Annotated in this window: 54 protein-coding genes, 1 pseudogene and 1 riboswitch (1 of these 56 running past the window's edge); of the genes and pseudogenes, 17 read left to right on the forward strand and 38 right to left on the reverse strand. The window is 50.2% G+C overall.

From position 1 onward, the window contains the following. Positions 1–263, forward strand: a 263-nt coding sequence (locus H581_RS0101510; protein WP_028608465.1) for an IS3 family transposase, incomplete at its 5' end; no start/stop codon positions are given. A gap of 253 nt (positions 264–516) precedes the next feature. Here H581_RS0101510 and H581_RS0101515 read toward each other — a convergent pair. The 12 genes from H581_RS0101515 to H581_RS0101570 all read right to left on the reverse strand — a co-directional run bounded on the left by H581_RS0101515 (position 517) and on the right by H581_RS0101570 (position 15196). Further along, complete coding sequence (locus tag H581_RS0101515; protein ID WP_028608466.1) at positions 517–1407, reverse strand: class I SAM-dependent methyltransferase; 891 nt, start codon at positions 1405–1407, stop codon at positions 517–519. A 57-nt stretch (positions 1408–1464) separates the two neighbouring features. Beyond that, entirely contained in the window at positions 1465–2898 is a 1434-nt protein-coding gene (locus tag H581_RS0101520) for an MDR family MFS transporter (RefSeq protein ID WP_028608467.1), read from the reverse strand. Further along, positions 2895–3812, reverse strand: coding sequence for an NAD(P)/FAD-dependent oxidoreductase (locus H581_RS0101525; protein WP_028608468.1), 918 nt, complete (start codon positions 3810–3812; stop codon positions 2895–2897). The genes H581_RS0101520 and H581_RS0101525 overlap by 4 nt, the downstream gene beginning before the upstream one ends. Before the next feature lie 57 nt (positions 3813–3869). Continuing rightward, complete coding sequence (locus H581_RS0101530; RefSeq protein ID WP_028608469.1) at positions 3870–4355, reverse strand: RrF2 family transcriptional regulator; 486 nt, start codon at positions 4353–4355, stop codon at positions 3870–3872. Between the two features lie 342 nt (positions 4356–4697). Next, positions 4698–5963, reverse strand: coding sequence for a TolB-like translocation protein (locus H581_RS32705; protein ID WP_156889473.1), 1266 nt, complete (start codon positions 5961–5963; stop codon positions 4698–4700). 120 nt (positions 5964–6083) lie between these two features. Then, on the reverse strand, positions 6084–7190 hold the full coding sequence (locus H581_RS0101540; RefSeq protein WP_036717444.1) for a GerAB/ArcD/ProY family transporter: 1107 nt from the start codon (positions 7188–7190) through the stop codon (positions 6084–6086). A gap of 17 nt (positions 7191–7207) precedes the next feature. Then, positions 7208–7435 carry a hypothetical protein gene (locus tag H581_RS0101545; RefSeq protein ID WP_028608471.1) on the reverse strand — a complete coding sequence of 76 codons (228 nt, stop codon included), beginning with the start codon at positions 7433–7435 and terminating at the stop codon, positions 7208–7210. Positions 7436–7441: 6 nt separating this feature from the next. Beyond that, positions 7442–8656, reverse strand: coding sequence for a Ger(x)C family spore germination protein (locus tag H581_RS32710; protein ID WP_342663379.1), 1215 nt, complete (start codon positions 8654–8656; stop codon positions 7442–7444). Further along, positions 8638–10194, reverse strand: coding sequence for a spore germination protein (locus H581_RS32715; protein WP_051250381.1), 1557 nt, complete (start codon positions 10192–10194; stop codon positions 8638–8640). Before H581_RS32715 ends, H581_RS32710 begins: the two co-directional genes overlap by 19 nt. Positions 10195–10329: 135 nt before the next feature. Then, on the reverse strand, positions 10330–11640 hold the full coding sequence (locus tag H581_RS0101560; RefSeq protein ID WP_028608472.1) for an ABC transporter substrate-binding protein: 1311 nt from the start codon (positions 11638–11640) through the stop codon (positions 10330–10332). A 123-nt stretch (positions 11641–11763) separates the two neighbouring features. After that, complete coding sequence (locus H581_RS0101565; protein WP_028608473.1) at positions 11764–13419, reverse strand: response regulator transcription factor; 1656 nt, start codon at positions 13417–13419, stop codon at positions 11764–11766. After that, the gene (locus H581_RS0101570; protein ID WP_084134422.1) at positions 13412–15196 is read right to left on the reverse strand and encodes a sensor histidine kinase; all 1785 of its coding nucleotides are present in this window, start codon (positions 15194–15196) and stop codon (positions 13412–13414) included. The genes H581_RS0101565 and H581_RS0101570 overlap by 8 nt, the downstream gene beginning before the upstream one ends. A gap of 224 nt (positions 15197–15420) precedes the next feature. On the opposite strand from H581_RS0101570, the gene H581_RS0101575 reads away from it, so the two are divergent. The 4 genes from H581_RS0101575 to H581_RS0101590 all read left to right on the forward strand — a co-directional run bounded on the left by H581_RS0101575 (position 15421) and on the right by H581_RS0101590 (position 18358). Then, a complete protein-coding gene (locus tag H581_RS0101575; RefSeq protein ID WP_028608475.1) occupies positions 15421–16311 on the forward strand; it encodes a carbohydrate ABC transporter permease in 891 nt (296 codons plus the stop codon). Next, a complete protein-coding gene (locus H581_RS0101580; RefSeq protein ID WP_036717388.1) occupies positions 16311–17150 on the forward strand; it encodes a carbohydrate ABC transporter permease in 840 nt (279 codons plus the stop codon). Before H581_RS0101575 ends, H581_RS0101580 begins: the two co-directional genes overlap by 1 nt. Before the next feature lie 223 nt (positions 17151–17373). Continuing rightward, the gene (locus tag H581_RS0101585; RefSeq protein ID WP_156889474.1) at positions 17374–17877 is read left to right on the forward strand and encodes a hypothetical protein; all 504 of its coding nucleotides are present in this window, start codon (positions 17374–17376) and stop codon (positions 17875–17877) included. After that, positions 17849–18358 carry a hypothetical protein gene (locus tag H581_RS0101590; RefSeq protein ID WP_028608478.1) on the forward strand — a complete coding sequence of 170 codons (510 nt, stop codon included), beginning with the start codon at positions 17849–17851 and terminating at the stop codon, positions 18356–18358. The genes H581_RS0101585 and H581_RS0101590 overlap by 29 nt, the downstream gene beginning before the upstream one ends. A 589-nt stretch (positions 18359–18947) precedes the next feature. Here the strand turns inward: H581_RS0101590 and H581_RS0101600 are convergent. The 11 genes from H581_RS0101600 to H581_RS0101650 all read right to left on the reverse strand — a co-directional run bounded on the left by H581_RS0101600 (position 18948) and on the right by H581_RS0101650 (position 30624). Continuing rightward, entirely contained in the window at positions 18948–20474 is a 1527-nt protein-coding gene (locus H581_RS0101600) for a glycine betaine uptake BCCT transporter (protein ID WP_028608480.1), read from the reverse strand. Positions 20475–20614: 140 nt separating this feature from the next. Beyond that, complete coding sequence (locus tag H581_RS0101605; RefSeq protein ID WP_028608481.1) at positions 20615–21238, reverse strand: flavin reductase family protein; 624 nt, start codon at positions 21236–21238, stop codon at positions 20615–20617. Positions 21239–21286: 48 nt separating this feature from the next. Beyond that, entirely contained in the window at positions 21287–21895 is a 609-nt protein-coding gene (locus H581_RS0101610) for an alpha/beta hydrolase (protein ID WP_028608482.1), read from the reverse strand. Beyond that, the gene (locus H581_RS0101615) at positions 21892–22842 is read right to left on the reverse strand and encodes a ring-cleaving dioxygenase (protein ID WP_028608483.1); all 951 of its coding nucleotides are present in this window, start codon (positions 22840–22842) and stop codon (positions 21892–21894) included. The genes H581_RS0101610 and H581_RS0101615 overlap by 4 nt, the downstream gene beginning before the upstream one ends. 65 nt (positions 22843–22907) lie before the next feature. Beyond that, positions 22908–23309: a DoxX family protein gene (locus H581_RS0101620; protein ID WP_028608484.1), complete on the reverse strand. Its 402-nt coding sequence runs from the start codon at positions 23307–23309 to the stop codon at positions 22908–22910. Between the two features lie 156 nt (positions 23310–23465). Then, on the reverse strand, positions 23466–23912 hold the full coding sequence (locus H581_RS0101625) for a MarR family winged helix-turn-helix transcriptional regulator (protein ID WP_028608485.1): 447 nt from the start codon (positions 23910–23912) through the stop codon (positions 23466–23468). Between the two features lie 457 nt (positions 23913–24369). Beyond that, a complete protein-coding gene (locus H581_RS0101630) occupies positions 24370–25707 on the reverse strand; it encodes a stalk domain-containing protein (RefSeq protein ID WP_028608486.1) in 1338 nt (445 codons plus the stop codon). A gap of 82 nt (positions 25708–25789) precedes the next feature. Beyond that, positions 25790–26752 carry an MBL fold metallo-hydrolase gene (locus H581_RS0101635; RefSeq protein ID WP_084134423.1) on the reverse strand — a complete coding sequence of 321 codons (963 nt, stop codon included), beginning with the start codon at positions 26750–26752 and terminating at the stop codon, positions 25790–25792. 266 nt (positions 26753–27018) lie between these two features. After that, positions 27019–28179, reverse strand: coding sequence for a sensor histidine kinase (locus H581_RS32720; RefSeq protein ID WP_051250382.1), 1161 nt, complete (start codon positions 28177–28179; stop codon positions 27019–27021). Continuing rightward, entirely contained in the window at positions 28176–28850 is a 675-nt protein-coding gene (locus H581_RS0101645) for a response regulator transcription factor (protein WP_028608488.1), read from the reverse strand. Before H581_RS0101645 ends, H581_RS32720 begins: the two co-directional genes overlap by 4 nt. Positions 28851–28878: 28 nt before the next feature. Beyond that, positions 28879–30624, reverse strand: coding sequence for an ABC transporter ATP-binding protein (locus tag H581_RS0101650; RefSeq protein ID WP_028608489.1), 1746 nt, complete (start codon positions 30622–30624; stop codon positions 28879–28881). Positions 30625–30793: 169 nt separating this feature from the next. Here H581_RS0101650 and H581_RS32725 point away from each other — a divergent pair, with 169 nt between their 5' ends. Beyond that, positions 30794–31525 (forward strand): MerR family transcriptional regulator, encoded by a 732-nt coding sequence (locus H581_RS32725; RefSeq protein WP_051250383.1) that lies wholly within the window; start codon positions 30794–30796, stop codon positions 31523–31525. Here the strand turns inward: H581_RS32725 and H581_RS0101660 are convergent. Then, the gene (locus H581_RS0101660) at positions 31503–32135 is read right to left on the reverse strand and encodes a hypothetical protein (protein WP_028608490.1); all 633 of its coding nucleotides are present in this window, start codon (positions 32133–32135) and stop codon (positions 31503–31505) included. The two genes, H581_RS32725 and H581_RS0101660, sit on opposite strands and share 23 nt — an antisense overlap. Positions 32136–32306: 171 nt before the next feature. Here H581_RS0101660 and H581_RS0101665 point away from each other — a divergent pair, with 171 nt between their 5' ends. Then, the gene (locus H581_RS0101665) at positions 32307–33293 is read left to right on the forward strand and encodes an N-acetylglucosamine kinase (protein WP_036717394.1); all 987 of its coding nucleotides are present in this window, start codon (positions 32307–32309) and stop codon (positions 33291–33293) included. Here the strand turns inward: H581_RS0101665 and H581_RS0101670 are convergent. Beyond that, positions 33281–33643 carry a winged helix-turn-helix transcriptional regulator gene (locus H581_RS0101670; protein WP_028608492.1) on the reverse strand — a complete coding sequence of 121 codons (363 nt, stop codon included), beginning with the start codon at positions 33641–33643 and terminating at the stop codon, positions 33281–33283. The two genes, H581_RS0101665 and H581_RS0101670, sit on opposite strands and share 13 nt — an antisense overlap. On the opposite strand from H581_RS0101670, the pseudogene H581_RS36850 reads away from it, so the two are divergent. Beyond that, positions 33614–34180: pseudogene (locus tag H581_RS36850) on the forward strand (zinc-binding dehydrogenase); the annotation flags it as partial. The gene H581_RS0101670 and the pseudogene H581_RS36850 overlap by 30 nt on opposite strands. A gap of 75 nt (positions 34181–34255) precedes the next feature. Here H581_RS36850 and H581_RS0101690 read toward each other — a convergent pair. Then, on the reverse strand, positions 34256–35245 hold the full coding sequence (locus tag H581_RS0101690) for a Gfo/Idh/MocA family protein (RefSeq protein WP_028608494.1): 990 nt from the start codon (positions 35243–35245) through the stop codon (positions 34256–34258). Positions 35246–35661: 416 nt separating this feature from the next. On the opposite strand from H581_RS0101690, the gene H581_RS0101695 reads away from it, so the two are divergent. Beyond that, a complete protein-coding gene (locus H581_RS0101695) occupies positions 35662–36348 on the forward strand; it encodes a class I SAM-dependent methyltransferase (protein WP_028608495.1) in 687 nt (228 codons plus the stop codon). A gap of 149 nt (positions 36349–36497) precedes the next feature. Here H581_RS0101695 and H581_RS38275 read toward each other — a convergent pair whose 3' ends face one another. Continuing rightward, complete coding sequence (locus H581_RS38275) at positions 36498–36656, reverse strand: hypothetical protein (RefSeq protein ID WP_169507394.1); 159 nt, start codon at positions 36654–36656, stop codon at positions 36498–36500. A 339-nt stretch (positions 36657–36995) separates the two neighbouring features. Between H581_RS38275 and H581_RS0101710 the strand changes: the two genes are divergently transcribed. Then, positions 36996–39266 (forward strand): GDYXXLXY domain-containing protein, encoded by a 2271-nt coding sequence (locus tag H581_RS0101710; RefSeq protein WP_281169507.1) that lies wholly within the window; start codon positions 36996–36998, stop codon positions 39264–39266. 37 nt (positions 39267–39303) lie between these two features. On the opposite strand, the gene H581_RS0101715 is transcribed toward H581_RS0101710, so the two are convergent. The 3 genes from H581_RS0101715 to H581_RS0101725 all read right to left on the reverse strand — a co-directional run bounded on the left by H581_RS0101715 (position 39304) and on the right by H581_RS0101725 (position 41028). Next, complete coding sequence (locus tag H581_RS0101715; protein WP_028608498.1) at positions 39304–39768, reverse strand: hypothetical protein; 465 nt, start codon at positions 39766–39768, stop codon at positions 39304–39306. A gap of 139 nt (positions 39769–39907) precedes the next feature. Continuing rightward, on the reverse strand, positions 39908–40645 hold the full coding sequence (locus H581_RS0101720) for a MerR family transcriptional regulator (RefSeq protein WP_028608499.1): 738 nt from the start codon (positions 40643–40645) through the stop codon (positions 39908–39910). 62 nt (positions 40646–40707) lie between these two features. After that, positions 40708–41028, reverse strand: coding sequence for an MGMT family protein (locus H581_RS0101725; RefSeq protein WP_028608500.1), 321 nt, complete (start codon positions 41026–41028; stop codon positions 40708–40710). 374 nt (positions 41029–41402) lie between these two features. Here H581_RS0101725 and H581_RS0101730 point away from each other — a divergent pair, with 374 nt between their 5' ends. Then, complete coding sequence (locus H581_RS0101730) at positions 41403–41843, forward strand: DUF1641 domain-containing protein (RefSeq protein WP_028608501.1); 441 nt, start codon at positions 41403–41405, stop codon at positions 41841–41843. Between the two features lie 35 nt (positions 41844–41878). Then, positions 41879–43060 carry an NAD(P)/FAD-dependent oxidoreductase gene (locus H581_RS0101735; RefSeq protein ID WP_028608502.1) on the forward strand — a complete coding sequence of 394 codons (1182 nt, stop codon included), beginning with the start codon at positions 41879–41881 and terminating at the stop codon, positions 43058–43060. Between the two features lie 176 nt (positions 43061–43236). Here the strand turns inward: H581_RS0101735 and H581_RS0101740 are convergent, their stop codons facing one another. Both H581_RS0101740 and H581_RS32735 read right to left on the reverse strand, forming a co-directional pair. Beyond that, positions 43237–44733: a hypothetical protein gene (locus tag H581_RS0101740; protein ID WP_028608503.1), complete on the reverse strand. Its 1497-nt coding sequence runs from the start codon at positions 44731–44733 to the stop codon at positions 43237–43239. A 475-nt stretch (positions 44734–45208) separates the two neighbouring features. Then, positions 45209–46537, reverse strand: a complete 1329-nt coding sequence (locus H581_RS32735) for an IS4 family transposase (protein WP_245599879.1) — start codon at positions 46535–46537, stop codon at positions 45209–45211. 551 nt (positions 46538–47088) lie between these two features. Here H581_RS32735 and H581_RS0101760 point away from each other — a divergent pair. Then, positions 47089–48237, forward strand: coding sequence for a glycosyltransferase family protein (locus H581_RS0101760; protein WP_028608505.1), 1149 nt, complete (start codon positions 47089–47091; stop codon positions 48235–48237). 62 nt (positions 48238–48299) lie between these two features. Here the strand turns inward: H581_RS0101760 and H581_RS0101765 are convergent, their stop codons facing one another. Continuing rightward, on the reverse strand, positions 48300–48854 hold the full coding sequence (locus tag H581_RS0101765; RefSeq protein ID WP_028608506.1) for a pyridoxamine 5'-phosphate oxidase family protein: 555 nt from the start codon (positions 48852–48854) through the stop codon (positions 48300–48302). A 359-nt stretch (positions 48855–49213) separates the two neighbouring features. Between H581_RS0101765 and H581_RS0101770 the strand changes: the two genes are divergently transcribed. The 4 genes from H581_RS0101770 to H581_RS0101785 all read left to right on the forward strand — a co-directional run bounded on the left by H581_RS0101770 (position 49214) and on the right by H581_RS0101785 (position 52830). Then, positions 49214–49702, forward strand: coding sequence for an SRPBCC family protein (locus H581_RS0101770; RefSeq protein ID WP_036717398.1), 489 nt, complete (start codon positions 49214–49216; stop codon positions 49700–49702). Between the two features lie 17 nt (positions 49703–49719). Beyond that, positions 49720–50091 (forward strand): DoxX family protein, encoded by a 372-nt coding sequence (locus H581_RS0101775; protein ID WP_028608508.1) that lies wholly within the window; start codon positions 49720–49722, stop codon positions 50089–50091. Positions 50092–50459: 368 nt separating this feature from the next. Next, on the forward strand, positions 50460–51176 hold the full coding sequence (locus H581_RS36855; RefSeq protein ID WP_169507398.1) for a M24 family metallopeptidase: 717 nt from the start codon (positions 50460–50462) through the stop codon (positions 51174–51176). Positions 51177–51411: 235 nt separating this feature from the next. Beyond that, positions 51412–52830, forward strand: a complete 1419-nt coding sequence (locus tag H581_RS0101785) for an alkaline phosphatase PhoX (RefSeq protein ID WP_028608510.1) — start codon at positions 51412–51414, stop codon at positions 52828–52830. Between the two features lie 108 nt (positions 52831–52938). On the opposite strand, the gene H581_RS0101790 is transcribed toward H581_RS0101785, so the two are convergent. The 5 genes from H581_RS0101790 to H581_RS0101810 form a co-directional block, all read right to left on the reverse strand. Continuing rightward, positions 52939–53670 (reverse strand): EcsC family protein, encoded by a 732-nt coding sequence (locus H581_RS0101790; protein WP_028608511.1) that lies wholly within the window; start codon positions 53668–53670, stop codon positions 52939–52941. A 275-nt stretch (positions 53671–53945) separates the two neighbouring features. Beyond that, positions 53946–55187: a mechanosensitive ion channel family protein gene (locus H581_RS0101795; RefSeq protein ID WP_028608512.1), complete on the reverse strand. Its 1242-nt coding sequence runs from the start codon at positions 55185–55187 to the stop codon at positions 53946–53948. A gap of 210 nt (positions 55188–55397) precedes the next feature. After that, positions 55398–56009, reverse strand: a complete 612-nt coding sequence (locus H581_RS0101800; RefSeq protein ID WP_028608513.1) for a xanthine phosphoribosyltransferase — start codon at positions 56007–56009, stop codon at positions 55398–55400. Positions 56010–56103: 94 nt separating this feature from the next. Beyond that, a riboswitch (purine riboswitch) is annotated at positions 56104–56207 on the reverse strand. Positions 56208–56392: 185 nt separating this feature from the next. Beyond that, the gene (locus H581_RS0101805; protein WP_245599863.1) at positions 56393–56773 is read right to left on the reverse strand and encodes a hypothetical protein; all 381 of its coding nucleotides are present in this window, start codon (positions 56771–56773) and stop codon (positions 56393–56395) included. A gap of 35 nt (positions 56774–56808) precedes the next feature. Next, positions 56809–57671: the 3' portion of a ParM/StbA family protein gene (locus tag H581_RS0101810; RefSeq protein ID WP_028608515.1), read on the reverse strand. It continues 334 nt past the right edge of the window; 863 of the gene's 1197 nt are visible here — the last part of the coding sequence; its start codon lies off the right edge, out of view; it ends in the stop codon at positions 56809–56811.

Here is a 57671-nt window from a genome sequence, read left to right on the forward strand (position 1 = left end):
CCCATCCTGTGTTTCAACAGAAAGTAAAGAATGCGGGGTTCACACAATCCATGTCTCGCAAGGGTAACTGCTGGGATAACGCACCCATGGAGTCCTTCTTTGGTCATATGAAAGATGAGTTAGATTATGAGGACTGCCAAACCATAGAAGAGCTTCGTCAAAGAGTTAACGAATACATCCTAATGTACAACACATCTCGCTATCAATGGGGATTAAAAAAGATGACTCCTGACGAATACAGGAGCCATCTACTTTCAGCTTAGCACTTTTTATTAAGTGTCCACAAACGGGGTTACAGTTCAAGGGTTTACCCTTGCGCCACCATTTTTTATTGCTGGTCGATCCTGCTTGTTTAAGCAAATTATGGACTCAGATTGATCTCCCGATTTCCTCGAGCTTTTGTTGCGCAGCGAACCTTTGCAAGCACGGTAACAGAGATCAGCTTTGTATAGGCTGGCCGATCCACTAAGTGATCTCTGATTTTTCTGGAAGAATACGCAAACCTCCTTGTCGGGCTCAGATCTCTCTCGTGTACATGTTCTGATCCTGCAATCGAATCAGTACTTTGCCAAAACGTCCGCCTTCATGGATGACGACTTTTCCGGACGGATAGGCTTGCTCCAAATAGTCGGCAATGATGTTCCGATTCCGCTCATCTGCAGGCAGACGGTGATGGCCAAGCCAGGTCATCGCTTCCTGCAACGCCGCTTCTCTGGAGACTTCCGTCGTTTTCACTTCCCGCGTGATAAGCGATTCGTATGCATAACCTTTAAGATACAGCAAATGCAGCAAATATCCCATTTCCATATGTTTCGTATGGTAGGGCTGACCGGTGACGAGCGGCCAAATTTCATTCACCAGACTGTGCTCCGCAGGACTTACCGGCAAACTGATGTAACAGAACTTTCGAGCGCACTGGAGCACCTTCTCCACACTCTCCCAATTGTGAATGACCGGGCACATCGAGACAAAGACAAGATCGAAGGCCTGGTTCCAGCCTTTGGTCTGCACGTCAATATCTTCAAACGGTTCGGGTACAATCTTCACCTGGTCTTCGGCGAACTTCGAGATGTTTTCTTCCAGCAATTCGACCAGCGGGGGAGAGGTTTCTATGGCGGTTACACGGGCCCCCCGCTCCGCAAACGGTACCGAGAACACGCCGGATGCAGCGCCAATATCCAAAATGGAGCTGTTTTCAAATTGCACACCTTGTCCTTCTAGCCAGTTCATGATTCGTTGGGTTCGTCTTCTTCCCTCTTCGCTAAACGATTGTTCGTTGAAGGTCTTGGCCTTATGGTCAAAAGATCGGGTAGGGTCGATTCCATTCTTTTTCATCCTGTTGATTTTCAGAGCGGACTCGTCTTTCCACGCTTTTTCCCATAGGGCTGCATTAAAAAAATCGTTCATGAGTATTCCCCACGCTTTCCTTATGGTTTTTGGATTTCTCAAAACGAACGGCCTGATTCACCCTGCCGCCTGTTCATGCTCCGGCGATTTCCCTTTACGGAGAAAGAGACCAAGTACGAGCGCAACGAGCGCGATGATGACGCCGAACCAGAACGCGTTGTTGATACCGGCTGCGAGTCCTTTGACGATTTCCGCCGGAGCCTGCGGATCGCTCGCTCCGCTCAAGTACTGCTTCTGTCCGCCCGACATAATACTGATGTACAGGGCAGTACCGATTGCGCCGGACACCTGCTGCAACGTATTTAAGATCGCTGTCCCGTGCGGGTGCAGATGGCTTGGCAGCTGGTTAAGCCCCGCTGTCTGTGCGGGCATCATCACTAGCGCGATGCCAATCATCAGTGCGATGTGAACGGCGACGAGGAAGCCGGTGCTCGTCGCTTCGTCGAATCGGGTGAATTGCCACAACGAGACGACGACAACGGCCAGTCCTGGGATGACCAAAACGCGAGCCCCAAACTTGTCAAACAGCTTGCCTGAGACCGGGGCCATGAACCCGTTCACAATCCCGCCAGGAAGGAGGATCAAACCGGACTTGAATGCTGTTACCATGAGCACGCCTTGCATAAACATCGGAAGCATGATCGCCGATGAGAAAAATGTCATCATAAGCACAAACAGCAGCACCGCGACAAGCGCAAATGTCGGATACCGAAACGCACGTAAATCCATGACAGGCTGCTTTAACAATAGCTGCCTCCAGACGAACAGCAACAAGGAAACACCGCCCGCGGCGATCGACCAGATGACTTCCGGTTCCGACCAACCGTGTTCACCAGCATTGCTGAACCCATAGACGATTCCGCCGAAGCCGATCGTCGACAACACGATGGATAAGAGGTCCACTCGCGGTTTGGTGACTTCCGACACATTTTTCAAGACAACGGCGCCTATAATAATGGAGATCAGCGCAAACGGTGTTACAAGGTAAAACAGCCAGCGCCATGAAAGCCCGTCAACGATTAAACCCGATATAGTCGGGCCAATCGCCGGCGCGAACATGACGACGAGCCCTAACATCCCCATTGCGCCTCCCCGCTTTTCTGGTGGATAAATGGTCATGATTACGTTCATGACAAGCGGCAGCAGCATGCCGGTTCCTATCGCTTGAATAATCCGCCCGACCAGCAGCACGCCGAATTCCGGCGACACCGCCGAGGTGACCGTACCGATGAAGAACAGACTCATCGCCGCCAGAAATATTTGCCGGGTCGTGAACCATTGCTGTAGGATTGCCGTCACCGGAACAAGCACGCCAACGACGAGCATGTAGGCGGTGGAAAGCCACTGACCCGTTGACGCAGACACGCCAAAAGATTTCATCAATTCGGGAAGGGCATTGCCCATTAGCGTCTCGTTTAAAGCGGCGACGAACATGCCGATAATCAGAGCAAACATGATTGGACCGCGCTTCATATGATTTAAATCGATCATCCGTTTCTACCCCAAGCCTCTGTATTCAGTTCACCGTTGATGACCGCGGCGGTAAATGCACCCATCGAAGCCGCAGCTATGGCCTGATGCATTCGCGATGCTGCATCACCGGCACTATATACACCCGGAATGTTCGTTTTTCCGAATTCATCGACGACGATCGCCCCCCATTCCGTAATCTCGCACCCGATCGTTTGCGGCAAGTCCGATCCTGTAACCAGATCCGGTTTGAAGAAGATCCCCGTGCATGGAACGGTCGTCCCATCTTCGAGAATGACTTGCCGAACGATCCCGTCGCTAGAGGCGATGTACCGGATCGGCGAGTCGTAAAGAGGCACTTGATTCCGCTGGAACTCCTCGCGCTCGGTATCCGTCAGTTCATCGGGGCCATTCGTGCAGACGGTAAAACGGTTCGTCCATCCGGATATGAGCGGAGCGAAATGCATAAGCTCAGTCCCCTTCGTAATGATGACAAGCGGCTGATCCCTTAATTCCCAGCCGTCGCAATACGGGCAGACGAAAGCGCTCTTCCCGTATACCTCCGCCAGTCCCGGAACGGCAAGCGGCTGATCCTTCATGCCGACGGTAAACAATAATTTTTTGCTTGCAAAAGTTTGTCCTTGCTCCGTCTCAATTTGAAACCGGCCGTCGCTTCCCACGATTGACACTGCCGTATCCGCCACGAATGATACGGAGGGATAGGCGTTGATCTCTTCCTTCGCAATTCGCCGAAACTCGCTCGGACTGATCCCGTCGCGGGTAAGAAACCCGTGGACCTCGCGAGTCACAGCGTTGCGGGGACGGCCTGCATCGATCACCGCCACCTTTTTCCTTGCCCTCCCAAGCACAAGGGCGGCGTTCAACCCAGCCGGTCCGCCGCCAATAATTGCCACATCGAGAAGCTTTTTATCCATCATAAATTTCAACCTCCATAGATCTATAATATCCATAATTAGATTACAAGAAGTGCATCACTTCTTGTTTACCTCGTGGCTGCAACGCTTGAACGCCTCATTCAATACCGACTGAACCGTATGTTCCTGCAAGTATTGGTGCAGATGCTGTTCCGCGCCGTTCATAACTTTCTCAACCAAACATTCGTTTTGTCCCGGACGTTTCTGATCCCGTTGCGCAGTCCCCTCTTCCGCCAACAACCGATGCTGCCGCGAACTCGAATTCGAGCATTCGAATAACTGCTGTCTTCCTTCAATCACTTGAATCACATCAAGAAACGTAATCTGATCTGCCGGCCGTGCAAGCTCGTAACCGCCGTTTACCCCTGGCACAGCACGTACGATTCCATCCTGCCTCAGCTTGGACATGATTTTGGATAAATAGCTTTCGGAAACACCAAGTGCTCCAGATAATTCCTTGATCCCGACATTGTTGCAACGCTCCGAGTGTCCCAGATGGATTAAGGCATGTAGGGCATAATCTGTACTTTTGGAGAACTGCAAGTTTCCTCCTCCCTTCTCAATATTATCATTAATAAAGACCTGCAATATCCATAATAAGTGATTCAACTTTAAATTGCAATGACATTCTTGATCCAACCATTTTCGCCAGTCCCTGACTGCAAGGCCCGCCAGATCCAACAGCAACACCATGGACATAACCGGTTCTGTCATCGAAGTAGGTACCGTTAATACCGAATTTGGTCGAAGAGGTTAGGTTGGACCAATTCCTCTACTCGGATGTTCAAACATACAGAGGGCTGTACCTAAACCATTGGCTTTTGGGACAGCCCCTTTTTAAATGCCCTCGCGTGTATATTTTGCCAAACGAAGGCTTGTGTCTTTTTAACGATCCGGCATGCCCCGTTCCCCGCAGAAAAAGCGCAATACCTTGTCCCAGTACCATTGCCCGTAATAGGAATCGGCCTGGTCGATGCTCTTAATCCATTCCTTCGCCCTTGAGCCATCCGGGCGGCTGACGAGGACATTTGCGACCGCATGACCGTTTCTAACCCAGAACAGCTTCTTCGGCAGCGGGACGGGATTGTAGTCGCCGAAGCCTGCGGAAGGCTTCGTAATGACCGTCTGCTTCCCGCTCGCAAGTTCGATGGCAACCAGTTGCGGATTCTCCCTCTCGCCGGGAACATCCTCCCGCTTCGATTCCTTCGCTCGCGATACGACGATTTGCTCCGGCCCCTGCCACGCAAAGTCTGAATCGACAAACCCCTCCGGCGTGTATACCGCCGATTTGCCGGAGGTAACATTCAGCACCTTCAGTTGCTTATTCACTCCTGCGTCGCGGCCAACCCCTTTCACGAAAGCCAGCCGGTCATCATTCGGCGACCACTCGAACCACTGCTCATTATTCACCATCTGATCCAGCGTGCGGAATATAACGCCGTCCGCCGCGACGACGCACAGCGTATTGCTGTCCGCGGATAACGAAGCGGTTGGCGTCGCGAGGAACGCGATCCAGCGTCCGGTTGCCGACCATTTGAAGGTGCTGGTTCCCACGGCGAAAAAATCGTCCGACGGCTTCGGCAGCACATGGACGGTCACGTATTTGGACGGATCCGCCAGCGCCTGCAATGGAATCTGGTATAAGCTGATCGGCGTCCAGCCGTCCGGAAGCAGCTCCGAACGGGAGGAAGCGAAGAAGCCCTTCCCGTCCGGCAGCCAAGCGTAGTTGCCGATTCCTCTGGCCGTCTCAATCGGCTGATCCGGCTGCCTCGCATCGACGTATTGCAGCAGCTGCTGCTCCGTTTGATAAGCAAGCTTGTTATCGCTTGGCGACCATTGAAAGTTGCGCCCGCCTTCCGCCGACACGAGACCGCCGCGCCCGGTGGGCACATGGAGCACCCACAGCTCTTGCTCCGTCTCACCCTTCGAATAAGCTATCCAAGCGCCGTCATACGACCATTTTGGTTGACGGATATAGGGTCCGTCCACCAGCTTCTTCTCCCCGCCCTCCTCTTTCATCCACAGATTGCCGCCGCGGACGAAAGCGGCTTTCGGCGAAACTTCCAGTCTGGCCGCAAGGACGGTTCCCCCTACTGACGCAAACAGCAAGCATGCTATGGCCGCCAGACAAACGATTTTTAACCTGTTCAAATCCATAACCCTCCTTAGGCGTATTGTCCTTCCCGCCTGCAAGCGCAAGCGATCGTTCCAAAACTTAAGATTCCCTCCTCTTGGAAGAAACATGTTTCGAACGGGTGTGATGGTGGTGATTCAACGAATATCCGATTTTGCCCGTTTCTTTCGGACCGACGCTACTCCCAGAAGCACCAACGGAATCAGGAGCCCATACGTTGAAGCAAAGAATGGCCATATCGTCGTATCGAACGAGATCAAGTAGGGAATATTCGGAATAATCAATATGGATACGGCATACAAAAGCATGCATATAGGCAGCGTAAGCGGCCGATAATCGGGAATGCCCAACGTCTGTGAAAGACATAAAACGGTTATGTAGACGCAAAGGATCAGCTTGAAGTAGATCGTAACCAGCCAGACGGCGGTAATGATCACTTCAACCCTTTGAATAAACTCCCCTATCTCTATTTTTTTGGCCAACTCAAAGCTGGAATAAAGCTCGCTGGCCGTATTCTCCGCACCCATCACCAGAAGGGCGAGCAGCGTGACGGCAAATAAAACGCCCCCTCCAATGCATGTTCCGAGCATAAACGCTTTTCTTGCCCGTTTCGGCTGATCAACATTCGGAAATATCATCAAGAATAATATAAGCTCCAAATAAGGAAATCCGATATACGGAAACGCGGAGGTCAGGACAGGCTTTATTCCTTTCCCCAATACGGGCTGAATCTGCTTGAATTCCAATTCGGGCAAAAGCAGGAGGACGAATATAAGTAACAAGAACATAACAAGCGGGAAGAAGAGATCCGCCGTACGGGCTATATTGGAGACGCCATAGTATAGGCCGATTGCCACGATACTCAAATATACAAGGTGTATCGCATGAATAGGCGTTTCCACTAACATGGTCGCGTTGAGAAAATCGCCCAGATTCCGCAAGACGAGCGCCGTTAAGATGAACGCGTAAAAAAACCACAGAAAAGACAGTAACGTCCCCAGCCAACGTCCGCATATCTCCTTGGTGAGCCCGATCAAGGTCTTGCCGGGGAAACGACTGCCTAATATGCCGTACATCCATACAAGCGCAAGGCCGGCAATCCACCCGACCAAGGCGGAAATCCATGCATCCTGCTTGGCTTCTGCGGCTAAGAAACCCGGAACCAAAATAATAGTGGTGCCAATGATGAACAGGGATACCAATTTTCTGAATTGGTTCTCTTGGATATTGTCGTTTTCCGGCACCTTGCCCACCCTTCCCTTCACTTTCCTAACAACAGTTTGCTTATCGGCTCGTATATTCGTTTAATCCATTCGAGCGGGCTGGGAACTTCGATCCCCATGCTAATCGTTATGCAAAGCATGCTTCCGGCAAGCAGCAGGACGGAGAATACCCAAAGCTCCTTCCGCTTTTTATTCTTGATGAGGGACGGAGCCTCAATGAAGACCATGAGCATTCCGGCTGCCAATACGGTTGCAATTCGCCACATCTAAGATTAATCCCCCATTCTTTCAGCGATTGATTTTGTGGTTTTGAACATTTTTCCGATTTTAGCCTCGACCTTAATGGTCACCTGCATAGCGGAAAATGCATCGTCCCACTCTTTTTGTCCCGACTCCCAATAGCGGGGGTACTTTCTTTCAACCTCATTGCCGAATCCGAATATGTCCGATTTATATTTTTTTTGCATTTTATTTACAGCGGAAGCTATAAAAGAACGAATTTCATCTTGCGTCAGGCTTTCCAACTCGGCTATGGTCGACGGCTTCGTAAAGTCCATTTCGCACTGCGCATCCGTTACTACGCCTTCTGTTTTCACCTTGATCTGTATGATAGGCTTGTCTGCCTTCATGGCGACCTCCATTTTACGGTTGGTGCGGAGCAGCTCCACCGTGATATGTTTGTTTTTTTCTCCCGGACAGGTTAAGAGAAGGGTGGTACTCTTTACCTTCCCCTGCGTGAAGTTGAAACCCCTGCTTTCCTTCTCGGTCAACCAACCGAGCAGCTTGTCTTTTTTGAAAACAGCCAAACCGGCATATTTCAACTGGGTAGGGGATTGGATTTTTTCTACATTTTTTTTATCATTGCCGGCCTGCGGATCGCCAATGACGACAATTCCCGTTGCAACCGCTTCTTGCCCTTTGCTGACGATGGCGGAAATCAGCTCGTCGATTTTAATTGCCGCGGTTTCCCCCCATACGTTCGATGAGGTCTCCAGCGATGCGTTCAATTTAGCAGCCGGCGTCTTCTCCAGCGGGGTGTATACTTTGAGTGTGTCTTGCGCATCGGCCCCCCGGGCGATGACGACATAAAAATCTTTGCGGTACTCATGGTCTCTTGAGATGTAATCCAGCACATTGCCCAATCCTTTTCTTGCGAACTCCTCCCCGAAAATAAGCATCTGCAGCTGTCCGACATATATTTTCCTTGTGCTTACCTTCGTCATTCTTCTATGCACCTCCTGAAATCCGCCGCCGGATTCCTGAAATAAAGTGACGGGCGCAAGGGTAGAAGAACCTCCCTCCTTGCCGGAAATCGCTCCGGGATTAAGAATCTGATTGGTTAGCAGCATGCGGTCTCCTTTCCGGTCCACGCCGATGGCCACTGACACAGCCAGTTCGTTTAATTCGCGGCGATTCCAGCAGCCGGTCGTCATCGCTGCGCACAGGAGAGAAATAATGGTGACGTATCCTATTTTTTTCGTAACAATTCCTCCACTTCAGCTGTGGGTCCCTGTTGAAGAGTCTGCGGACCGCTCTCCCGAATCGGATTCTTCCTGCTTATGCTTCGGGGGCGCGTAATCATATCCCGCCAAGTAACGCGTATGGCCGCATCCTTCGTGTCTTCCTGTATGACAGGGGCGTATGGCGACATATAGGGAACGCCGAAAGAACGCAAATGACAGAGGTGTTGGACGATCAGGATTATTCCCGCGAGAATGCCGAATAATCCAAAGGATGCGGCAAGCCCCATCATCCCGAACCTTAATATCCGAATGGCAATCGCCATGTTATAAGCTGGAATGATAAAACTGGAAATGGCCGTGATCGAGACGACAATAACCATAGCCGCCGATACGAACCCTGCCTCGACCGCCGCTTGGCCGATCACAAGCGCTCCTACGATCGAAATGGACTGTCCGACTGCTCTAGGCAATCGAACGCCGGCCTCCCGCAAAAGCTCGAAGGTGACTTCCATCAAAAGCGCTTCAAAGAAAGCGGGGAACGGAATTCCTTCCCGCTGCGCGATTAGACTAATTAATAGTACCGGAGGCAGCATGTCTTGATGAAAGGTCGTAATCGCTATGTATAAGGAGGGAGCCAGCAAGGCGATCATCAAAGCCGCGTACCGAAGCAGCCGTATGAGAGTGGATATGTCCGCACGCTGATAATAATCCTCCGCCGATTGCAGAAACTGCGTGAATACCGCCGGCACCAACAAGGTAAACGGCGTACCGTCTATGAGAATGGCGATTCGTCCCTCGAGAAGATTCGCCGCAATCACGTCGGGTCTTTCCGTATTGAAAACCGTTGGAAACACGGTGAAGCCATTATCCTGAATGCATTCCTCGATATATCCGCTTTCTAATATCCCGTCAAGCCGAATGCGCCCGATTCGGTCGCGAACCTCTTGTACGGCCTTGTCGTTCGCGATGCCGTTTATGTACATGATGGAGACATCTGTTTTCGTGACCTCACCGATGAGAAACTGCTCGAGCCACAGATTAGGATCTTTGATTTTACGCCGTACCAATGCAATATTGATTGCAATGTTCTCGGAAAAGCCTTCCTTCGGGCCCCGGATCACCGTCTGGGATGTCGGCTCTTCTACGCCCCGCTCCTCCCAGCCTTTCGACGCAAGCAATAAACCGTAATTAACGCCTTGACAGAGGATTGCCGCTTTCCCTGATAGAATACCTACCAGAAGCTTATCAAAACTCTCTTCGACTTGAATCTCGCCGACGGGCAGCAGCCTTTTTTTTATAAAATCTAACGAATCGGTCAAAGACGAAGAATCGGTTATCGCATGCTCATCCTGATTCGATGACAATAAGGGGCTCATAATAAACTGATTGATGATTTGGGCGTCCGACAAGCCGGAGACGTAGATGACAACAGCCTCAAACGGATCTGACCGGTCCGAATGCCATTCCCGTATGACAATATCAGGGCTGTTGCCGAGAGTTGTTTTGATGAGTTGTATATTATCATGAAGACTTACGGTTAAAGCATGCTTCCTATCGCCCATGATTTAACACCCCTTCTAGTCAGATTGCCCTCGGTGTTAGGTTTTCATTCAGAACGGATACGGTCAGGACAGTTCCATTTATATAAAAAAACTCAGCACCATGACGGTGCTGAGCCTGCGTTTCTGACTATCCGATTATTGAGCGGAGCCGAACTGGATCCAAGCTTGTTGGATTTCCGTGACCGCCTGGTCCTTCGATTTGCTGCCGCCGATATAAGCCTGCATCAGCTCGCCGAATTTTTGGTGGAACGTATCCAGGGAGTAGTTAACCGTAAGGTCGCCGGATTTTTCCGTTTTCAACATTTCTTCCATTTGCTTCGGCATATCCAGATCGGGAAGCGGAGCATCCTTGATTGGAGGAATTACCTTCGCCACGGTGGAGAACCAGTTTTTTCCATATTCGGACGTGTACAGCCAGTTGAAGAACTCAATCGTTTCATTTACGACTTTAGAATCTTTGTTAATGCGAAGCGCTTGGTCTGCGCCCGTAACGAGAAGGTTCTGCTCTGCTTTCTCGCTGACAGGGTAACCTACGATGCCGAGCTCGAAATCAGGATTAATCTTTTTGATCGCTTCCTCGTCCCATGCGCCTTTACCTGTCATGAATGCCGCTTTGCCGGATGCGAAGTCGCTGACTTCGGCATTGCTGTCGCGCTCAAGCGGTTTGTTCGTGCCGTGCTCGACCGTCATATCGATAAAGCTGAAGAAGTTGTCGTACAGCACCGGATGATCCTTGAACGTCGTCTCGCCCGCAATAAACTTGCCAACCAATTCCTTCGGCGTCGTGCCGGCGTCTTCAGCAGCCGCGTTCACGAAGTTTTGGAAAATGTGCTTCCATACCCACCACTCTTTATAAGCGTTGGCAAACGGCGTGATGCCTTTCGCTTCCAGCTTCGCAACGGCGTCATTCATTTGGGAAGTCGTCTTCGGCACTTCCGTAATGCCCGCATCGGCCAGCAGCTTCTTGTTGTACACCATGCTCATCAGATTTCCTTTAACCGGAAGTCCGAGAACTTTACCGTCGGTGGAGCTCATGTTGACTTTGACAGCGTCCGTCATAGCTGCCGCAAGCGGCTCATTCGTCAGATCCGCGCTGTATTCCGCGAAGGTATCGATATCTCCGCCAGCCGTTGTCTGGAATACGTCAGGCGTGCTTCCGGCTGCGATTTTCGACTTCAATACCGTGTTGTAGTCGGCTTGCATGATTTCAAGATTGATCGTAACATTCGGTTTTACTTTCTTGTATTCGGCAATATACGCGTTGAATGCATCCGTGTATTCAGGCGAAGCCGTGAACATATTGATCGTAACCGGTGCATCGTTGCCTGTTCCGTTATTAGCAGCGCCTTCGTTGCCGGCCGTGTTGTTGTTTCCGCCGCCGCATGCCGAGAGAATGCCGACGACCAGCGCCAGGCTAACCGACATGGCGAGTAATCTTTTTTTCATTGTATTGCCCCCATTTCCCTTGGTGAATGTTGTCCCTGGTGACTATTGTAATGAATAAGAAACAGGATAAGAATGTACATAAGTGAATAGTTAAGGGTAAAAAAGTGTCATCCCGCATGCCGTTCACTTTTTAACCATTCCAGCTGCGGCCCGGTACTCGGAGGGAGAGACGGAATAGTAATTGCGGAACGCTTTGCTGAAATAATTTTTGTCCTTATATCCCAGCATCTCGGAAATATCCTGAATCTTTAACGAGGAATCGTCCAGCAGCTCCTTCGCCTTATCCATTCTGACCTTCTGCACATACTCGTGGATGCCGTATCCGAACTGCTGTTTAAACAACTTCATTAAGTACTCCCGGCTGAGAAAGTGCTTCTCGGCAAACATCGATATCTTGATATCCTCGAAATAATGGTTGTCGATATAGCTTTTAATATCCCCCGCATCAAATGGCTGATTCGCCGTCTGCGCCTTCCTGATCTCACCGCTGTAGTAATCCGCGATCCGGTGAAGCAGCGACTCGTATTCCTCCAATGAGGCGAAATCCAGCGGAATGCCGAAGGAACGCAGCTCCTGCTCGCCTCTCATCGGCAAGCGGTCCGGTTTCGCTCCCAGCTCCAAAGCGATATCGTTAAGCAAAAAAACCAGCTCCCGCAGCAGCCGGTCCGCATCGCCAAAGCTCAAGCCGTCCGATGCCTTCAGCCGGTTCATCATCTCGCTGATTACCGACTTGGCGCTCTGCGGATTGCCGTTCTCCAACATACTCCTTATGATAGACATGCGGCTAGTTAAGGACTGGCTTTCCTTTACAACGGGGAGGACGGCGGTTCGAATCGCGGCGGCCGTCACGGCGATCCCCTTCAGCTTCGATAGATCCAATCCGCTTATCGCAGCCTTTGCCCCCTCATAGGAAACGGCGATATCCATTGCATCATCGGTAATTTGACCGATTCCAATGGCGGCGGAAATTCCGAATAAGTCATTGAGCGTTGAAGACGCCTTCTTCATCAGATGCATGGCCCGGTAAGCAATATCTTCTGTGTATCCGCCCTTCACCGTCAAAACGGCAATCATCTCCCGCTCCAGCTTCGGGCTCGCGAAGGTGAAGGCGGAGAAATGATCGCCGGCGATTTCATTAATGACATTCGCTACCGCAAAATGCAGCAGGTCGATATCCCCATGAAAACGTTTTTTTCTAATCAGCTCTAGATTCAACACCCGCAAGGTTACCGCCGTAAACCGGTTGCCGGGGTCATCCGCGCCGATCAGCGGAAGAAAAGCTTCGTTCGTCTGGCTTTTGAAGCTGCGCTCGATAATGGAGAGGTATACCTTCTCCTTCAGGCGAGGAAGCGACATGTTCAGCGTTATGTTGCGTTTTATAAACTCGCTTTCCTTCATGCGCTTGGCTTCCAGCACGTCGATCGCTTTGCGCAGCGACTGATTAAGGTCGTTGCGGTTCACCGGCTTAAGTAAGTAATCCACGACTTTCGAGCGAATGGCTTGTCTCGTGTATTCGAAATCATTGTAGCCGCTAATGACAATCGTCAGCAGATCCGGATATTCGCGTTCGATAATCTGCAGCAGCTCCATTCCGTTCAGCTCGGGCATCTTCATATCGACCATCGCCAGATCGATCTTATGCTTCCGGAGCATGTCGAGCCCAATCCTGCCGCCATCTGCCTCCAGCACCTCATCTACGCCCAGGCCCTTCCAGTCGCCCAATATGCGAATCGCGTCCCGAAGCGGCTCCTCGTCGTCGATTATAAGCACTTTATACATGACTTGCGCCTCCCCGCGGTAATAACATTTCCATTTCCGTGCCGGTTTTATCCGTCCGTATAACCAGCTCCGCCGCTTCGCCATAGAGCAGCTTAAGCCTTGTATTTAAGTTGACGAGCCCAATGCTTTCCTCATTGATATCCCGGTCCTTCCACTCGCTTTGAAACGACTCTTGTACCTGCTTCAGTCTCTCCGGCGTAAAGCCCGGTCCATTATCCTTTACCGAAATAACCGTATATGGCTGCGACAGTCCGGCTCCAATCTCAATCGTAACGGTACCGGTCACCTTCTCGAGCCCATGCTTGATGGCGTTCTCCACGAGCGTCTGTATCGACAGCTTCGGAATTTCCAGCTCCATCAGGCTATCATCCCAGTCATAGACAGCCTGGAGCCTGCTCCCGAAACGAGCCTTCTGCAGCGACAGGTAATGATCGATATGCTTCAGCTCTTCCCTGGCCGTCACGATATCCTTCCCGCTGATGCAATAGCGAAGCGTCAATGCCAGCGCATCGACCATGTCGGCAATGTCATCCTTCTCATGCTTTAACGCTTTTGTCGATATCGCCTGCAAGGCGTTGTATAAGAAATGCGGGTTGATCTCCGCCTCCAGCGCCTTCAGAATCGCGTTTTTCTCCACCAGCTTCATTTTGTACCGTTCATTAATGAGGTCGTTCGTCCTTCTCACCATCTGATTGAAATGGCGCGACAAATAGGCGATCTCATCCCTGCCGACCACTTCCGCCTCCGCGTCGAAATCGCCTGCGCTAAAACGGTTCATCTGATAAGAAAGCTTCTTCAGCGGCTTCGTAATCGCATTAGAGAAATAGGTAACGAGAATAACGGCCAGCAGCAGGAACACTGCCCCTATAGTAAAGCTTATGTTTCTTGTCGTTGTCGCCGCCTCGTAAATTTGCGAATAGGGGATCGGTTTCACCAGCTTCCAGCCCTCCTGCTCGCCGACATTATAGACGACCAGATGCTTCTGCTCTCCTTCCGACCAGGTTAACCGGCTCCCTCTGTCCCCCGTTAGCCTCCCTGTTACGGCTGCGTCCTCCATCCGCTCATAGACCGACAGATCGTCCGCGTAGAAGGGTTCGTTGTCCGGGCTGAGAAACAGCAGATGCTGGCCTTCGCTGAATGGAATATCCTTCATAATCTCATCTCTTACCGAGGAATCGAAGTAAAAGGACAGCACGGCTTGAGGCTCTCTGGAGACGATCGAACGCAGCACGCGGTGGTACGCCATAAAGCTGTTCCTCGTATCGACCGGATAGCCCGGCTCGGCATCAGGCAGCACGAACGACTGATAAGCCCGGTTCGACGGGCTCGTCATCGCCTTCTCATACCACGGCAATCGCTCTATATCCGCATCTATGCCAGTCCGGACCGTAACGTTGTAGTTCTCCTTCGTTACCGCATAGTACTTCTTCTCCTGTACGACGTACAAATAAATAGCCACCAGATCCTGGCGTGAATAATACAGCTCGCGCAAATAGTCTTCTACGTACATCCTCGAGGCATAGTTCTCCGATTCATGCGTAATGGCATAAACGATTTCGTCGTAACGGATCTGCGGCAGCGACAGCTGCTCCATCCCCGCAAGATACTCCTCCATGTTTTGATTCACAAGCAGCAGATTGCTCGACGTGCTCGAGATGCTGTTCGCAACCGACTCCTTCTGCAGCATCTGATACGAAATATAAGTAAGTGACCCGACAACAAGAATAATAATGGATGTGAATAGCAAAATAAGCTTGTTCACAAGCTTCCTCGACATGAGCTCAATGATGTTTTTCGCGGCTTTGGCTGCCTTATGTATAATGGAGCCCACTCTCCTTCATGTCTTCGATTCCGTTCACCTTTTTACCCTTAACTGTTTTGATAAATCCATTTTTGCGTACGAGCGGTTGTTTTATAATACACATTATAGCTGAAACTGATTGGTTGTGTAGGCGGACAAACAAGAGGCCCATACACACTGCGAAGAAGAGAGGTGCTTCGATGTTTAAATCATTAGGGAGAAAATGGAGCGAAAGGCTCGAATTCGGCATCTTTACGCTGCCGGTATTCATTTGTATCGCCGTCGCTTTCTATATCCCGTTTGCGTTGACGATCCGCTATTCCTTGACGAATTGGAACGGTATTTCCAGGAATCCGGCCTTTGTCGGTCTTGATAATTTCAAGCAAATTTTTATGCATGACGCCAATTTCGCAAGCTCCGCATGGTTTACGATTAAGTATGCCGTATTGTACATTGTACTGGTGAACGTGCTTGCAATTTTGCTTGCCGTCGTGCTCGATATGAAGCTGAGAACATCGTCATGGCTGCGAGCCGCATTCTTCATCCCGTATATCCTGAGCCTTGTTATCGTCGGCTTCATCTGGAAATTTATCTTCATGCAAGGGTTCGAGTCGCTTGCGGCCAGCACCGGTTGGGGCATATTCGATCTCAGCTGGCTTGGAGAGCCCGGGCTTGCATTCGTATCGATTCTGTTCGTTTCCATTTGGCAGTCGATCGGCTTCTACCTGGTTATCTACATCGCAGGCTTGCAATCCGTGCCGGATGATTTGAAGGAAGCCGCAACCGTTGACGGGGCCGGACCGGTAAGAAGGTTCTTCAGCATTACGCTGCCGCTGCTTGCGCCTTCGATCACGATTTCCGTGTTTATGGCATTGACGAACTCGATTAAAGTATTCGACGTCATCCTGTCGCTGACCGGCGGCGGACCTGGCGGCACGACATACAGTATCGCCTATGATATCTATAGAGACACATTCCAAAATTATCTTTTCGGTTACGGAACGGCAAAAGCGCTCATCCTGTTCGTTGCAGTTCTGTTCGTGACGATTATTCAGTTGGCGCTCTTCAAGCGCAGGGAGGTTGAGGCTTAATGTATAAACATAGCAAAGCAAAAGCCGGACGCATCACGCTTGAGATCGTGATGGTGCTTCTCTCGCTCGTGTTCCTATATCCATTGTTCCTGGCCATCAACAACTCGCTGAAGAGCTTCGGCGAAGTCATGACCGACGTCATTGCGCTGCCGAAGCAGCTCGTCTTCGAGAACTACTCCTACGTATGGTCGTTTATTAATTATCCGAAGCTGTTCTTGAACAACTTTATCATTACGGGAGTGGGACTTGCAGGGATTATCCTCGTCTCCTCCATCGCAGCTTACAAGCTGGCAAGAACGAAAACGCGCTGGAGCGCGCTTCTGTACCTGCTCTGCATCATGCCCATGCTCATTCCGTTCCAGTCCATCATGCTGACGGTGCTGCAGGTGGCCAAGAGTTTGAACCTGTCCGAGAGCACTTGGGGACTCGGCTTGCTTTACTGGGGCTTTGGCGCTCCGCTTGCCGTATTCATCTACCACGGCTTCGTGAAGGGGATTCCCCAGGAAATCGACGAGAGCGCGACGATTGACGGCGCTTCGGGCTTCAAGCTATTCTTCCTGGTCATCTTCCCGCTGCTGAAGTCGGTTACGACAACGATCATTATTATCGACGTCATGTGGATCTGGAACGACTTCCTTCTGCCGCTCCTGATGGTGAACGCCTCGCCGGACACGAAGACATTAACGCTTGCGGCGTACACCTTCGTCGGACAATACACGTCCGATTGGCAATATGCGATGACTGCCATGGTGATGGCTGTGCTCCCGTCGATCGTCGTGTTCATCTTCCTGCAGAAGTACATTGTCAAAGGCGTCGTCGCCGGCGCGGTGAAGGGTTAAACCACAGTCTGGCAGAAACGCCTGCCGGAGGAATATAAGCCTAGTTATATGTACTATGTGAATGAATGGTTTGATTTGTAAAAGCTGCTCCATCGGTCTTTAGGCCAGGAGCAGCTTTTGGTTTCTTCATGCAATTATACTCATGGATTCAAGCTTTCCTATACATATTTTTCCTCACCTGCGGCATGATATGTATGCTATATACCTGAGAGGGAGGACTTCGATGATGAGCTTACTCATCGCATCTTTTGTCAGCATGATCGGCATATTTTGCATTCCCTTTTTGCGAAAAACGCTGCATCCGCTGGAGATTTTGACATGCGGTCTGCTAGTCGCTTCTCTGGATCAATTCTCTTATGCCATCCTGACCTTGAATCTGGAGTTTATAAAAGCAAGCGAGAATCCATATGAATTTTGGGCATTGAAGCTTGAGCAGATTTTTATCGCGCCAGTCCTTATTCTTCTCGGTGTGTTCGTATTTTTTTCCGAGTCCCTGAGGCCTCTTGGCAAAGCGTTTATTTTAACCGGCTTCGTTTTCCTTCTATTGGCCGTAACTTATTGCTATGATCGAAGCGGCATCATACAGTTCGTCAAATGGAGATGGAGCTCCGAATGGCTCAGAGACGCTGCTTTGCTTGCCGTTTCGATTGGATTTCTTATGCTTTTTCGAAAATTTTTAAAGTGGCAGGGGGTTTCCCGTGATCCTGTATCCTCCGACTCGCTTTGATGCGAATGAATGGTTTATCCTAATCGTATCTGTCGTCACATGGGGCATGTTCATGCTGCTTCCAAGGAGACTGTCCTATGTCAGCTTATTCATCGTATGGTTGTTTAACGGGTTGCTTGCGTTTACAGCGGATTTCTCCATAGGCGTTAAGCCCTTCGATCTGTACGATTTCGGCGACCGGCCGGAATTCGAGTGGTTTGACATTATTTTATATCTATTTACTTACCCGCCATCACAGTTTCTCATGCTGCACTTCTATAGCAAATGGAAGCCGGCTGGCTGGCTCCTCTTCGGCTACCTGCTCTTATTTAGCGTAGTGACGCTGGCACTCGAGGGTATTGCCACCTATTGGTTTCACGTCTTTACCTACAATGGGTGGAAGCTGTACTATTCGGCGCCGGCCTATTTGGTCATTTATACCTTGAACTTGTTCGTATTCCGCTATGTGCAGCGTTACGTGCCAGCCGGCCGAAAATCTTAATCACTCAACTCTCATGCGCAAGCTCAACGGCAAATCAGAAGGAGGTGCCGGAGATTGATGAAGAAAGCTGATGAAGACAGTTGTGAAGACAGTTGTGAAGACAGTTGATGCTCATTCATCATACACCCCGAATACAGTAAAGCAGCCCTCTTACAGCAAAATACCCCTATCCAATGGCGGAATGGGGTACTGCATCTGGAAGGAAACGAGCTCCTATATGGGGAACAGCACCGAGCAGGAACATATGCTATTTATATGAGGGACCGCGCCTAGCAGGAAATACTCCCGCTACTTCCATCATCGACCGCAATAGAAATCAAATAGTCGGAAATCATCCCTATAATTCTGCCCTATTCGTTCGAAATGGAGTTGAACCGAGGAATTAGAGGGAGGTTTTCCGTCTGTTATCAACATAATCGTCTTAATTGTATAATTAGAGGGGGATTTTCCCTTTAAACAATCAAACACCATAATTAAAGCATTGAATCTCTCCAACTAAGCGCTGCAGCAACCTGCCGCGCCTCCTATGCCCCGGCTTTCCCAACTTTATGAAGCATAAGCTCCCTGCTTCATATATTTTCAATGCCCGCTACTCGCTTTCCGCAATAAGCTGATCCAGCTTCTTGCGCCGTTTCTTCTCTTTTTTCCGATGCTCCCTTTCTTCTTCGTGCAAGCACTTCAACAGGGCGACGCACATTCCCCCAATTATGACGACGAAAGGCAGCGAGGTCACAATCGAGGCCGTCTGCAGCCCGCTTAATCCGCCGCTGACCAGCAGCACGACGGCGATCGTCGACTGCAGGATGCCCCAAGTGACCTTCACCTTGTTCGTCGGATTAGGATCGCCCTTCTGCGAGAGCATGCCCAGGACGAAGGTTGCCGAATCGGCCGAGGTGATAAAAAAGATAATGATCAGCAGTGTTGCGATGCCGGAGGCAATCATGCCGAGCGGCAGCTGCTTCAAGGTCATGAATAGAGCGGAGGTCACATCCTTCTCCGCGGCCGCTGCCAATGGAACCTTCTCGAACAGCTCGAAATGCAGCCCTGTCCCGCCGAAGACGGAGAACCAGAAGAAGCCGAGAAGGCTCGGGACGAGCAGCACGCCTAGCACAAACTCCTTAATCGTTCGTCCTCTCGACACTCTTGCAATGAAGGTTCCGACGAATGGCGCCCAAGCAATCCACCAGGCCCAATAAAATAACGTCCAGTTGCCGATCCACTTGCTCTGTGTGAACGGGGATAGACGCAAGCTCATTTGAATGAGATTTTGCACGTAAGAGCCAAGGGTTACGGTGAATGTATCCATAATAAACGCGGTTGGACCGATCAGAAATACGAATAGGAGCAAAGCAAAGGCAATCCACAGATTCGTTGAGCTTAATATTTTAATGCCGCGGTCAAGGCCTGTCGTAGCTGAGATCGTGAACAGCACCGTTACGATCGCGATGATCCAGATTTGCGAGCTTATGCTCGTCGTCAATCCGAAGATGGCGTTCAAGCCGCCGTTGATTTGAAGCGCGCCCAGACCCAGCGAGGTGGCGACGCCGAAGGCCGTTGCGATAATGGCCAGAATATCGATCGCTTTCCCGATCGGTCCGTCTACCCTCTGCCCCAGCAAAGGATAGAAAGTAGCGCTAATAAGCCCCTTCCGCCCTTTGCGGAATTGATGGTAAGCCAGAATAAGCCCGACAACGGTATAGATCGCCCACGGGTGAAGCCCCCAGTGGAAGAAGGAGTAACGCATCGCAGTACGGGCAGCTTCTTCGGTACCTCCGGCAACACCCTCCGGCGGGGTTAAAAAATGCGATAGCGGCTCCGCCACGCCCCAGAAAACAAGTCCGATTCCCATCCCCGTGCTGAATAGCATCGCAAACCAGGCGAACAAGGAATAAGACGGCTCGTCGTCGTCTTCGCCCAGCTTGATGCGCCCGTATTTGCCGAACGCGAGCACGAACGAGAAAATGAGGAACACGAACATCGCAAGCAAATAAAACCAGCCAAATGATTCGATCGTAAATTGAAAGACCATTGCTGCCATATCCGCCAGCTGTGACGGCATAAACGCGCCCCACAGCACGAATACGACAATTATCGCTACCGAAATATACAATACCAATTCGCTCACCCTTTCCTTCCGGTAGCATCCCCATTAAAAGACAAAAATATAGAGGTGCCTCAAAAACAGAAATGTCTGCTTTTGAGGCACCTCACTATGGTTTGCAGCGTTATGACTTACATTAGAACCGCGCCGCTTATTCACCCGGGTCGTTCAAGCGAGAATTGTCCGCCCAGCTTCGCATAATCGCTGCCGGCCAGACGGCTGACCGGCTTCAAAACCGCCGCATCGATTCGACCGTTCTCATAGAGCGATTCGTCGATGTGAAAGCGTACGACCCGGCCGATAAGAAGGTCGCAAGCAGGCGCCGCTCCTTCCGTTGCCGCACCGCCAAGCGGCAGCGACTGCTCCAGCACGCATTCCATGCGGATTCTCGCTTCCGCAACGCCGGGCACGCGAACGCGCTCGCTTGGAACCGCCGTCAATCCGGCCAGCTCCGCTTCGCTCTCCTCCGGCGGGAGGCTCGCCGCCGTTACGTTGATCGCCTCGATATATTGCTCGTCCGCGATATGAACGACGAACTCGCCTGCCGCCATCGCATTGCGCGCCGTATCCTTCCGGCTGCCATCCGGCCTGCGCTGTACCGATACCGACACCATCGGCGGATTGGCCGTTACGATGTTGAAGAAGCTGAACGGCGCCGCATTCCATACCCCTTCCGCCGACAATGTCGTAACGAATGCAATCGGTCTTGGTATGATGCTGCCGATCAGCAGCTTGTAATTATCCTTCGCGTTTTGGCTTGCGGGATCAATCGATATCACGCCCATCGCTTCCTCCATCCTTCCTAGAACTTCTCAGCCTAAACCCCTTCAACGGAAAGTCTCGTTAAACCACGCTTCTGCAGCGGCAACCTCAGAACCCGTCAATTGATGGCCGTGCGGTTCCCAATGTACCTTAACGGCTGCACCCGCTCCGCTTAGCAGCTTATCGAGCTCCTCCGTCTCCTCCGGCGTACAGAGCGGATCGTTCGAGCCTGCCCCGATGAAGCAAGGAACACCTGTCAGATCCGGCAGCTCCACGCCCCGAACCGGCACCATCGGATGATGCAGGATTGCGCCTTTTAATGAAGCTTTGTAATGGAACAGCAAGCTTCCGGCGATGTTAGCCCCGTTGGAATAGCCGATCGCAACGATGTTGCCCCGGTCGAAACCATATTCCTCCGCTGCGCTGTTCAGAAACTCCTGCAGCTCTTTCGTGCGGAACTTAAGATCCTCGATATCGAATACGCCCTCCGCCAACCGGCGAAAATAACGCGGCATGCCGTTCTCCAGCACATTGCCTCTTACGCTGAGGACGGAGGAAGCCGGGGATATGCGGTCCGCAAGCGGGAGAAGATCCCGCTCCGTACCGCCCGTGCCGTGCAGCAGCAGCAGCACGGGCGCTTTCTCATCGGTTCCTTGTTTGAATAGATGCTTCATCCTTTGTCCTCCTCTAATACTCTAACCTCAAAAGGCGTCAGCAGCTGCTCGATCTGGCCGCGATGCTGCTCGAACCATTCCGGAAGCATCAGCTTCTCGCCGAGCTTATCGGGCTCCTCGTCGCGGGCAAAGCCCGGAGGATCCGTCGCGATTTCAAACAATATGCCGCCCTCTTCACGGAAGTAGATCGCTTTGAAATACTGACGGTCCACGATCGGAGTCGGTTGGAAACCGCTATCTGCGACATGGCTTCTCCATAATGCGTGCTCCTCGTCGTCTTTTGCCCGCCATGCAATATGATGAACCGTACCGGCGCCGCCATGACCCGGCTCCATATCCGATACATTGACATCGATCACATTGCCTAGGTCAGCCGTCGATCTGAACCGCACATAGCCGCCTTCCTGCGCCGCTTTAGTCAATCCCATCACCTTAGTGAGCAATTCGGCGGTTTTCGCAGCGGCAGTGCTGTACAATATCGCGCCTCCAAAGCCCTTAATCGCTTTATCCGCCGGTACGCCGCCGAACGACCACTTGCTTGCAGGCCCTTCTGCTCGGGCGACGATCTCCAGCTTCAAACCGTCCGGATCCTCGAAGGACAGATAAGACTCCCCGAAGCGCGACGTTTCGGTCGCCTCGACATTCAGCTTCGCCAGCCTTTCTTTCCAAAAATCGAATGTGCCGGCTGGAGCAACATAAGTCGTGACGCCAACCTGCCCGCCGCCGATACGGCCTTTGCGCGATTCCGGCCATGGGAAGAACGTAATGATCGTGCCGGGACTGCCGAGCTCATTACCGAAGTATAGATGATACACCTCGGGAGCATCAAAGTTAATCGTTTTCTTGATCAGTCGCAAGCCAAGCACGCCTGCATAAAAGTCCGCCGTTTTCTGCGGATCCCGGACAAATGCTGTAATATGGTGAATACCTGCTGTTGCTGCGGTCATAACGGGTCACTCTCCTTTTTATTTTATCGGAATATCGGAAACTTTGTAACGGTCTTAATGATGAATTACCAGATCAGCGCATCCAAGGAGTAAGCTCCTGCGCCTGTTAATGCAACGCCTATTGCAATGGCAATTAGAACAAGATTGTATTCATAGCCGTTCGCCGTCACCCATAAGCCGTTCTGACCGTGTACTTTCACAATCGCGACAAGCATCGTCAGCACGATGAGTGCGGCGGCGAGCGGCGTAAACAGGCCCGCTGCGAATAATATTCCTCCGGCGAGCTCCATCAATCCGGCCAAAACGGCCATCGCTACGCCAGGCTTAACGCCGATGGACTCCAGCCAGCCTCCCGTTCCTTTCGGTCCATAACCGCCGAACCAGCCAAACAGCTTCTGCGCGCCATGTCCTACGAACAACAAACCGACAACCACACGTACGATCAACAATCCCAATGCTAAAGTCATGATAAATTCCTCCAGTATATTATTAGTATGGTTTAAAGAATCTCTAAATTAAGATATTTGACAAACGAAAACGGCTGCTCCATCGCACGACCCTCCGGCTGCATCTGATGCAGCTCGGCTATACCATCATTTTGACACTTACCCGATTATTCACGGCTACTTATAGTGCTCCTGCGCGAATTTGCCCAGCTTCTTGAGCAAGGTTCCCGCCACCTCCTTCTCTTCCGGGGTAAGGCCTGCCACCGCTGCTTCTATGGCCTGTTCATGCTCCGGAAATACGGCTTCAATGAATGCCTTTCCCTCATCCGTAAGCTCCGCATATATGAGCCGCCGGTCCTCCGTCGAAGCTCTGCGCCGAACCATGTGCTTCTGCTCCAGCTTATCGACGACATACGTAATATTGCCGCTGCTCATAAGCACCTTGCCGCCAATTTGCTGCAAAGGCTGAGGCCCTTTATGATAAAGCAGCTCCAACACGCCGAATTCCGTCCGGTTCAGTCCTCTGCTCCGGATATCCCGGTCTGCGTGCGCGTTCACCCATTGGCTTGCTCTGGATAGCGCGATATACAGCTTCAAGGAATCCTTCTGCTTCGAATCCGTCACATCTCTCACTCCTTTCGCGTTCACTTATCTTTAAGTTAATTATCTTGATTTAAAGATAAATGATTTTAAAGCTTCTGTCAACTGTTTTTACAAAAAAACGTATGCCGCTTCGCACGTACCGTTAGCTGCATTTTCGCGCTGCCCGGTTCTGTGCCTTCTCATTCACTTTATAATGTTCACCCATCATCGGATTTTTTCAAAATCAGAAGAAAGGAGGCGTTCGTATACTTCTTATAGTAAACGGTGACGTTGTCCGAAATAAGCTTAAAGCGGGCGGAGCACCGCTAACCAGGCTTGGCGACAAGCTTGCGAACGGCCAAGCCGATTGGATCCAACTGACGGGATCGATCGCTGGTACGGCGGCGTTCATCTTCAAGGCCACGCGAACATTTGGCGCTGGGATGAGCAGCTACAGTTGCTTGTTCAACAATAGAAAAAGGGGCAGACTCTGCCCCTATTACGCCTTCGGCTCCGCAAACGTAAGCTCTACGAAACGATTTGCTGCGTCCCACTTCACATCGGCGCCGAGGGACTGACCGACAAATCGCACCGGTACCATCGTACGCCCGTTCACGATTTGAGCCGGGGCGTCCAACATCACCTTTTTACCGTCAATTTGCGCCTCCGTACTCCAAACCTTCAGCTCCGTTTGATGGTTGTTATAGCTTATCTTCACAATATCGTTCGCATAGCCGACCGTTCCGCCCAGTGATTCAAATAAACCGCGAACGGGGATATATACCCGGTTATTGATCATCTGCGGTTGGGAGGGCAGCACTTTTATCTCGCCATTAACCCGGACACCGATAGACGCTGTTATTCGTTGTGGCGTTACCGAGTATTCTTTGGCCTGCTTATCTTTGTCCGTTATCTTTGGGGAGCCTAACCATGAGGAAACATAACCGTTATTGTACAGTGCGGTACCCCCGGTTCCTGTGCCTGTGATTGCGATAACGCCTGAGAGCCCTTTAATCGGCTTGAGGCCGCCCGTTTCATCCTCTCCCCATGTCCACACGGTTCCGTCCGTCATCAGAACGTATGAATGACTGGTAACATCCGATACACTATGGACGAAGACATCCTTTATCCGCTTCGAGAACGGCGAGAGGTCGATATTCGTTCCAATCACATTGCCCGGTGATGCATATCCAATATATATTTCTCTCCAAATGTTAATGACCTTCCAATCATGATCGATGGCTATTCCGCCCTGCAAATGACGTATATTTTTAAAAAATAACGCTGGACCGAATGTTTCATTCGGGTTATCTGTTTTCCAGGCATGAGGGTCATTGCCCCAAACCCAAACATTCCCGTCCTTATCGAGCGCTGCGTCATATTCTCCGTCATCCAGCTTAACGATGTTTTTCAAAGCCGGCATTTTCTTCTTCTCCGTAACCGACCACACATCTCCAAGTGTATCGATAACATAATTGCCCTCCACGTCTTTGGACGCAGGCAGCCCTTCCTCCTGATGATAAGCCGGGCCGTTCTTGGTCCAAACGCTGCCATCCGCCTTGATGAGGGACCCGTTTCCCGAAAAATCCTTTACGTGATCCATGACAGCCGCCGCGGTATAAGTCTTGACATTCAATTCCCACAGAATTCCGTTCCCATCCAGAGCATAGCTGCCTTCCATTTGTCTAATATCATCAAGCAGATACACAGCCTCTGAAGCTTTGGCACTCACTTGATTTCCTTGAAATCCGGCTCCGGCAGAGAAAAGCAGCAACCCGGCCGTAATCATCTTCATGAACTTGGAGCGATTAATCGTTAAACCTCTTTTTAGTCCCATTTTTATCGTTCACACTCCTTTTCACAAACATTGACGCAACAGGAGTGAAAAAGTTTCCATAATTTAATAAAATCGTTCATTATTAGCTTTGCCCTCGCAACATTTCTTGCTTCCTCCACCAAGCGGTCGTCGGATACGAGGTCCCGCCAATCGGTACCGCCTCGCCGATTCTCGGCGTCGACACGGCTGCATTCAACCGCTTGGCTGCTGCGACAACGCGCTCGACCGGATCGTTCCAGTCATGCAGCGCCAGCGTGAATGCTCCCCAATGGATCGGCACCATCACCTTGCCGCGCACATCGAGATGAGCCTGCACCGTTTCCTCCGGCATCATATGAATGGCAGCCCAGCGTTCATCGTATTGCCCGCATTCCATCAAGGTCAGATCAAACGGCCCGTACTTGCTGCCGATTTCCTTGAAATGGGGCCCGTAGCCGCTGTCGCCGCTGAAGAAAACCTTCGCCTCCCGCCCCTGTATGACCCACGAGCACCACAGCGTCGCATTCCGGTCCGTAACGCTTCTTCCCGAGAAATGCCTTGCCGGCGTACAGGCCAGCCGCAGTCCTTCATACTCAAGCTCATCCCACCAGTCATGCTCCTCAATTCGTGAAGGGGCGATTCCCCAGCGCTCCAGATGCGGGCCAACGCCGAGCGGCACAATAAACCGTTTCACTTTATCCTTCAGCTTCAAAATCGAGCCGTAATCGAGATGGTCATAATGATCATGCGACAGAATCACGGCATCGATCGCCGACAGCTGATCCAGCTCAATGGGAAGCTGCTTGCTGTATCTTTTTCCCCCGATGATTGGAAAAGGGGACGGAGCCCGCCCGAACATCGGGTCCAGCAGCAGCGTCTTCCCGTCCAGCTGCAGCATGGCTGCCGAATGGCCGAACCATGTCACCGCGGGCTTGCTCGCAGCATCCCGCTTCAAGGCGGATAAATAAACACGCTCCGGAATCAATTCCGCCCGGGGCCGGCCGTTCGGATTGCCTTTTATCATCTGCACGACGGTCTTGAAGGTCTCGCGAAGCGGCATATCCATCGAGGTAGGGATAGCGTTGACGAATTTTCCGTTACCGGGATCGTATTGCTTCGAGGCGCTGAGCCGCCGCCTCTTCGCTTTCGACGGCGCCGAACCGAATGCAGGATAATAGGCGATAACGAAATAAACGGCTAATACGACAGCCAATATAACGACAAGCGTCACTGCCAAATCACTCAACCCCTTTTCTTATGCAAAATAAAACCGTTAATCAAGCATACGCTCATGCTTCACTTGCGATTTTATATTATTTGTGAAGAAATAAGCTACTTTTGCGACTTGTTCGGCCTTTCAGGCAAAACGTCGACGGGCTGCGGCAGTCGCTCCGCCGGCAGCGACACCTCAAATACCGAGCCCTCGCCCGGACGGCTGTCGATCCGAATGCCCCCATGATGCAGCTCGACGATTTTCTTCACGATCGACAGACCCAGCCCGCTGCCTTCCGCCGTCCTGGTGCGCTGCTTGTCGCTTTTGTAGAAGCGCTCGAATATGCGCGGCAGGTCCTCCTGAGGAATTCCGATTCCCGTGTCTTCGATACGCACAGAAATATCATTGCCCAACCGTTGCAACAGAACTTTTACGCTACCGCGCGCGGGCGTAAACTTGATCGCGTTATGAATCAGATTAACCCACACCTGGCTGAGCAGCTCTTCGCTTGCGACGATCTCCGTCTCCGGCAGCGCGAACTCCAGCTCCAGCTCCTTGTCCAGCCACTGCGGCTCGCATGCCAGCACGATGCTCTCCAGTTGCAAGTCAAGCCGGTAGCGCCTCGCATCCGGCTGCTGCTCCTCCGATTCCAGCGAGGTGAGCTTGAGCAGGTTATCGCTTATTTTGGAAAGCCTCAGCGTCTCCTTCTCAATAATCGACAAATAGTGCTTCCGCTCCTCCGGACTTAAATCCTCGCGCTGCAGCGTATTCGCAAATCCGCGAATCGAGGTCAGCGGCGACTGGATTTCATGCGACACGTTCGAAATAAACTCCTGCCTTAGCTGCTCCATCTGCTTCAGCTCCCGTGTCATATCGTTAATGGACTGAACCAAATAGCCGAATTGCCCGCGCGTTTTGTTCTCGCTGTCGATGACCACGTTAAAATCGCCTTTGGCGATTCTTCTCATGGAGCCTATCATCTCGGCCCAGAAGGCCTTCTGCTTCGAGTGGGACATGATCGTGACGGCTGCAATCATCAACAGGATAATCAGAATCCCGAGATACCAGTTAATAAACTGCACCATGAAATCCGGCCAATCCACTTCATGACTCTTATAATACCACCGCGACAAAAGATAACCGATCGAGAAAGCCGCGCCGCTTACCGCAAGCATCATGACGATTGAGCCTGCCATGCGCAGCGCGACCGCTTTTTTAGACAATTTCCGGTTCGGCATTTGCCGGTTCGATCCTTTCCGCTTCAACGACTTTCGCTTCATTTTAAAGCCTCCAGCCGGTAGCCGAGCCCGCGGATCGTGCTGATCTTGACCGTAACGTCCCATGCGACAAACTTCTCGCGCAGCCGGTTGATATGCACATCAAGCGTCCTTTCATTACCGTCAAAATCATACCCCCAGATCGCTTCGATCAGCTGGTTTCTCGTTAACGTCCGGCCGAGATTGCCTGCGAGCATGAACAGCAGCTCGAACTCCTTCGGAGGCAGCGTCAGCTGCTCTTCGCGAATCTTCACCTCATACGTCTGCCGGTCCAATTGAAGCTCTCCTGACGATACCTGCTGGGAAACCGCGATGCGGTAACGCTTCATCAGCGCCCTTACCCGAACGGTCAGCTCCGCCGGATCGAAGGGCTTCACCAGGTAATCGTCTGTTCCCAGGTTGAAGCCGCGCACCTTATCGGCCATCTCGCCTTTGGCCGTGAGCATGAGCAGCGGAATGTCATAGTGCTTGCGAAGCTCCCGGCACAGCTCCCAGCCGTCCATGTGCGGCATCATAATGTCCAGAATGACCATATCCGCAGGCGAGGATTCCATCTGCTCCAGCGCCGCCGCGCCATCCTCCGCCTCCTTCACGCTGAGTCCTTCCTTCTGCAAAATAACGCGCACCAGCTCCCGGATATGCGGATCATCATCTACAACTAGAACGTGCCCCATCGCTTCTCCTCACTTCCCGACAGTTATACTAAGCGGTTTGGTTCAGCCGCAGCTGGCCGTTCGCGAATTCGCGATACATCGCATGGCTGGCGTACAGCTGCTCATGCGTTCCGACGCCGGTAATGACGCCCTTGTCCAGGAATACGATCGAATCGGCATCGACGACCGTCGACAAACGATGGGCAATGACGACTGTCGTTCTTCCGGCCATTAAATTTTTCAACGCGTCCTGTACGACTTCCTCCGACTTGCTGTCCAAATTCGACGTCGCTTCATCCAGCATCAAGAGATGCGGATCGCGCAGCAGCGCTCTTGCGATCGCGATACGCTGCCGCTGGCCGCCGGACAGCTTGATGCCGCGCTCGCCAACCTCGGTGCCGTAGCCGTCCGGCAGCGCTTTAATAAAAACGTCGGCATAAGCCATCCGCGCGGCCTGCTCGATTTCCTCCCGGCTGGCTTCCCGGTCGAGGCCATAACAAAGATTTTCTTTGATCGTACCTGCGATAATCGGGCTTTCCTGCGACACATAGCCGATCTGTCTGCGCCAGGTACGGAGCGAGGCGTCGCGAATATCCATCGGGCCCAGCTTGATCGATCCGGAGGTCGGATCATAGAACCGTTCGAGCAGGGCGAACAGCGTCGTCTTGCCGCTTCCGCTAGGGCCTACGAGAGCCGTAACCTTGCCCGCTTCAATCGTTAAGCTTACATCGTTCAGGATCGGCTCCTCCGGTTTATAGGCGAACGACACATGCTCCACCTTCAGCGTCTGATCGATTGCGTTCACCGCTTGCCCCTTGTCCTGAATTTCCTCTTCCGACTCTATAATACCAATAATGCTCTCGGTCGCGCCCATCGCCTTCTGGAACTGAGTGAAAAACTGCGAAATTTGCGTAATCGGCAGCATGATCTGAAAGAGGTACATAATAAAAGCAACCAGCTCGCCCGCGGTCATTGCGCCCGATGACACCTGCACCCCGCCGAACCCGATCAAGCCTACGAGCAGCAGCAAAATAACAAATGAAACGATAGGCGAGATGAGCGCTTGCATCCTCGCTTCCTTCAGGCCGAAGCTGAACAGGTTACGAATGCCGGTCTGCCCTTGCTCATATTCCGCCGGCTCGGAGCCCGACGCCTTCACGAGCCGGATCTCGGAGACAACGCGATTCACAACCGAGGTGAAGCGTGCGTTCTCCTCCTGCGTCGATTTGGAGATGAGGTACATTTTGCGGCCGATCGGCACCATAATAAGGGCGGCAACCGGGAAAACGATCAGCATGATGAGCGTCATCTGCCAGTTCATATAGAATAGGATGCACAAGGCGCCGACGATCGATAGGATACCGGTAAAAAAGCCCGTCACATGCTCCGTAATGAGACTCTTCAGCACAACCGTATCATTCGTGAGCCGGCTTATCGTATCACCCGATGATTTGTTGTCGTAATAAGGCACCGGCAGACGCAGCAGCTTGCTCCACAGCCGCTCGCGAATGGACGATACGATCTTATTGCCGCCGTAATGGAGCAGGTAGACGGATACGCCGCCGGACACAGCCTGTGCGATGAAGGCGGCAGCCATCCCGATGATCTGTCCTGCGCCAAGCGAGTCGAAGGAGAAGCCGTTGACGAGGTTTTTGGTGAACAATGGGATCGTCAAGCTGACGAGCGTCGTTACGACGCTTAGAATAACTGCGATGGACATGACAGCCTTCGGCGGATTGGTTTCCATCATCAGTCCGATGAAGCGCCGGACTTTACTGTTTTTATTGGACATCATGCTTCACTCCTATATCTTTATTCTCTCTGCCACGTTCTCTACTTTACGTTCTTTGTTTAAACGGAATGTAAACAGCTGAGTTTTTTGTAAAAAAAATCAGTTGCATCTGACGCTGCGTCAGGAATTATAGTAGGGTTACCGGTAAAAACAACACGCGCGAAATGAGGGGATGGTCATTCGGAAGAAAGACTGGAAAATCGGAGAATTGGCGGCGAGCACCGGACTGACGGTCCGTGCTCTGCATCATTACGATCAAAAGGGGCTGTTGTGCCCTTCAACTTATACCGAGGCCGGACACCGGCTTTATTCGGATCAGGACATCGCCAAGCTGCAGCAGATTGTGTCGCTTAAGCAGTTGGGCTTTGCCTTGGATGAGATCAAACGTTTCATAGAAAGCCCGCAGTTTAACCCGGAGGAGGTTGTCCGCCTGCAGTTAGAGAAGCTGAACGAGCATATCCGGCTGCAAGAGGAGCTGCGGAGCCGCCTTCAGCAGCTGCAGCAGCTGCTGAAGGATAAGCGGAACGTCACGACAGAGCAGTTTATTAAAACCATTGAGGTGATTACGATGAGCGCAGAAAACTATTTTACGCAGGAGCAAAGAAAATCGATTGAAGACATTCATCGGCAGACCAGTCCCGAACAGCAGAAGCAGTACGAGCAGGACTGGATGTCGCTGCTGGCCGAGCTTCAAGGGAAACTGGATGCAGGTACGTCTGCCAACGACCCGTCCGTCATCGCGCTGGCCGCGCGGTGGAAGGCCGTATTCGACGTATTCAGCGGCGGAGATGCGGGGATTGTCCAGTCCGCAGAGCGTTTTCATACCGAAAACCCCGACAACCCGCTTCAGTTTGGCCTGAACGGCCAGTTGTACCGCTACATCAACGAAGCATTGAGGTCGTAACCGTGTGAAGCTTCACGCGAAAAGGCTGTTCCAAGGTTATTAACCTGGGGACAGCTTTTTTGTTGGGATGAATAGTGACATTCATTCCGCTCGTATGGCGATTGTTGGGCGGTTCAACGGCAAAAGTGCCGTTCATTTCGCTCGTATGGCGATTGTTGGCCGATTCTAAGGTAAAAGTGCCGTTCATTTCGCCCGTATGGTGATTGTTAGGCGATTCTAAAGTAAAAGTGCCGTTCATTTCGCTCGTTTGGCGATTGTTGGGCGATTCTAAGGTAAAAGTGCCGTTCATTTCGCCCGTATGGTGATTGTTGGGCGGTTCAACGGTAAAAGTGCCGTTCATTTCGCTCGTTTGGCGATTGTTGGCCGATTCTAAGGTAAAAGTGCCGTTCATTCCGCTCGTATGGCGATTGTTGGGCGATTCTAAGGTAAAAGTGCCGTTCATTTCGCTCGTTTGGCGATTGTTGGCCGATTCTAAGGAAAAAGTGCCGTTCATTTCGCTCGTATGGCGATTGTTGGCCGATTCTAAGGTAAAAGTGCCGTTCATTTCGCTCGTATGGCGATTGTTGGCCGATTCAAGGGTTCCCATTACACTAAAATCAGGCTGTAACATTGAAGGGCGCGCCTACTGTGAATTTCGTGCAGCAGAACCCACTCATCCCTAAGCTGCTCGTATTCGCCATGTTATAAAGCAAATAAGTAGGACATATCTGGATGATTTTCCCCCAACGACTTGAGCTTATAAGGTAAAATAGTTGCTATATCGCGATTAGGGAGGATACACATGAGCTCGAAGCAGCTAGTTATTGGAATAGACGGCGGCGGGACGCATACCCGCGTTATCGTCAGCGATTTGGAAGGAAAAGTGCTTGCATACATTGAGCGAGGCGCAGCGTCTATTCATAAGGATAAGCAGGCTGCGCAAAATGTGCGGGGCGCGATTGACGACGCTCTGCGCCAGGCAGACTGTGCAGGCAGCCAGGTGCTGGGACTCGCAGCCGGAATTGCGGGCTATGATCAGCCGTCCGATCTGGATTGGATCCGGCCGTTAACGGAGCTTCCCGGCCTAACCTGTCCGCAATGGCATGTCAACGATGCCGTATCCGCCCATGCCGGCGCACTGCTTGGTCAACCCGGCATCGTCGTCATTGCGGGAACAGGCTCGATCATCGTCGGGATAACGGAAGACGGCGAACTTATCCGCAATTATGATTTTCACCATTATGCCGCCAGTGCCGCCCGGTTTATTGCTTATGATGCCGTTTATGAGATTCTGGCCGGCAACTTCGAAGAATCGGATACAGAGCTGGTACATGCGATGCTGGGGCACTGGAAGGTACATACGCTGGGCGAGCTTGGGACAATGGCTAAGCAAGGTTTTGAGGTGGACCGGCGGGAACGCGACAGACATTTCGGCAGCTTCGCCCCGATCCTGACACAAGCTGCCGAGCTAGGCAGTTCTGCGGCAATACGCGTCTGCACCCGGGCGATTGACCAAGTGAAGGTCGGCATCGAGTTAATCGCAGCCTCCTTCAGCAGCGAAGAGGTGCCTGTCGCGTTCATCGGCAGCGTCGCTAACAGTCCTTATTTTCACCGGACGGTAAGCGGCCTTCTTACCAACATAAACAACAACAAACGATACCTACTTGCAACGCCGGCATTTCCTCCGGTTGTCGGTTCTCTTTTGCTCGCAATGAAAAATATAAACCAACCGGCCAGCAATGCCGTCATCCGCAACCTGCGGGAGAGCGGTCCGCTCTACTCCGTTTGATCGGCGCTTGCTCGCGGGATCGGCTTATTCTTATACGTTTCACCCCACTGCTTCATCTGGAGAATGATCGGCTTTAACGTCCGGCCAAATTCCGTCAGGGAATACTCGACCTTGGGGGGAACCTGCTGATAAATCTTACGATGAACGATGCCGTCGCTTTCCAGCTCCCTCAACTGCAGGGTAAGCATCCTCTGCGTGATTGCGGGACATCGTTTTCGGAACTCGTTAAAGCGTTTGGTCCCGTCGATGAGATGATTGAGAATCACGCCTTTCCACTTCCCTCCAATGACGTCTAATGTATATTCAACCGGACAGCCTTCATCGGCGCGGCCGGCGGCGTCGGCTCCCAGCTTGCAAGCGCGGCGGGCTTGACCGTCATCGGCACCGCATCCAGAGAGTCGTCTGCGACGTGGGTCCGCGAGTTGGCGCCGCTCATACGATTAACCACCATGAGCCGTTTTTGCCGCAGCTGCAAGCAATCGGCTTCGCTTCCGTCGACTACATCTTCTGTCTGAATCAGACCGAGCAGCACTGGTCCAATATGGCTCAAGTGATCGCGCCGCAGGGCAAAATTTGCTCCATTGTCGAGATGAGCTCGCCGATCGACCAAGAATAAAAGCATAACGTTCGTCTGGGAGCTCATGTTTACGAGGGCGATGTACGAGACGGATGATATGATCGAGCAGCATAAGCTGCTAAACGAGATCGCCAATCGCATTGACGCCGGTAAGCTGCGCACGACGCTGGCAAAGCGGATGTCGCCGATTCATGCAGCCAGCCTGCGTGAGGCTCATCGTTTAATCGAATCGGGCTGCACCATCCAACGCTGCCAGAGAACGTCAAAAGGGGCTGCCCCAGTAGTCAACCGGGACAGCCCTCTGATTTAAAATAATTGCGGGTACATACTACTAAACAGATAGCGATTAGATCGGTCGAATCTAACCGGGTAGATCAGTCTGTTCTTATTGGTCCGCCGGGTAGCGCAGACCCCACTGCTTCCGGATCGCGTCAAGCGTCGCCATGATGTCCAGCGTCTCATCGAGCGGCATAATGGCGCTTTCCGTTCTACCCTCGCGCAAACAAGCCATCGCTTCCTCCGCTTCAAAGGCATATCCCTTCGGTTGGCGATCATCCACAAACGTAACAGGTTCTTCATTCGCGATATGAAGCGATGCCGACTTGCCGAACAGGAAGTTCGGGACATGAATATGTCCTTTCGTACCGTAAATATACGCATCGCTTACCATGCCAAGCTGAACGGCTCCATTCAAAGCAGCCGTACGGCCTCCCTCGTATTCGAACAACAGGGAGAATTGCTCATCGACGCCAGTCTCGCCAATCCTTGCGCTGCTCATAATTTTGGCCGGCTGCCCGCCGAATATCATCGAAGCGAAGGAGATCGGATAAATACCGGCATCCAGCAGCGCCCCGCCGCCAAGCGCAGGGTCCAGCAAGCGGCTGTTCGGCGCCCATCCGATATTAAAGCCGAAGTCAGCCTTCAACATCCGCACCTCGCCGATTTTCCCGTCAGCGAGCCATTCCCTGACCTGGCGAATAGGAGGCAGGAACCGCGTCCACATCGCTTCCATCAGAAAGAGACGGTTCCCTTTCGCCAAGGCAATCATTTCTTCCGCTTCCGCCGCATTCATACAGAACGGCTTCTCGCAAATGACGGCTTTCCCTGCGCGCAGCAAGTCAAGCACGTTTTCCTTATGCGCCGGATGGAGAGTGCCGACATAAACGATCTCGACATCTCCATCTCCAGCCAACTCCGCAACTGAACCATAGGCTCGCGGAATGTTATATTCCTTGGCAAAGCGCTCAGCCTTCTCAAGATTTCTGCCGCCGACCGCTATCAGCTCGGCGCCTTCGGCATAAGCCAAATCCTTGGCAAATGTAGATGAAATCCCGCCGGGTCCAAGAATTCCCCATCTAATCGTTTGCATCGTCATCTTTTCCCCACTCCTTTTCATAGGACAGCTCTTCCATCCCTCCATTATAGAGAACTTCTCTTTCACGGAAAAGCGTTAACGCCCTTCCTCGTCGATATACTCATGCATGCGAGGCCAGATCCGGCCGCCCGCTGAGGAAGTGTCGAAGGCGTGGGCGCCCGATGGACAGTTTTTAACGTGTATTCCCTGAGTTTGTTTCTTTTACGATTTTGCCATTACCCACATAATTCCTACTGCTAAACCTACACTTTGCATATAAAAAAACGATGAAACACGGGAATCGAAGATAAAAGTGCTCTTCATCCCCCGTTTCATCATCGTTTCTATCGATGTTTCTATCGATAATACACCTTGACCTTCACGCCGCGTCAACCTTTACGATAAACCTGTATCTACTGGACGAAGGAGGAAGAAGCATGCCGGATCATAATGCCATTTATAAAAATGAAGCGGAGCGCTATCATCAATTGATCTCGAAGCAGCCGGATTTGCGTGAGTGCATCGATGAGCTGCGCCCCTTCCGCGGGCTCGACATCGTTGACCTTGGCGCAGGCTCGGGCAGACTGACTGCCGTTCTGGCGCCCCAAGCGAAATCCATTATCGCTCTGGATGCATCGGAGGCCATGCTGGAAGTGACGGCTGCGGGATTAAAGGAAGCCGGACTGACGAATTGGAGTACGATAGCCGCCGACCATCGGCGGCTGCCTTTGGCTGATCAAAGCGCGGATCTGATCGTATCGGGCTGGAGCATCTGTTATTTGGGCGATTCCAGTCTGGCTGACTGGGAGCGGAACATCAGGGAGGTTATCGGGGAAATCAAACGGGTGCTGCGACCTGGCGGGACCGTCATTATTTTCGAGACGATGGGAACAGGGTATGAGACGCCGCACCCGCCGGCCTTCCTGAAGCCGTACTATTCGGCGCTCACGGAACAATATGGCTTCTCGCACAAATGGATTCGTACGGATTACCGCTTCGACAACGCCGCGCAGTCCGAGCAGCTCACCCGTTTCTTCTTCGGCGACGAGCTCGCGGACCGGGTGGTGCAGCAGAAACTGCTTCAGGTACCCGAATGCGCAGGTGTCTGGTGGCTGCACCTCTAGTTAGCTTCACGAGCAGCCGCAAAATCGTCTTCATCGCGCCGCCCTCCGCTTCCTTCATGCGATCGCAAAAATCGCAAAAATTAAAACGCCAGCTCGACGGTTATTTAATCCGTTGTCTGGCGTTTCATCGTTATACATTTCGGATCGATCTATTCGTGATCAAGTACTCCCGTTGTCTCTTGTGACGCCATTTGTTTTTGCGCTTTGGTTACTTGATTGCGTTCGTGATTGAATTCGTTTGCTTCGCTGTATTTATCAGGATCTTCTTTGGCCTGATCTTCTTTTCCTATAGCTTGCGACTTATTCATTAGGCTTGAGTATTCCCATCATCCGGGTGCGGAGTCGAGCGTTCAAACTCCGGAAGTTCCCTCTCCTCAATTTCTGGGATTTCAACCTGTGGAATTTCACTCTCACGAAAATCTTCCATTTTCTTATTCCTCCATATATACATCTTTTCTGTAACGCTTGGCATGATAAATTGCCTATGGAATATTGTAACTCCACCGTTCACGAAATATTCAAGTACGGTTGAAACCAAAAAACACCCTCGTTTTATTTTTTTAATAGCATCGTATTCCACACCCTCTCCAAGGAGGGGCGGTACTACAAAAAGTGAGTACTAGCTGCACGTCAAAGCGGTCATTATAATACAGACATACCAACATGAAAGGCATGTGAAGACGATGGTCCGATTAAATGTGACGCGTGTCGGATTTCTGATGGGCGTTTCCCTGCTGCTTGCGGCAATCATTTACTTTTTTGCGGCCAACTGGAGCGGAATGGGGCGTGCGGACAAGATTCTCTCAGCTGCCGGCATTCTTGTCCTGTTCTACGGGGCAGCCTATTTTTTCTCAAAAATGAAGATGATGCTGGGGCATCATTCGTTTCTATCCGCGAGCCTGCTCGTCGGTGGCTGTATATCGTTCGGAGCGGCGGTCGCTCTCTTACATCAAATTTACCATTCGCAAGCGGACACGTTCGAGCTGTTTCTGGTTTGGTCCGTGCCGGCGTTGTTATTCGCTCTGATCACCCGAAATCAAGTGTTCTATATCCTCGCCTATGTGCTTGTGCATCTGACATTATGGCAGTTGTTCTATCCTACTTCGCTCTATGTCAGATATACGGACGGACAGCTTCTTCTTATTGGCGGCTTGTTCGCCTTCATAAATCTCGTATTGCTGGCTCTGACGGAGATCAAATGGCTGAAGTCCTATCCTCTGAAAGCGATGAGCTTCATCGTCTTTCACGGCTCCCTGCTCATCTTATCGAACGCTTTCGAGCACGCTGCTTACAACGTATGGACCAATGTCGCCTGCGTCGCCTCGATCGCGATCGGTTTTTATTATTTTGCCAAAGTCCGTTTGGACCGATCGATGCTTACGCTGCACGCGCTTGCGGCTTCCGCCTATGCGGTTGCGAAATTCGTCAGGCTGATGTCCGAGCATGCTTCTACAACGTTCTTCAGCTTCGGGCTGTTATTCGTTGCCTTGCTCCTTACGGGAAATGTACTGTTTTTCCGGTATTTGAACCGATTGAACCAGGGCGGCGGGAATGCCGGGGGAGAGGCTGTTGACGAAGAGCCGGATATTCAGAAAAGCGCGGTTATCGGAAAAGCGGTATCCACGATCGTTACCGTGATCGGCATACTGATCGGCAGTATTTCTCTAGTAGGTCTTGTCATGGCGGCTTCAGGAGACATCGAGCCTCAATATACGCTGTTTGTCTTTTCCTTGCTGTTTATCATCCCCGTCGTTCTGATCAAAAAAGCAAACAACGTCATCCGTTATACGCTGCTGACGATCGGATTCGCCGCGGGTATGGTTTCCATCGCCTGGATGGATCAGGCCGGCTTATCGCTGCTGTTCCTCATCGTGACGATCGCCGGATGGTTCCGGCTGCAGGGAAGGGCTCAGCACCTTTTTACCTATCTGCTTCTGAATATTAACGCAGCAATTCTGCTGTTCCAGCTGTTAGGAGACGCGCAGCATGCGGCCACCTATACCGTGTTCCTATTAACGATTCTGAATGCCGTCATCCTGGTATGCCGTTTCCTGCTACGCAACCGGACATCCAGGCGGCACTTGTGGGAGGGCGGGCTGTTTTTCACCCTGCTGTTCCTATTCTGGCTGACGTTTATGGAGGATATTTACCCGCATTCGAATCTCATATTTAATATATTCAACTTTATTATGGTTACCGGCTTAGTCTTTGTGTTCGTCCGCCGCAGCTTGGCATTCGAGAGCGTGATAAGCCTGGTTTTCTGGTTCGTCTACATTGCCTTTAAGTACTATGATCTGCTGTGGACGCTGCTTCACAAATCGGTTACGCTCGCGCTGCTCGGTCTGATTATCATTACGGTCACTTATGTGTTCGCCTATCGGACGCGTGCAAGCGTACCGGAGGAAACGAACAAATTCGGCGGCATACTTCGAAAGAGCCCTGTTCTTATCGCAATGGTTATCGTCCTGCAGCTTGGCTATATCGGTCATCACGCTGCCGCCAGCGAATTGCTGCTTTCGAACGGGACGGCAATCAAGCTGCAGATCGAACCGCTCGATCCAAGGTCCATGCTGCAGGGCGATTATATTACGCTGAACTACACGATCTCCACTCCTCCGCAAGCTGTCGCAGCCGAGCTCGAAGCACGGCCGGGCCTCAGCCGGATCAAGGTCGTGCTCCGTCCGGATAACAGCGGCGTGTACGTCTTCGACCGTATCTACGAAGAGAGAGAACAGCTGGCCGATCATGAAGTGCTCATCAAAGGAAGAGTGAGCGGCTGGCAAAATATCTACTATGGCATCGAATCATACTTTATTCCAGAAGGAACAGGGGCCGCCGCGGAACAGACCGCCCGCTTTGCCTATGTCAGGGTGAATAGCCGCGGCGACGCGCTGCTTGAACGAGTCAGCAGGGAGTAGCATGTGCCTTGCACATATGCCATAAGAATGTCCCTTGCTAATTCGCCAGCCTTCTAAGTTCCGGGTATTCTTCCAAATAACCGTTGCGGGCAAGCTCGGAGATCGCCTTCCGGATGCTTTGTTCATCCTCGCCGGATTGGTCGGAGAGCAGAAGCAGTTCGGAAATCGTAATATTTTTATGCTCCTTGCAATAGGTGAGAAGGCCCTTGGCCGCCCATGATAAGCGGTCGTCCTGGAATTCCCCGATCATTTTGCGGAACAGTTTATGCGGAATGAGCTGCTCATCCACGAGCGCTTGCATCGCTTTGACCGCCTGCTTCGTCGTCATTCGGCCCTTCATGGCCACTTCGGCTAACGATAAGGAAGCGGTATCGGCGGTGGTGCATGAGCTTAATACGATATAAATCATCTGTGAGTAAATATCGAGATTCGGCTTAAAAAAGATTTCAGTCGATATCGTGAAGTTACGCAAGCTGCTGCTTGGCGCGGATTCAGTCGTCATTGCGAGGTACTCCCTTCCCGGATAGTTGTATCATTATAATTATACGGACGAGCTGCCTCCATTCGGACTTTTATGAGAGATTTATAATGAAGAACAGGCGCCCCGCGGTCGATTAGACCATCGGGACGCCCCTTTTACATTATTCATTTTGATCCGCGTATACAGCCATCGCATCGCGCATGAAAGCGGCTAAGCCTTCGCCGAACTGGTCGATGTTTTTCGTAAAACGAGCGTCGTCGACATACATTTGCCCCAGCCCCCGGAAAGCCTCCAACGTATAGCTGCCCATCTTGTTCAGGTAGTCATACCATTCTTTAATGGCTGCCTGCGATTCCGAGGATTCCGGCGATTCATGGCGCAGCGACGCCAGCTTCCTGTAAATCGCGTTCATGCCGTCCGCCAGCTCCTGCTGCTCCTGCTTCGTCATCTTGCCGATCTTCGCGTTCGATTGGTCTACCGCCTCGTCGCCCCAGCGATCGCGCGCTTCCTGCTCATAAGGATTGCTGCTGAAGTCAAAGCCTTCGAATTTTTGTTGGTTCGTCATTTTAATTTCTCCCTTCGCATGCCGGATCGTCAGTTCAAGCGTCTCGATCATCCGGTCGAGCTGGCGCCGTTTGTCGAGCAGCATCCGTCGTTGCAGCTCCAGCGCCTCCTCGTTGTTAAAGGATGGACTGCTGACGATCTCTTTAATTTTTTTCAAGGGGAAGCCCAGCTCGCGGAAAAATAAAATTTGCTGAAGCAGCTCCAGGCTTTCATCCGAATAAACGCGATAGCCGGACTCCGTCAGCTCCTCCGGTTTCAGCAGCCCGATCTCGTCATAATGATGCAACGTGCGTACACTGATCCCGACGAGATCTGCAACTTCCTTCACTTTCATTGCTGTCCGCCTCCCTTGATTATCACTATAAAGTATCACGTAACGTGAGAGTCAACCGTTTTTTAATCAATAAAATCCATCTCCGTATAGCGGTATTTCTCCAGATCGATCCGCCCTGATCCGCTTACCTCCACGCCTTCTCCGCTTAGATATAACGTCTGCCTATACCGGGCTTCTTCATCCTTGATCGCGATCTCTCCCTTGGCATTGACGACTCTGTGCCAAGGCAGGTTGTGCGATTCGCTCATCGAGTGGAGGATCCGGACGACCTGTCTGGCCCCTCTTGGGCTGCCCGCCTGCCCCGCCACTTGCCCGTAAGTCATGACATAACCCTCGGGAATCGCTTTTATTACCTCGATTACTCTCTGCGTATAGGGCTGCATATGCTTCCTCGCTTCCTTCCCTCGCTAATCGGTTTTCTTATACCTTATCAAAGTAATCCGTTCAGGAATAGCCATAATATAATCGGAGAATACTAGCTGGAACGAGCGCTTTTTCACATTTTTTTCGAAAAGTTATTCACTTTTGCTTCAAACGATGTAGAATAGAAGTAATGGGTTTGAATCCGATTCCGTCACATACGCTATTGCGTAACCTTCACCGCAGTCACAAGTGTGAGAAAAACATGCGAGGCCTTTTTTTCAAAAACTTTGTGAAAAGTGTAACAATGTTCTGAGGTGCGCAGCCTTACCTATAGCGGCTGACTCAATTGAGACTAAACTTACCTTCAAATTTACGCAAAGGGGGACATTCTCTTATGTCACAAGTATCTACCGAGCAAGCTGCTGCACTAAGTGTAGCTGATGAAAAACAGCCGTTAGACGTGCTTGATCAGCTAATGAAGCCGGAGGTTCAACAGTCCTTGACCGTACTGGTCGATAACCTGCCGAAATTAGCCGAGATGGTCACGCTGATGACCAAGGCTTATGATTTTGCTCAAGGCATCGCAACGGATAAAGTGCTGATCAACGATTTCGCTCAAGGTATCGGTGAATTCGTTAAACCGGTTCAAGAAAAAGCAAAAGGCATCGCGACCGCTGCAATGGAAGCCGGCGAGCGCTCGCAGGAAGCGGCGGGCACGACCGTCGGCTTGTTTGCCATGCTGAAAATGCTGAAGGACCCGGAGGTTCAGAAGACGCTTCGCTTCGCGCAAGCTTTCCTGAACGTAATGGCTGAACGGAGAAACGAAAAGGCCTAATCACCGAATACGCATAGAACGAATGGAGGATGAACATGTCGAAGGAAATTTTAATTCTAGGCGGCGGTTACGGCGGTATTCTTACCGCTCTGACAGCGCGTCAACATTTATCGGCCTCGGAAGCGAGCATTACGCTCGTTAACCGTTTCCCTACTCATCAAATCATTACCGAGCTTCACCGTCTTGCGGGCGGCACGATTTCCGAAGGAGCCGTTGCGCTTCCGCTGAAGAAGCTTCTCCGTGATAAAGACATTAATATCATCGTGGATGCGGTCAAAGAAATTAAGCCGAACGACAAGACGGTCGTTCTGGAGAGCGGACAAGTACAAAGATACCATGCTCTTGTCGTCGCTCTGGGCAGCGAGACGAACTACTTCGGCATTCCGGGTCTTGAGGAGAACAGCCTCGTGCTTAAATCCGTTGCCGATGCGAACCGCATTCGCGCACATGTTGAAGCCAAGCTGGATGCGTACAAACAATCCGGCAATATAGCCGATGCGACGATCGTTGTAGGCGGCGGCGGCTTGACCGGCGTCGAGCTTGTAGGCGAATTCGCAGACAAATTGCCTGAGGTTTGCCGCAGCAAAGGCATCGATTTCAATGACGTGGCGTTATACTGCGTAGAAGCAGGGCCGGCCGTTCTGCCGATCTTCCCTAAAGTATTGATCGATCGTGCGGTATCGAGCCTGGAGAAGCGCGGCGTCAACTTCATTACCGGCGTGGCGATTACCGAAGCAACCAAAAATTCCGTATCGCTGAAGGACGGCCGTACGATCGAGTCCAGCACCATCATCTGGACAGGCGGCGTCAAAGGCAATCCGGTCGTTGGCAGCAGCGGCCTGGCAGAGGATCGCGGTCGTTCTACCGTAACGCCAACCCTGCAATCGACATCGCATCCTGACGTCTTCCTTGCGGGCGACTGCGCGGTCGTATTCCCTGAGGGCGGCGATCGTCCTTACCCGCCGACAGCTCAGCTGGCATGGCAAATGGGCGAAACGGTCGGCTATAATCTGTCGGTTCACCTCAAAGGCGGCGTGATGGACAAATTTAATCCGGTATTCTCCGGTACGCTCGGCAGCCTTGGACGTAAGGACGCCGTAGGCACAATCGGCGGCAACGCTACCCAGCTGAAAGGCTTGCCTGCAACGCTGATGAAGGAAGCGAGCAACATCCGCTACCTGTCGCATATCCACGGACTGTTCGCGCTGGCTTATTAATTGATAGTGGTATGGAGGGCATAGTGCCCTCCTTTTTTTATGCGCAAATGACCAAATTATCAGAAATTGGCATGGAATTGGTGCATGTCCTATGCAGAATATATGATTTTCCAATACTATATTTAAGATAAAAGAATGACAGAGAAGCATACTGGGGGAGATTTTTATCTCCTCCCTCACCTCCCTCTGTACAGTCGCTTTCTCTTCAATAACTTCCTGACGACCTTGAGCAGAACGACGGAGGGATTTACAGAAGTATTCAGTGTTTGCTTCAAGAACGCGTTCGAACGGACGGCCGTTCTTATTCTGCTCTGTTTGCTGACGCAATAACTTTTCAAATGCCGGGCCAGGTCGCCATGATTATACGCAACCATCCCCGCGGCAGCGTGAACCAAATGGGCATTGAAATCATTATTATGATGGTCATAGTCATAAGGGATCGTAGGCTGCAGGACGATAATTCCTTTCTTAAACATAGCTGCTTCTATGGCCGTATTGGATGAGATGGTCATGACGAGATCCGTATTTTGAAGTACGTTATTTAATCCGTTGTTTCCCGGCAGCAGCCGGATCTTTTGATTTTCTCTTATATAACGGGAATAATTAAAACTGTCCTCCGGATGAGGTTTAATGATGAAAATGACCGGTATAGGCAATCTTGACGTTTGCCGAATCCATCTTAATACCGTTGCATTGACTCGTCGATCAAACGGTTGGCTGGTATAAGTTACGACGATATGATTTGGAGGAATTCGGTATTGTTTTAAAAAGGCAGGTCTGCTCATTTTTACTTTTCTCATTCCGCTTTTAAATCTTATATTCCCGCCAATGATGATTTTTCCAGGAGCAATGCCGCGCCTAGTCATCCATTTTTTATAACTTTTGCCCCATACGACATAATGGGATGCCCGTGCGGGAATGAGAGACCTGTCGGCGATGAGCAACTGAGGTACATTAATAAACGGCAGGTTATATTTGTTGGCAAGCAGTACGAGCGTTGTGCCGGGATTGGAAATCTCGATATGATCAATGACAATACCGATCGGATATCGGCGTATCAGGTGATCCAATACCCGGTTCGCCTTGATTGAACTGAGCGATTGCCGGTAGAACCAGCTCCCGAAGCGGCTCTTGCCGAAGACCGGATGCCTGCGATTCAACTTCATATATCGACTGATGTATTTTTTTAAGTTGTCTCTGATTTTGACAGGCACCTGAACGCGTCTTATGGCTTGAGAATAGTTGTAGATCTTGAAATTCGAAGGCAGGCGCTTCCCAAACAATGCCTTGCGGTCATTAGCATCCGAAACAATGATCACGACCTTATATCTAAGGAGCTTTTCCAAAGCGAATGAAACCAGTTTTGCAGGTAACAGAATGGTCGTACGACTGGAGACTTTGCCCAGATTGGTAGTGACCTTCGGTTTTCGAAATAATGCGGACTGCACGTTTCTCATAGTGGCAAGCCTATGTTTCCGTCTCATGGCCGAAACATAAGAGCGGTTTGTCATATGGCGGTTAACATACGGCATGATAAACATATGGAAAGACCTCATCATCGTCGGCGGCAATTCAATGCCGTTGTATTTAAGCGTCCTAAACCTCTCAAAAAACTCTTTGGTTAACCCGTACTTCACGATATTGTGGGCATTTAACCGTTCTTGTCCAAACATGCAACAATCACCTCACTCCTATAATAACCAGATAATTGAACACTTCTGGAATACATACTTTACTATATGAGAGATTAAGAGAAAGGGTATGAGAAAAACATCTATCTTTCAAGCAAAACAAATATGTGACTATGAATTGCGCTTTACCAATCGAACAGAGTCCATATAATATTATGTGAAATGATAAACTTCATAAAAAATAAGCCATGAAGTAAATACTCATCTAGGAGAAGTTGTCCAGACCTTTCCAGAGTAGAGATTTATTCATGGCTCAATATCAAATTACAATAGATCATCAATTATTAAACCAACTATTTATCGGAGAAAATCGGGATGCCCGTGTTTCCGCTACCGATTCAGGTTATTGTAGGAGGGCAAGCAACCCTCCTTCTTTTCGTAATTATGAATAACCGGCTCGATGAAAACTTTGTGGAATAGGCTCATGATATAAGCAGAAATTTTTTATCTTAATAACTCAACTTTCGCAGCATGAAATCGGCAAACAAACCTTGATGTAGTTGGGCAAAGCGGAAATCCAATGCTGGAGTTGACGTTGAATCAGCGCCGAAAGTTTCTTGCTTGTTTTTGCAGCAATTTCGTTTAATAGATCGAGCAATTGTTGTAGGGCGACCGTCCAATCCAACGTTCCGGCTTCATCGCATAGCCAAAAAAACAAGCCGCCAAATGAGCGAGAATCTGTGCTCTGCCGGTGCTGCCACGCAAGTAGGATATAGCGGGAAAACACAATAGTTGTATGGCTCACAAGCAAGTCATACGAACGGCCTTGGAATTCGTTTTGCAGCCGCAGCATCGATTTAGCGCATTTGAAAAACACCTCGATGTCCCAGCGCATCCGGTAAATCCGGATGATGTCTTGGGCAGTCAGACTCAGATCAGTCGAAAGAACAGCAAGCCATTCGTTCTTCTTGGAACGATGGCGAACAAACACGACCACCACTGGTATTCCGGGGGCAAGCGAGGTTCGGATGAAACGAAGAACGGTACGGTTTTTCCCCTCAACTTGCGATGCCACGGCGTAAAGTTCCTTTAGGTTCAGCCGAATTCCATCTACGAGATAGCGCTTGTTATCGTTACTGATCATGCCGATCACATGCAATCCGCGACGAGTGACTTCCTGAATGAGCGGCGCATGCGTAAACCAACTGTCCATAAGGGCATACGGTGCCGAAATGCCTGCTTGTATCGCGCGATCCAGCATAGCTGCTATGACTTGTGGAGCCGAGCAAAACGCTTCCTTCCGACGCTTGTAACCATGGCTTCGCTTGTCAATCCCGTCTGCTATGCCGTTGATGCCGGATTTCGTCGAGCTCAGTAGCGCGAAGTCTACAGGGACAAAAGAATGGCCATCAGACCAGCCAATGGTCAACATGCGGAAGCCCTTGTAGAAGGCGCCGGTTGCATGATCTTTAAAGCGCGCCAGCATCTCGACGGCCTTACTCCGGTTGCGCGCAAACATAGAATCGTCGAAGATCAGAGCAGTCTCCCGGTATGACGAGGTCAGCGGCTCCATTTTCATAATCGTTTCACCGCTGAGCGACAGCAAAAATCGCCGCCATGCATAGCCGGTATGATTCAAGAAACGATACACTGCATCCTTACCAGGAAATGAAGCGCCCATGCGGCTCTCCAGAAGGCGAAACCAATTTTTCTGGTGAAACAACAGGACAAAAACAAGGCGAAATAAATAGGCGCAAGAAAAGCCGAATTTCTTCTTAAATCCCGCACCACGCAAGTGTTTCAGCACGTTCAGTTCCAGAAAAGCCGATTTGATTTCATTTGGCAGTTGATCGAGTGGCTATTGTTGATCTATCATGGAGAAGACACCTCTTCTGTGTGGTAGTGATTGCTCGTCACTTTCACTTTACCAAACGAAGTGGTGTTTTTCTATTCTCGTCAAGCCAATGATTCAATCGCATCCGAACCTGTGCTGAATCTGCTTTTAAGCTGTTTTTTGTTCTGCGAAAGTTGAGTTTATAAACTATAAGGAACGGCAAAATTTTGATAATTAGTAGGGGGTTATTATTTGTACGGTGAGACTAAAGTAAATGATTACCATTTGATAAAATATTCTTTGCTTTATGATTTCTTTCTACATTATTCATCTTTGAAAATTTATGGATTACCAATCGCTCCATGCCTAGCCTCAATGTTTCTCGTGCATATTCAACCATTTGTTGATCAGAACCGGATGAATCAAACTCTTATTAGCAAACTTCGTAAGCAGCAAAGATTTCAAGAAATGGGTGATTAATGAACAATTAATAGCTCTTGATAATATTGCCCGGGTTCCCCTTCAAAAAAACAAAAATTCAATAATCCTATCGGATGAATTTTATGATTTTGCTGTTGACCAACTTAAAAAAATATGAGGTTACCATGTATGGGGCTAGGCATCAAGAGAAGTATAATTGTAAACCAAAACACGTTAACATTTATCTGTTAAGGGAGGAATTACAAAGATCAAACAGCGAAAACTTCAACCAGCAGAAAATGCTTCTTAAAAACCAGGTAACTCAGCTCTTATCGAAAAGTCCTAAGCATTATTATTTCAGTACGCCTTTATTTAAGCAATGGTTCATAACTAACGCTTTGCACATTCTTAGGTGGGTTTTTATTTTAGACCGGCTCCTCATAAAATCAAAACCGGCCGTCATGATCGTTCAATCCGAAGCGAGTATTCACGGTGGTATTCTTGGTCTCTTATCGAAAAAATATAATATCCCATTCATTAATATGCCTCTGCTACTCATTGGAGATCGAACTATCATTCCTACTCGGGCAGACTATTATTTTGTGTGGGGAAGCAATCAAAAAAAATGGTTTATGGAGAGAAATACAAAAGAAAATAAAATTTTTGAAACTGGAAATATTAAATTTTTTTGCGAGTTGGAACGATCGATCTGTTCAAAAAAATATTTTTTAAATGAACTAAACATTCCAGCGCATCATCATATTTTTGGTTTTACATCTCAGCCGTTTCCAGATGCTAATGGTAGGATTGAGGAATGGATAAACGCTATTCCAAATCATCTTCCAGTAACCATTTTGGTCAAAAAACATAAGAATGATCCACATGAATATCCTATATTGAACGGAAAGCCGAATATTAGAATATTACCACCGGATTACGCTTTGTATGAGTTTTTAGCACATATCGATTGTTTAATGACCATTTCTTCGAACACCGCAATTGAAGCAGCGCTTGTTGACAAGCCTCTTCTCATCCTGCAACCTCCTATTCCCTACCATTATCAGCTTAATCACAATCAAAATAACGCCCATCTAGTAAAAGCGCAAGCCGGAGAAATTATAGAGAGTGCGAACCATCTAGTCACATCTATAAAAAAAGTTATAATCAATTCTGAATACAGGAATGAATTAAAACGGAAAGCGGGAAAATTCCTTTCAAGAACACTTGCTGCAGTAGATGAAGCTCCCATTTTAACGAAAAGTAAAATAGTTGAAATCATTTCGAAAAACTAAATGTTGTTTGGGTGTGAATATAACCATTATCAATATCATGTTCATTTGGTACATCTTTAACGTCAGAGCGTTCGGCCAAGCGGAGTCGGCATGCCGTCGATCGTACGTTTGTTTTTCTCCTGCCAATAGGCCTTCAAGCCGTCTTCGCCTTTCTGGACGGCCCACCGCTTAAGCGTATCCCGCTCGCCCGCATAGGTCATGAACGGGACCGCGTAGCCGCAGGAGGTCTGCACCTTGTGTACGGCGACGTCGATGATTTGCCTTGCACCCGGCAGCGGGTCGAACAAGGGATACAGCGCCTCCCACTCCGGCGATCCCGGCAGGACAACGCTGCCTGTGCCGTAGAGCCTGAGGATGTTCGGCAGCCCTTCGAATGCGCAGAACATGACGGTTATCCTGCCGTTCTCGTCGATATGAGCGCTCGTTTCATTCCCGCTTCCGGTCATGTCCAGGTAGGCGACGCGGTTAGGCGAGAGGATGCGCAAGGCATCATGCCCTTTTGGCGAAAGATTAATATGTCCCTCTGCGGACAGCGGCGCCGAACCTACAAAAAATAAATGCTGCTGCCGGATAAAATCCTCATGCTGCGGAAGAATGCTTTCAAACTGCTTTCCCATAGAAAGATCACCTCTATTTGTTCATTTGAACGTTAACGATATACTAATTCGGTATTTGTAAATAGAAACCTTCTTATGGAAGCTTCATGTGATCAGCTAATTTAGAGCGACCTCCCGATGGGCTTTATGAGGCTATGGCTTCGTATTCAACCCCATCGCATCGAGGCGTTCTTTTTTTCTCCACAGGACAAATATATTAAAATATTCCTTGACAAGAATATTCCTTATGAAGTATATTTTGTTCATAAGCAATGAACAACGACAATAACGAACAGCTAAGGAGGTATCCGCACAATGCCATGAATACCACGATACGTGCAAGAGCTTTTCAAAAAAGAAAAAATCGGGAGGAATCATTTATGACACAAGGACCAGCCATAAGTCATGCACAAACTTCTATTCAAGGTCGGGAGCTCCGGGTTCAACGTACGTTTCAAGCGCCCCGCGAGCTTGTCTTTCAGGTGTGGACGGACCCGAAGCATCTCCCGAACTGGTGGGGGCCGAACGGCTTCACGATTACGGTGCAAGAGTTCACGCTAACGCCAGGCGGCGCATGGCGGTATATCATGCACGGCCCCGACGGAACGGATTACGACAATGTCATTCGATACGTAGAGATCGCTGCTCCGGAGCGGCTTGTTTACCACCACGGCGATACTCAGAATGAAGAGATGTTCCATGTAACTGTCACCTTCGATGACAAGGGGGCCGCCACGGAGCTGACGATGACCAGCTTGTTCCCGACCGCAGAGGAACTGGATATGGCTGTCAAACAATACGGAGCTGTGGAAGGCGCCAAGCAGACGTTGGATCGTCTGGAGTCTGCGCTTGCCGAGCTGAACCGATAAGGAGGCAGAACGAAATTATGCGTAAACTTATTGTTACTTACTGGATTTGTACCGGATTAGTGGCCCTGCTTATGGGGGTAGGTTCCTTGCCTAACATCCTTTCCTCGGCCGACTCCATTGCCCTTTTTGGTCAGCTGGGTTATCCAACCTATCTCCTCCCCTTCCTAGGGGTGGCGAAGCTGCTGGGCGTTGTTGCGATTATCTTGCCCGGGTTTCCTAGAATCAAGGAATGGGCATATGCCGGACTTACGTTCGATCTCGCCGGCGCCACGTTTTCCTTCCTTGCCATCGGGACAGCCGCTGAAGGAATCTTCATGATCTTTGGATTCCTGGTCATTGCAGGTTCCTACGTCACGTATCACAAAATTAGAAAAGCCAAGTTGGCTTAGGATAACCGTAACGAAAAAAAGTAAATCGCTCTTAACAACAAAACAGCGGTAATCTAGAACAAATAAGCCCATCATCTTAGGATCATTGGAGTGAGATTTTCCAATAATCCAAAGGTGATGGGCTTTAACGTCCCCGGTTAGCTCAGCTTCCCCCGTGCTCATTGCGTAATACGCGCAAGCAGCGTTTAGAATCAACGCCAGTACACCTATTGCAGTCATAGCCCTTTTCACTGCACAACTATCCTTTCCAAATGTCAGATAATGAATTAGACTGTGCAGATGAGGCAAATGTTTCAGCGGGATTTATTTCATTTGTGCTGCTTAATGCTTTCGTCTTTTCATATAAAAAGTAGGAAAGAGGTTTGTTCGTGGAACATTTGTCACCTTATACTTACGTGCAATCGATCGCTAAAGCTACCGTTAGCGAATTACAGAAGATAATTAAAGAAGGCATCACGGAAAATGAAATCGCTTATAAAGCCGAAGAGATCATGAGAAATCAAGGCATCCATCGTTTTTGGTATCACGGTATAGGAGCGCTCGTTCATGTCGGAAAGAGAACCATCATTTCTGAGTCGGGTAAGGATTATAAGCCTTCGGATACCATTGTCGGAAGAAACGATATCGTGACTATAGACCTTAGTCCAGAGATTAACACCTATTGGGGAGACTATGCACGAACACTAGTAGTCATCGAAGGAAATGTGGTTGAAGAAGACGTGCTTGCAAACACCAAAAATGAAGCTGCCTTAGCATTTTCACATGGAATTGACACCGAAAAGGAACTCCATAACGTATTCATTGATTTTGTTAGACCTGACATGACTTTTGAAGAAGTTTACTTATATATGAATGAGGTTATACAACAACTTGGTTACATTAATCTTGATTTTTCCGGGAACTTGGGGCATACAATCGAATGCAATAAAGATCATAGAAGATATTTTGAGTCGGGGAATAGGATGAAGCTTAGTGAAGCGTCTCTTTTTACATTTGAGCCGCATATCAAGCACAGAAATGGAGAGTATGGCTTTAAACGGGAAAATATTTATTATTTCCGTAACGGTGAACTACTTGTTTTATAGATGCAGTAACCTTCCTGAAGTTCTTTTTAATTGAACATCCACCTGAAAACTAAATGGGTACTATAACTGCCAGTTCGGTTATTCACAGTAAGACTTATAAAAGGCGATCCGCAGTTATCAACGCCGGGATCCTTAACTGAAACTTAATCGAATACACACAAACGCTTAAAATTAACCTGCTATACTGTACAAGACTTCCTATTGAGACTGCACAAAAACCGATAAGGAGGACGTTATGGACAGAAAAGACTTTCTGAAGGCAGGTGGATTGACAACACTGGCTTTATTTATGGGCGGAACGGATATGCTGCCGTTTGGACAAGCCAAAAAGGCATTTGCCGAAACGCTCAATCCCACTAGCGGAGCAGGCGGTTACGGTACTTTGGTTAAAGATCCGGGCGGCATTCTGAATCTCCCGCAAGGTTTCCAGTATCGGATTATTTCAGAGCAGGGCGGCAAGCTTTCCGACGGGCGGTTGATACCGGGAGCATTTGACGGCATGGCTGCTTTCCAAGGGCGCCACAATTCCATCATTCTTGTCCGCAATCACGAGCAGAGCGGGAATACGGCTTATCCGGTAGAAGGAAAAAATCCTTATGATAAGCTGAGAACCGGAGGAACGTCGGCGATCGTTGTTGGCGCGAACCGAAAAATTGTCGACGAGTACATCACCTCCTCGGGAACGATCCGTAACTGTGCCGGGGGCGCAACGCCTTGGGGAACATGGCTTACTTGCGAGGAAACACGCGATGTAGGCCACGGATACGTATTCGAGGTGGACCCGCTCGATCCCGAGAATGACTTGTCCAAAACGCCGATCAGAGAAATGGGTGCGTTCTCCCATGAAGCGACGGCAATTGACCCCAGTACAGGCATCGTATATCTGACGGAAGATGCGAGCCCCAGCTTTCTGTACCGTTTCATACCGAACGACAGAAGCCAACAGCCGGGCGCATTGCACAAAGGCGGCGTGCTTCAAGCGGCGGCGATTGAAGAGATGCCTTCGGCGAAGGCCAGCTCTTTCTATACGGGGCAAAATATCGGAATCGTATGGAAAGAAGTAAACCCGGAAAATCCAAGCCTTGAAGCCAAGGAAAAGGGCTGCATCCAATTCAGCCGGTTGGAAGGAGCGTTTTTCGAAGGCGGCGTATTTTGGTTCGACGATACGAGCGCGGGGCAAAATCGGCTGGGACGGGTATACCGCTATTTCCCGGCAACCAATACGCTCGAGCTGTTCTACGAATCCTCCGAGGCGAATGATCTGGAGGCGCCGGATAACATTTGTATCACGCCGTGGGGTGACCTGTGGATTGCCGAGGATGGCGGCAGCGGTGACCGCATTATCGGTATCACGCCAGAGGGAGAAACGTACATATTCGCTGAAAATACAATGAACGGTTCCGAATTGGCGGGGCCCGTATTTTCACCGGATGGCCAAACCTTCTTTGTCAATATCCAAAGCCCCGGCATCACCTTTGCAATCTGGGGGCCTTTCGCCCGCAGAAACGCCGGACGGCAGCGGCTGATGGGCCATGCGGCACCTCCGGCTCATCTGGCTCCGATCCTGTCGGACAAGTTGGTTGCCTATGCCGAACGCCAAGGCATTTCCCCGCTCGAAGCAGCTGCGCTCAGCCGCCACGGCTTGACCCTGTAGTTTGACCGAAAAAATAGGTTGTTTCTCATTGCGAGAAACAACCTTCTTTTTGTATGTCGGCTCTTTTGATACGTACATCGTGAACTATTAGATTAACCCCCGGTTTCATTAGCCCTCGTTCAATCTTCGCAACCGATAAGCGTTTTTTGCGGTCTCGCCAAGCTCCTCGAGAATGGTGTAATTCGCCCAAGCACCCGCCACCGCGCCAATCCCCGGCACCATCTGCAGCATTTTCCGAAAGTCGATTGCGTCGCGGTATTCCTTCTGGAACGTCTCCCAATCCATGTTTTTGGAGTACTCGGTATCCGAGAACCACAGCTCCTTTTCAGTATCCCAACGCTTAATCGAGTCCAACAGCTTGGCACGCTGTTCGGATCCGGAGAACGCCATTTGGAACACCTTAAGAATGAAAACTCGCTCGGGAAAATGCTTCGTGTCATACCCGTAAATATGAGCCAGTTCAAACAAAAATTTCATCTTGATCGCGATTAACGCGGGGAAGTCCACGATGTTAAGCACAATGCCGCCCGCTCCGGTGCCTGCGCCTTCGGCAGCCGCGATTTTTTGGTATAAGGACAACAAACGTTTTGCCTCTTGATCGGCGAGTTCTAGGTGGAGAGTCCGTTGCACCGGTCTCTTAGGAGTATATTCCGCGCCGAACAGCGCTGTACGCACGATCGACTTTATGGTGGCCGTAATAACGTCGTGCACCTTGGCTGGAATCAAGTCGTTAATCCGCTTGCCGATCGTCTTCGACGTTCTCTCCAGCCATCCGGGCGGCTTGAAAAACCGGCTCTCCAATGCGGCGATTTCGTTGTGCACTTTCTGTTCGTAATTCATGGTCAAACGCTCCTCCAACAGATTTGGCTATATTGTACCGGAGAACGCCGCGATTCGGAACAGACTGCGGCAGGTGAAGGAACCCGACGATAGTCGTGGACGCGCTGAACCCTTAGCCTGTACCTTAATGAATATGGCTATCGGAGTTGCGCACTGTAAGAATATATAACGGCAAAATTTAAGGCCATCCAGCATGGAATGGCCTAATCCGTTACAGATGCAACTTTATCGCGCCGATATTCTTCGGCATGCTGGCGGTTCGCTCCAAACTCCGTTTATAAGTGATTCGCTAATAGTACCCGCTTCATATCATTTCCAGAGGGAGATTGGAATACACGAAGTCCAAACTCAGGCGCTACTGCAAAGATATGATCAAAGATATCAGACTGGGTTTCTTCATAGACAGTCCATCGAATATCGCTAGTAAATGCGTAAATTTCCAAAGGCACACCGGTTTCTCCAGGTGCTAATTGTCTAACCATTAGTGTCATTCCCTTATGGATTTGGGGATGATTCTGGAGGTAATGCTGAATATACATCCGAAAGACACCAATATTCGTAAGCGCTCTGCCATTCACTCTATTCGATCGATCGATTTGATTAGCGGTATTGTACGCTTCAATTTCTTTCTCTTTGTCCATGATATACGCTGAGAGATAATGAATATTTTTGAATTTCTCAATCATTTCATAGGAACAGAAGGCGATGCTGCTTGTATCAAGGTATATGGAACGCTTGATTCGCCGCCCGCCGGAATCTTGCATGCCTCTCCAATTTTTGAAAGAGTCTGAGATCAACGCATAGCTTGGGATTGTCGTTATTGTATTGTCCCAGTTCTGAATCTTGACCGTGTTTAAAGAGATATCTATGACGTCCCCATCCGCTCCATATTTAGGCATCTCAATCCAGTCGCCAACTCGCACCATATCATTGGAGGTCAACTGAATTCCTGCTACAAGCCCTAATATGGAATCTTTGAAGATTAACATAATAACTGCGGATAGTGCGCCAATACCGCTTAAAAGTATAAGTGGACTCTCCCCCAGCAGGTTGGCAATAACCAGTATTCCACAGATGGTAAAAATAAAAATTTTAACCACCTGAATGTATCCTCGTATAGGTTTAACCTTGGATATTTCATAGGTGCGATAGATGTCATGAACTGCATTTAAAAAGGCGTCAACAACAAGGACCCCTACAATAATCATATAGGTCATGACACCCTTCTCGATTAAATGCCGATAGGCAGGAATGGATGACGAGAAGTAATAAATGATGATCGCAGGAACAATATGAGCTAGTTTGTGAAAGACCCTTCTCTCTAGAATAACATTGTCCCATTTGAATCGATTGTTATGAATCGAACGGGCAATGCTCTTCAGAAGGACCTTCTTCGTAATGAAATCAGCTAATAGGCTGAGCACGGCTACGCCGAGTATAATAATTACATAAGAGAGGTACATCGCTATAACAGGATCTAACCCATAACTCAGAAGTTGACTCTTGATAAAATCCATTTTTTCCTCCATCTCATTTCATCTATTTAGGCATTTCGAGATAAAGAGCCTAAATGCTTCAGTAATCTATTATAACAGATCATCTAAACTTGACGTTACAGACCGGAGGTGAAATGAAGGTCAAACGAATTGTGACCAATATAAATACAAGGATTTAAATTGCGGTTGGTATTCGGGGAGGGCTTTCATTGAAATACTTTTTATGGCATATTAGCGGTTTTGGGAATTATGCTGACGAACCCTGAATTCGTCCTCTATGAAGTGAATTTCTCCCGGTGACATCGACGCGATTCTGGCCAAAGAATGAACCCGAACCCCCTTCTCCTCCAATAGGCCGCGGCCTTCCTGGAAGCTCTTCTCGATGACGCAGCCGACTCCGACAAGCTCCGCGCCCGCTTCCTTCACGATATCGACTAAGCCGACAAGCGCTGCGCCCGTAGCCAGAAAATCATCAACGATCAGCACCTTATCCTCAGGGCTTATATAGTTTCGAGAAACGCTGATTTGATAGGTCTCCTGCCGCGTGAACGAGTGCACCTGCGCCGAATAGACTTCTTCCGGCAATGTAACAGCTTTTTTCTTCTTCGCATAAATAAACGGCACATTCAGCGCAATGCCCGCTGCCATCGCGAATTGAATGCCGCTCGCCTCGATCGTCAGCACCTTTGTAATCGGCTTGCTGCCGAATATTTGCGCAAATTCGCGTCCGATCGACAGCGCCAGCTGCGTATCCACCTGATGATTAAGGAAGGAATCCACCTTCAGCACCTTATCCGACAGAATGAGACCTTCCTCGCGTATGCGTTCTTGTAGTAATTTCATCGGTTGTTTTCCCTCCTTTATCATCATGGTCCCTCGAGTGATTTCTCTCAATTGAAGCCTTTCCCTATGGTTGAATCCCCTTTTTCACAATACGTTAAGCTGCGCCGTCACTCATAGTCGGTCGGTTATCGTGGTCGTCCGGCAGAAAAGAATGGGCCATATTCCCATAATTATACGAGTGTTATGAAGTTTCACCTTGTATACTACACGCACTCCTGTGCCGATTCAAGGGAAAACCTTTTAAAATACGACATCGTTCGACTCAAATCCGGAAGAAAAACGGAATACTTAACCTGACTTTATGAAACTGAGTAGTACTTAGAATTACTTAGTATTATAAAGAAATGCCCGGTACGACTCCATCGTACCGGGCACCGCTCACATCATATCCAAGCCTCAATATCCTCATCGTCAATCTCTTCTTCTGCAGCCGGCTCCGGATTCTGCTCCTGCCGCTCCGCATGAAGGGATTCGGGCTCCGCCTCGATTGCCGCAGCCAGTTCCTGCTTTCCAGCTATAAGAGGAACCTGTACGAGTTCCTGCATCTGCGCCGTACCGCCATGAAGCGTGCCTCGTTCGACAGGAATATACGCCTGCAGATTGCGGACGCCGTTCTGATAAATCTCCTTCTCGATTAAATAACGAAGGGAGTCCATCAGGTTCGACTGGGCATTCAGCCACTGCATGACGAGAGGATCCTCTGATTTCTTGGTCTTCAGGCTAATGTTTTCGCCCGGGAGCTTCGTTTTCTTCAATTCAGTCACCTACCGGAATCCTATAGATTGCGAAAGCATGCCCTTTACGCCGGCTGAAACGCTTTGTTCTTGAGCGCCTCGTAAATTTTGCCCCGCACGAACGCATCGAGCCCCATTGCATTCAACTGCACCGCATAAGCGGATGGGATATACAGCATCTGCATCTCGCGTTCCGCGCACAGCTCCTTAATTTGCGGGTACAGGATCGAGCGCATTAGAATGCTGCCGCCACCATAAACGCAGATCAAATCGATTTCATTGCGCGCCTTGGTGAGCTGTCTCTTAATATTTTGCGTAATTTGCTTCACTTGGCTCTCAAGCGGCCTTCTCAGCGTCTTGATCGCACGGGCATGGTACTTGTGCTTCGGATTCTTGATCACGTCGCTGAAGAACTGTCTCGGGCTGTTCGGCAAATGGATCAACCGGTTAAACTCGTCAAGCGCTTCCTCGATCGCATAGCCCGCGCCGTGATGGCTGCCGTGGACAAACTGCCGCAGAAATTTGTTGCCCTCCGTAATCGGATATTCGGTCGAGCCGTCGCCGATATCGACATGCAGAATTCGTTTATCTTTAAAAAAACTGCCGTTAAATTTCTTCTCAATGCCGTATTCCGATAGAAAATCCTCGAAAATATCGCCTTCCCGCCAGTTCCCCTCCGCATCCTTCTGAAGCGTGAAAATAACAGGCGTCGCCTCCGGCACGACTTTAGCGAAAGGAATGCTGATCTTCACCACGACCCGCTGCATGCCCAGATGTACCGTAACATGGTGGGTGCCGGACGTGAAACGGCGTTCGAACTTCGCCGATGTCTCATCCGTATGCTGCGTAACCGGCAGCGCTGTCGCCATATCCACTTCGATGTCGATTTGGGTGGGAATTTGTTTTTCTTCCTCATAGGACTTTTGAA

It is taken from the genome of Paenibacillus harenae DSM 16969, from assembly GCF_000422465.1.
In the GTDB taxonomy this organism is placed as follows: domain Bacteria; phylum Bacillota; class Bacilli; order Paenibacillales; family Paenibacillaceae; genus Pristimantibacillus; species Pristimantibacillus harenae.

Bases quoted from the DNA above. Each gene is read 5' to 3' on its own strand.
- H581_RS0101515 (WP_028608466.1), bottom strand. From the start codon at position 1,407: ATGAACGATTTTTTTAATGCAGCCCTATGGGAAAAAGCGTGGAAAGAC.
- H581_RS0101520 (WP_028608467.1), bottom strand. From the start codon at position 2,898: ATGATCGATTTAAATCATATGAAGCGCGGTCCAATCATGTTTGCTCTG.
- H581_RS0101525 (WP_028608468.1), bottom strand. From the start codon at position 3,812: ATGGATAAAAAGCTTCTCGATGTGGCAATTATTGGCGGCGGACCGGCT.
- H581_RS0101545 (WP_028608471.1), bottom strand. From the start codon at position 7,435: ATGTGGCGAATTGCAACCGTATTGGCAGCCGGAATGCTCATGGTCTTC.
- H581_RS32715 (WP_051250381.1), bottom strand. From the start codon at position 10,194: ATGGGCGATAGGAAGCATGCTTTAACCGTAAGTCTTCATGATAATATA.
- H581_RS0101560 (WP_028608472.1), bottom strand. From the start codon at position 11,640: ATGAAAAAAAGATTACTCGCCATGTCGGTTAGCCTGGCGCTGGTCGTC.
- H581_RS0101565 (WP_028608473.1), bottom strand. From the start codon at position 13,419: ATGTATAAAGTGCTTATAATCGACGACGAGGAGCCGCTTCGGGACGCG.
- H581_RS0101570 (WP_084134422.1), bottom strand. From the start codon at position 15,196: ATGTCGAGGAAGCTTGTGAACAAGCTTATTTTGCTATTCACATCCATT.
- H581_RS0101575 (WP_028608475.1), top strand. From the start codon at position 15,421: ATGTTTAAATCATTAGGGAGAAAATGGAGCGAAAGGCTCGAATTCGGC.
- H581_RS0101580 (WP_036717388.1), top strand. From the start codon at position 16,311: ATGTATAAACATAGCAAAGCAAAAGCCGGACGCATCACGCTTGAGATC.
- H581_RS0101585 (WP_156889474.1), top strand. From the start codon at position 17,374: ATGATGAGCTTACTCATCGCATCTTTTGTCAGCATGATCGGCATATTT.
- H581_RS0101610 (WP_028608482.1), bottom strand. From the start codon at position 21,895: ATGAAGCATCTATTCAAACAAGGAACCGATGAGAAAGCGCCCGTGCTG.
- H581_RS0101615 (WP_028608483.1), bottom strand. From the start codon at position 22,842: ATGACCGCAGCAACAGCAGGTATTCACCATATTACAGCATTTGTCCGG.
- H581_RS0101620 (WP_028608484.1), bottom strand. From the start codon at position 23,309: ATGACTTTAGCATTGGGATTGTTGATCGTACGTGTGGTTGTCGGTTTG.
- H581_RS0101630 (WP_028608486.1), bottom strand. From the start codon at position 25,707: ATGGGACTAAAAAGAGGTTTAACGATTAATCGCTCCAAGTTCATGAAG.
- H581_RS0101635 (WP_084134423.1), bottom strand. From the start codon at position 26,752: ATGGATATGCCGCTTCGCGAGACCTTCAAGACCGTCGTGCAGATGATA.
- H581_RS32720 (WP_051250382.1), bottom strand. From the start codon at position 28,179: ATGAAGCGAAAGTCGTTGAAGCGGAAAGGATCGAACCGGCAAATGCCG.
- H581_RS0101645 (WP_028608488.1), bottom strand. From the start codon at position 28,850: ATGGGGCACGTTCTAGTTGTAGATGATGATCCGCATATCCGGGAGCTG.
- H581_RS0101650 (WP_028608489.1), bottom strand. From the start codon at position 30,624: ATGATGTCCAATAAAAACAGTAAAGTCCGGCGCTTCATCGGACTGATG.
- H581_RS32725 (WP_051250383.1), top strand. From the start codon at position 30,794: ATGGTCATTCGGAAGAAAGACTGGAAAATCGGAGAATTGGCGGCGAGC.
- H581_RS0101660 (WP_028608490.1), bottom strand. From the start codon at position 32,135: ATGTTACAGCCTGATTTTAGTGTAATGGGAACCCTTGAATCGGCCAAC.
- H581_RS0101665 (WP_036717394.1), top strand. From the start codon at position 32,307: ATGAGCTCGAAGCAGCTAGTTATTGGAATAGACGGCGGCGGGACGCAT.
- H581_RS0101690 (WP_028608494.1), bottom strand. From the start codon at position 35,245: ATGACGATGCAAACGATTAGATGGGGAATTCTTGGACCCGGCGGGATT.
- H581_RS0101695 (WP_028608495.1), top strand. From the start codon at position 35,662: ATGCCGGATCATAATGCCATTTATAAAAATGAAGCGGAGCGCTATCAT.
- H581_RS38275 (WP_169507394.1), bottom strand. From the start codon at position 36,656: ATGAATAAGTCGCAAGCTATAGGAAAAGAAGATCAGGCCAAAGAAGAT.
- H581_RS0101715 (WP_028608498.1), bottom strand. From the start codon at position 39,768: ATGACGACTGAATCCGCGCCAAGCAGCAGCTTGCGTAACTTCACGATA.
- H581_RS0101720 (WP_028608499.1), bottom strand. From the start codon at position 40,645: ATGAAAGTGAAGGAAGTTGCAGATCTCGTCGGGATCAGTGTACGCACG.
- H581_RS0101725 (WP_028608500.1), bottom strand. From the start codon at position 41,028: ATGCAGCCCTATACGCAGAGAGTAATCGAGGTAATAAAAGCGATTCCC.
- H581_RS0101730 (WP_028608501.1), top strand. From the start codon at position 41,403: ATGTCACAAGTATCTACCGAGCAAGCTGCTGCACTAAGTGTAGCTGAT.
- H581_RS0101735 (WP_028608502.1), top strand. From the start codon at position 41,879: ATGTCGAAGGAAATTTTAATTCTAGGCGGCGGTTACGGCGGTATTCTT.
- H581_RS0101740 (WP_028608503.1), bottom strand. From the start codon at position 44,733: ATGTTTGGACAAGAACGGTTAAATGCCCACAATATCGTGAAGTACGGG.
- H581_RS0101760 (WP_028608505.1), top strand. From the start codon at position 47,089: ATGATTTTGCTGTTGACCAACTTAAAAAAATATGAGGTTACCATGTAT.
- H581_RS0101765 (WP_028608506.1), bottom strand. From the start codon at position 48,854: ATGGGAAAGCAGTTTGAAAGCATTCTTCCGCAGCATGAGGATTTTATC.
- H581_RS0101770 (WP_036717398.1), top strand. From the start codon at position 49,214: ATGACACAAGGACCAGCCATAAGTCATGCACAAACTTCTATTCAAGGT.
- H581_RS0101775 (WP_028608508.1), top strand. From the start codon at position 49,720: ATGCGTAAACTTATTGTTACTTACTGGATTTGTACCGGATTAGTGGCC.
- H581_RS0101785 (WP_028608510.1), top strand. From the start codon at position 51,412: ATGGACAGAAAAGACTTTCTGAAGGCAGGTGGATTGACAACACTGGCT.
- H581_RS0101790 (WP_028608511.1), bottom strand. From the start codon at position 53,670: ATGAATTACGAACAGAAAGTGCACAACGAAATCGCCGCATTGGAGAGC.
- H581_RS0101795 (WP_028608512.1), bottom strand. From the start codon at position 55,187: ATGGATTTTATCAAGAGTCAACTTCTGAGTTATGGGTTAGATCCTGTT.
- H581_RS0101800 (WP_028608513.1), bottom strand. From the start codon at position 56,009: ATGAAATTACTACAAGAACGCATACGCGAGGAAGGTCTCATTCTGTCG.